Origin of the sequence: Massilia arenae, from assembly GCF_008014745.1 — a bacterium.
Classification (GTDB): Bacteria; Pseudomonadota; Gammaproteobacteria; order Burkholderiales; family Burkholderiaceae_D; genus Telluria; species Telluria arenae.
In genome coordinates this window covers 57,672-115,342 of the sequence record NZ_VPFD01000018.1, presented here as the reverse complement: position 1 = coordinate 115,342, position 57,671 = coordinate 57,672, and the positions used below count along the sequence as shown (strand labels likewise).

Genomic DNA, 57,671 nt, shown 5'->3' with positions numbered 1-57,671 from the left:
CGTACCTTCAGATATTTCATCCGCGATATGCGCCTCGCACGACAGCTCACGGCAATTACCACGCCGGGTTCAAAGGCCGCGCGTTTACAGACGAGAAAGCACAGTTTCTGCATGTTCACTGGCTGCCCACTGATATGGCTGAAGCATTCCTATACGCTTACCATAATTACATGGAGCAGCGCGCGCGACTCGGCATCGATAGCGCGCGGCACCCGTTTGCGTTCGTGTCACACAAAGGAAAGCACAAAGGGGAGCCATATACTATTGGCGCATTTTGCGCGACCTGGAAGCGAGCAGTAACACGGATCGGACTGCCCCATGGCAAACTCCATGGCACTACTCCACACGGAGGCAGGCACAGCGTTGGTATACGTGCAAACAAGGCCGGCATCGATAAATACGATGCGCAAGAAATGTTTGGGCATAGCTCTTTGCTATCACAAGACGTGTACAGAGTACCAACGGTGGAACAGGTTACTGAATCGCTGGACGCCGCAACGCGAAGAATTCTGCACGAAGAAAGCGCGGGCGCTAACGACGACCAGGCACTGAACCGTCAGACAAATCTGATTGACATCTGGACAGGCTCGGAAGATCGTAGCCGCACCCATATATGGAGTGCGCCACAACGTAGAAATAGAGGAAAACGGTTTGACTAAACAACGCAGCGATTCTACTCCCCTTGCTGAGATTACTCACCCCGATGTGATTTTCGAAGGTTTGCTGGGGAAAATTAAGAGAAATAACAACCGATCAAGTCAATTTGCCGTACGGGCTATAAACTGGCTCGAAATCCTCCATTCGGTCTGTCGAGAACTGTTCGAAGCTGGGTCAAAAGACTTCTCAAAACGGAACGTCTCGCACCACTGCAACTCGTGTGGCGGACCTATCCTTACAGATCAATCAATATATAAGCCGCGCCATCGTGAGTTAATAAAAGCGTGGGCGCTATTTGCGGGTGGAACGACGCGGGACAAGAACACATCCGTAAAAAAGGACAGTGTTACAAAGAGATCACTCGACAGTAGTAAAGCAGTACCCTCCATACATCCAGACAAAACGCTAGAGGACCTCGTCAATAGGATGCTAGCGAACCGAAATTCAAAAGATCCCGTTATATTAAAAGCAATAGAACGCCTCAAGATTTTGCATACCGTCTGTACGAAACAGTTTGAGACCGGTAGCCGAGATTTTTCAATGCGCGGTCTTGGTGCGATCTCCGGACCTCTAGGAGGGCCAACTTTTCAAGATAGGTCAATCTATCGTCCCACAAATCGCGCCTTGATCGAGGCTTGGGCCGAGTTCGCGAACGGCTATACGAGAACACCTCCTCAGATACTAAGAGAGCAAGACCGAAAGGAAACGGTCGACTATATCGAAAATTGTTTCCAGCGCACTAATCTATTGCCAAGTTACGAGATGATTCAAGCGGAGGGAATGAAAGAATTTCTTGGCCCTGGCAAGTCATTAAGCGCAAAAAATAACCGGGTAACTAGTTCGATGCAGCTGTGGCGCCAGAGCTGGACCCAGCAGGTGCCGGCCCAAGTAGTTGCCGCATGCGATCGACTTTTTGAAAACTTAAAAAGGATCCCAACCGTTCCAGAGGTTGTAGGCGTCCTCAAGATCACCGATTTGGGAGAAGCGAAAGCCCTCATCGAAGAAATCGAGTGTTGGCGGAAGTACCGTTTCGCCATGGAACTGTGGAGTTTCGCCCCAACCAATGACAAAACCGGTTTTTTATGGCTAGCGCTCCACCCGGAACTCGGGCAGTGGCGCGAACTAGTAATCGGCCATCTAAACTTCCAACCAGAACATCGAAAAAGTCTACATCTCGCCTTACACACTTTCTTCGCCCGCTATCTGCTGGCTGGGAACGTAAAACTTACCCCACAGGCCTTCCTAACCAACGGATATTCCCCACCCGACTTTTTTAAATTTTCCACAAAAGAGCGTGGAACGGCTGCGAGCAAAAAAGAATGTGTCGCAATTAACGCGTTCATCGAGTACGTACTTGACCGTGGCAACGACTTTGTCGAAATCGATAACCATGGGCACCGGATACGGAAGGCGCAATACAAGAATAACTTTGTTAGTATCAAATCTGGGACTGCCACGAGTCGCTCCAAGAATCCTGTTAACCGCAGGGTTCGGGTTGGCGCGTTGCAGGATCCTGAGCTAACTTATCTCATTCGCGTCAATCCCAACTTTGAACAGTGGAGGGTGTACGCCGTCAACTGGCTGGCTTCTACCACGGCAAATTTAGGCGCTGCACAGACTGCGATCAGGGAAATTTTCATTGACTACGTATCGGCTGAGCATCTCCCCTCAGATCCATCGACTTTGCTTTCAGCTGAATGGCAACGTAATAATCCAGTTCCGTCATACCGCGAAACAGCCCTGAGTACGGTCGGCTCCAGGCACGCGCGCGCCCATTTCTCCAAAGCAATTGAATTCATCGACTACGTTTTGGAGACTTACTACTCCGCCGAAGACGATTTTGGTCGACGGGTAGTATCGGGAGACTTTCGAAATTTCCTTGCTGATCAAGGCGCCGACATCCCAGCTGCGAAAGGCCAAGGTGCGCATTCGAATAAGGAGGTCCTGCCTAGCCGGTACATACGATACGTGCGCGAACTAATATGCCCAAGTGGAGCAAAAAACTTCGGTGATTTGAAATGGGCACAAAGATCCTTTCCGGCTGCCGACTGGTTTCAGGTCGATCCCGAAAAAATCGACAAGGATGATCCTGATTGTGTTTGGCGAATCCGTACAATATTCGCTAAAGGATCACGCAAACAAATCACCAAATCTAAGCAGGTTTACGAAATTTGGTATCCCGGGCGCACCATTGCTATGTTGCTTAAACTTGAACTCCCTCTTCGTACTTATCAGGTAAGGATGCTGGACAGCGGTGAGGCAGACTCGTGGTGGTATGAGGGAAGCACATGCGGGAGGAACGGGAGGGATGAGTTAATCTATCGGGCAGGACAGTTTCGCAAGAGCAACTCTACACTGGCTTGTAATATCGGGAACATCGAGCGGCATGCGGGTGTGTTTCGTCGCATGCCCGACAGCGTTTCAGGCAAAGTGTTCGCGGGCCTGTTTATAAACACAAACAAAACTCAAGACAGAGGTCAGGAGCAATGGGATCGTGGCTACGTAGTACCGTGGCAACACGGTAAAGTTTTGTACTGGTGCGAGCGACTGCGAGATTGGCAAAGAAAATACAACCCAATTAGCGCCCTGGTCCCATGCACGGCGCTACCAGAAAAAGTGCTTGGAACCAAAACGGAATTGCAAAAGCAGCAGATGGGAAGCATGTGCTTTTTATTCCGCGATCCGTGCGCTGCGCAAAATGAAAGAACTTGGCCGATCGCAAACGGCAAGTTAGTTGTTTTATGGATCAAGGTCTTAGAAGAGTTAGAAGTAATTTGTGCTAGAAACGGACATACAACTGTCGACGGCGCACGATTACAATTTGTTTACGAGGAAGACGGAGGGAGGAACTGTGGTTTATATTCCTTACACTCCCTTCGCGTATCACTCATTACACATCTAGCGACCGAGGGCGGCGTTGAGATGCAGATTCTATCTGAGTGCATTGCTGGACATGCGCGTATTTTGATGACCTTGTACTATAAAAAGTCTGGCATCTCCTATGTTAGCGACGTCATGGAATGTGCATCCGAGCGGATTAAGGATGAGACTGCAGAACAAAAGAGCTGGATTAGGTGGGTGAAGGACGCAAGTCTCAAACAACTTGAGGTAAACTCTGCGACCGTTGATGTTTCAGTAACCCAAGCTATAAAAGATGCGTTCAGCCAAGGGGGCACGTCGTTAATAAGGACAAATCTTGGCTTATGTGCGAAAGGTGGAATGGGGTGCGCCAGTGGCGGCAAGATCATTGATGAGGATACAGGGGTCGTGTCATACGGTGCCACTCCCGGTTACCCTCAACAAAAAAACTGTGTACGTTGCAGGTGGTTTATGACTGGCCCAGCATTCCTTCAGGCTCTCGTGCATCATTGGAACCTTCTCCATTTTAATCTTGGAGATTCCGGCCATCGCTATTTAGAGACTTCCTCTGAGATTACGGCCCTCGAGTCAGCTATGCTCGAATGCCAGAGACTCAACAAGGTGTTCGAACACCATGCTAGATTGGAACAGCTTCGTCACTCATTAAGTGTCATATATGACGGAAACGAAAAAATCGCTGAGGATTCGCTGGCAACGATGAAACTAATTGTACGGTGCAAACATATTATCGATGCCGCCGCTGATCCGAATAGCGATGTCGTCCTTCTCGCAGTCGGAGGCATGGATGAGGTAAAAATCAACGTTAGCGAATGCTCGGAACTAGAGCAGATTTTGACCACGGCCGTTGGCTCTACCATCTACGTCGACGAAGACGCTCAAAAAGCCGTGCTCAAAGCAGGCAACGCGTTCGATCGGATGTTGATAATGAACGATAAGGAACCCCTGTTTTTCAAGCTAAGTGAAAAGGAGTTGCCGTCAGTTATCCTCCATATGACCAGTCTGCTCCAGGCATATGCGGGAAGCATCGGAAAAGCTGTCCCGTTTATCGAAGGCGCAGAGCGACTCTCTGCTCTTGGCTTATTCGGGGCGAGCAACGAGATCATTAACTTGGCGTCAGCTGGAAATCGGCTGAATTTGACTAATATTAAACGAAGCAAGATAGATGCTACCACTCTTAAGGAGACTCCACCGCCTCTTCAGCCGCCCCGAATTGCGATGATGCGCGTGGAGAAATAATGGGAAATGATACTATTCTCGATCCAGAGCAGGTTTTGCAGCGGTTACAGGCCGGAGCAAAGTCACAGCGCACAAGAGACTCGCTAGACATTATCAATCAAGTTTGCAAGGAACAGTTCGAGCGCAAGAGCTACGACTACAGTTACAGTATGATTGGTACATTATCTGGTGGGCGCGGCGGCCCTAAAGCACAGCCCATCCGCAATGCGACTGGCGCGGTTTACCGTACACTTATCGATACCTGGCAAAAGTTTGCAAATGCAGGGGGGCATGCCCCGCCCGCGCAGCGGCCTACCAATCTTGAAAATGACGTATTGTCGCTAATCAGCGATTCAGTAGCGCGCATTCTTGTCCAAAAGTACATATCAGAGAACAAAAAGCTTCGTAACGAGAATCAGGTGTTGAAAGTCGCCGCTAAAGAAAAAGTCGTGATCAATCTTTCAGGAAAGCGAGACGAGGCAGTCTTTACAGTCGAGACACATGGGCCAATCGACTTTCTTTTAGAACAAGAAATCTTCGCGTTGAGGAATGCGATTAGCGCCGAGACGATGCGAAGGAACGGTTGGGTAGGGGACGCGGACAGCGGGGCAGTAACAAAAGGCCCTCTAACTATATTTAGTCCCGGCTTCATGACGGCCATCTCGAAAATTGTGGAGAGGCTTGATCGGGAATAAGCAAGGAACGCTATAAGTAGACTTTTTGCGCCAGAGCTTTCTTTGGCGCACTTTCGAGTGACTGCGAAAGCCTTGCTGAGAATGTGAGTTCGGAGGAATATGCAATGCTAACTCACCTTTCGATGCAGAAGTGGGAGTCGTTGAACTCCCAGCCGTGCAGCTTAGTTATTTTTCAACCGTGCTTGGTTATTTTTCAAGGGTGATGGGTTTGTGCTAAATGCTTCAGCTCATCAAAACGCTCAAGGAACAAGCTATAGGCGCGGTCCGGGCCCACTGGTACAATTCTGGCGGCATGAGCTGCCGGAAGGTGCCCCCAATCAACCCACGCTGGCGGAAGCAAATCTCGCAGCTCGGTGGCCATACTTATGAGGTCAGCGTGTTTTATTATAGGACTTTCGTCATCAAAACCAAATCGGCGGCGCAGTGCGTCCTTTACAGGTTTGATGTGTGATTTAACGTACTCACGACCTAACATTACCTTTACAGGCGATGGCCAATCCCCGAGAAACTCTTCACAGTCATGCATGAGAGCTGCATATGCCAGAGGCTCTGGTACGAGACGCGACACCATAACTGAATGTTCGGCAACCGAATACCACGGTCTTGCAGCACCACCCCACCGGGGTTGCGAGGCAAGACACAATGCGATGTCAGTAATCGGCAAACCAGTGGCGTCTGGAGCCAGCAAATCAAGGACGTAGCCCGACGGCAGCAAAATTGACGTACGCCCATCCGGCTTATCTAGGAGTTCAAGTTGCATCAGTGAATAATACGGTGTGTCAATCATGACATCTTCGCTCAGCCTCCAGCGGAGGACTGTGCCTGATGCCTTCTGGAGTCCAGGTTCTGCCTCCATCCTACATTGCCGTAGTATCGTCGATCTGAAAAGTTTTGGTGTGAGGCAGTGGACGCCATCCGAGAGACGCGATGGGTGGGTACGCGGCCGACGCGTTTGCGCGCCGGGATCCAAGTACCGCGCGCGGTAGGTGCGCAGCTGAGGTAGCGTGAAGAGCCGAGCGCGCGCAGGCTGGCGCGCACGCGCCGACACAAGGTCCGGACGCCACCGAACGGGCGCGGGTTGGCGCCGACGTCGATCGACAAGGTCGATTCCGCAGCCTGCGCCACCTACGGCGTGTACTGCATCAGCCCCATCGCCACCGCGTTCAGGGCTTCTGCCTCGCGCTCGGAGGAGCGCTCGACGACGCGCTCCTCGCGCATGAGCGTCAGCACGTCGCCGAGGCCCATGCCGATCCTGGCGGCGCGCGTGGAGCGAAGCGACCAGCACCCGTTCCCCCTCGAGCACGCCCCCCAGGTCAGTTGACCAGTTCGAGCTGAAGACATCGAGCGGTAACTGGAGCAAATACAGGCCGATCCACAGGCGCATGGCGTTGGATCAAAGAAAGAAAGGGGTCAGTGGCAGGAACAGCAGCGCGTCACGCTGCGGCCTCGGCGTTTGATGAAGCCAATGTCGAGGCCGCCGGCCGCGGGCCGCAAGGACAGGCGCAGCGGCGCCGGTGTGAAAAATGAAAAAAGCCATCACTGGCTGAACAAAATCTTCACTAACTGAATAAAAACGTCACTTGCCCTCAAGACAATTTCCCTCTTACACTGGCTGTTGAGCGACGTCTGTTATCGGCCTAAGTTGGTATGCAAACGCTCGCCGGTAACGATGAAGGTCAGCAGCGTCATGAAGCGGACTTTCACTTCCGCAACGTGGGGGTCACTAGACGCTTACGGTAATCTTGCGTCAAATATCAGGAAGCGACATGCTGAAGAGCATTGAGAAGATCAAGGGGCTCGGCGTCTATCAGAGCTACAACAAGCCGGCAGGGACACAAGACTTCGGGATCAAGAATCTCATCTACGGCTGGAACTACTCTGGGAAAACCACCCTCTCCCGCCTGTTCGCTCAGCTTGAGGCCAAATCGGCTAATCCTGATTTATCCGGCTGTGAGTTCACGCTTGGAACTGCCGATGACTCGATCACTGAGAAGAACTTCAGTCGGTGCAACCTGTCGGTTCGTGTTTTCAATTCGGATTTCGTCCGCGCTAATTTGCATTTCGATGGCGGGAGCTTCAACCCCATCCTGCTGCTCGGAAAGGAATCCGAGGAAGCGCAACGGAAGATTGATCAGATCAGCAAGCGAATCCAGCGCTCCGACGAGGTCCAGCGCAAGCTGGACGGCAAGTTTGAAGAGGTGAAGACGCGGATAGCGCAGGCCAAGACCGACACTGCCAAGTTCATTCGCCAACGTCTGAAGGTTGATCCCTACACGGCCGCACATCTCGGGCAGGACCTTGTCGCCGTCGGTATCCTTGAGACCCAACTCTTGGCGGAAAAGGAACTCACCGATGCTATCGAGCTCGCGTTGACGCCCGACTCGAAGAAGCCCAGCACTGTTGAGGAACTGCGCGCTTCTCCGTTGATCGAAGATCTCCACAAGGAAGCCGTCACGGTTCTCGCCGCCACGCCAAGTTTCTCCAATACCATCAAGCACCTTGAGGAGAACCCTGCCGTTGAACGCTGGGTCCAGGGCGGCCTGACCCTGCATTCTGGCGCCGGAACATGCGAATTTTGCGGGAACGACTTGTCCCAAGATCGCCTCGAAGCCTTTCGCGCGCACTTTTCGAAAGATCTGGCGGACCACAAGGAGCGGATCGATGGTCTTCTTGCACGTGTGAAGGCGGCGGTCTTCAGCCTGAGTTGGCCCAAGGCTGCCGAACTCAACGCTCAATTTCGTGAGAGTTACACCGCTGCCGTCGAAGCGCTGCCCTCGGCCATCGACGCGTTCAACCAAGCGATAGGGGAACTCGCTGCCGAAGTGCAACGCAAGGCAGACGATTCGCGCAAGGCCATGACGCCTACACCTTTGGCTGCTGGCCTGGAAAAAGGGATCAAAGATGCGATTGCCATAGTGAACCTCGTCATCAAGCAAAACAACGAGTTGGCCTCGAACTTCACTAAGGAGCGAGCGGCTGCCTTGAGGCAGGCACGATACCACTACGTCCAACAATTTGTGGACGACCAAGCTGCCACAGGCCTGGAGCAACAGAAAGCGCGGCTCGCCAAGCGGGCCGATCGTCTCAAGACCTATGCAGCAAGGCTGCGGCCGGAGATCAGCAGTCTTCAGGCTCAGATCAGTCAAGCGCAACAAGGTCGGGAAAAAATCAACGAACGCTTGGCGTCCATGCTGGGCAGTGAGGCCGTCCAGATCCAAGTCGTCAAGGATGCGGCAGGCCAGGACCGCTTTCAACTGATCCGGAAGACGGGGGCCATTGCCAAGAATATGAGTGACGGGGAACGCACGGCAGTTGCATTCTCATACTTCCTGACAAAGCTGCAGGAGATAAAGCCCGCGGAATTCAAGGAGACCCTCGTCTATATCGACGATCCCATCTCGAGCCTCGACGCCAATCACATCTTTCAAGTAACCGCTGCCATCCGGGCACTGTTCTTCGAGCAGCAGGACAAGAATGCTCCTTGGCAGACGACCTGCAAGCAACTGTTCATCTCCACGCACAACTTTGAGTTCTTCAACCTGCTCAGAGAAATCAAGCCCGTGGCGAGCAAACAGGGAGCGCGGCTATACCTGATCAGAAGAATCGCCGAGACCTCCTCGGCGCTAGAGGACATGCCTGCCTCGCTCGCACGCTATCAGTCTGAATATCACTTCCTGTTCGAGGTCATTCATCGTTTCCACAAGGCTCCAGATAAGACTGTCCACGAAGTGCTGATGCTGCTGCCAAACGCCATGAGGCGCTTTATCGAGCTCTACACATACTCCAGGCTTCCTGGTCCAAAGGAATCGGAGCAAGTCGACGAGCGGGCCGAGATTCTGTTCGGGGTCGAGCGTGCGAAGCGGATCCTTAAGATCTTCCACTACTTCAGCCACGGCAACACAATGGATCGGCTCGCTGGAAACAACGAGCTGATCTTCGACCTGGAGCATGCGGTCAAAGATCTGATAGACGCCATTACAGAAAAAGACAAGCCACATATGGACGCCTTGGTCGCGGCCTTCCAAGCCTGACGGCATGTACGACTTTCGCACCCTATCGCCGATCGATTTCGAGCTACTCGTGCGTGACCTGCTGCAAGCGGAGTTGGGCATCACGATGGAGAGCTCTGGCCCCGGCAATTAACCAAGCGCTAGACAATCACAACACTTCGCGGCAAGGGAAAATAATGTTTGAAAATACCCTGAAAGATCTAGAGCACCTCGCGAGCATGTCTGTCTCTGTTGAAATTGAGACTGACGAGAAAGGCTATATCGATAAACAATGCCCTGCAGAAACGTGCGAGTTCGTCTTCAAGGTCAATGCCGAGGATTGGCAGAATATCGTCACCGATGAAGCCGTTTGGTGCCCAATGTGCGGTCACGAGGCAGGCGCAGATCAATGGTACACAATCGAGCAAGTTGAGCATGCCAAGTCTGAGGCTCTCCAAGTATTCTCGGGACAACTGAATCAGGCGCTAAGTGCAGACGTAGAGCGCTTCAACCAAAGGCGACCGGAGGCAAGCTTCATCTCCATGTCCTTGAAGCTCGAGGGGGGATCTTACCGAACCCATACTATTCCTGCGAAAGCTGCAGAGGCCATGCAGCTTGAAATCGAATGCGATCACTGCACATGCCGCTTTGCTGTCATCGGGAGTGCGTATTTTTGCCCCTCCTGCGGTGTGAACTCAGTAACCCGGACCTATCAGGACTCGCTTCGCAAGATCCGGGCGAAGTTCAACACTGAAGACATTGTCAGGCAAGCACTTACGTTAAGTATTGGAAAGGACGACGCGGAACTTATCTGCCGCTCAATACGCGAAACGTGTCTTTCAGACGGGGTAACCGCGTTTCAGCGCTACTGCGAGGGGCTGTACGAGCCTTATGGAAAGCCGGCTTTCAATACCTTCCAGCGCATTGATGATGGAAGTGCACTCTGGCGTGCAGCGGTAGGCTTCGGTTACGAAACGTGGTTGACACCTGAAGAGCTAACAGCACTGAAGGTGCTCTATCAAAAGCGCCACCTGCTGGCTCATTGCGAGGGAATCGTTGATCAAAAGTACGTGGAGAAGTCCGGAGATTCGAGCTATAAGCCCGGACAACGTCTGGTCATAGCGGAGGCCGACGTGGCCACCATGTTGTCTTTATTAGAGAAGTTGGGTCTAAATTTGCAGGAGCTTGCCAGAAAATCGTAAGCAAACAGGGCGCCGACGAGGTTCAGTCGTGAAAAATGCGCAGCGTGTGCAGGCTGCCGACTCGAACGTCACCCACACCAGCGACAGACATTTTGCTTCGAAACGTGAGATGAGAAGGGCCAAGTGATTCTCTACTTACCGCTGTGCTGCAACGCCGCTGTGTCAATGGCCCGTCATGAGTCGGTATTGCCGATAGAGAGTCGCCTCAGATCAAGCTGGGGGAACGTCAGTTGCCGTTACCCGTAACGCCTCTCTACCAACCGCCGAAAAGTACAGAGCAACCGATACGACGGCGACACCAAACAGGGTTGCGATCAGTAGTGTCGGCGTCCCGCCCTGGTTAATCACCCACGCTGCAATAATCGGTCCGCTGGCCTTGGCCAGCAGCGCGGGGCCCGCCATGGCACCAGATATGGCACCGTAGTTTTCGCTGCCGAACATCGCTTGCGGCAAGGTACCGCGGACGATCGTGATGACGCCGTTGCTGAGGCCGTAGAGGATGCAGAAGCACGCGATCGCCCATGCCTGGACGCCAAACAGGAGAATGACGGCAAGCGCTGCCGGCAACGCGCTGAAACAGAACTTGCCGACCAGCTGAGGTGCGGTGTTGCGTGCAACCGTACGCTCCAGGATCCGGCCGACGACCTGCAGGGGGCCGATCAGCATCGACATGAGGATCGCGATGCGAGCACTGTGCCCCATCTCCTGTAGTAGAGGGATCAGGTGCACCGACAATGCGGAGAAGACAAAAATGTTTGCCGAGAACGCCAATGCCAGCTTCCAGAATGCTGGATGGCGCACGGCCTCGGCCAGCGTGTGACTGCGCCTGCTCGTCTGCGTCATGGCTGCTGACTTGGATTGCTCCCGGCCCAACATCAGGTGCAGTGGAAGGCAGACCAGCAATTGGGTGGCCCCGAACCAAAGGTAGCTGTTTCTCCATCCCACTAAGGTATTCAGCTCCTGTGTCAGTGGCCAAAAGATCGTACTGGCGAAGCCGGCAAACAAGGTCAAGGTCGAGATCGCCTGACGTCCAGTCGCGGCAAATCTGCGGTTAATCGTTGCAAATGCCGCTTCGTACAGCGTCAGGCCCATCGCAAGGCCGAGGATGGTCCAGGACGTCACGTAGACGACCGGGCTGCGGGCCTCGCTCAAGAGGAAAAAACCGATGCCGCAAACGACTGACCCTGTGCCCATCACCAGCTGGCCACCATGGCGATCGAGCAGGATGCCGATCGGCGTCGCTACCAGGCCGGCGATCAGCAGGCTCCACGAATAGGCGCCGAAGACGAGCGTTGGGCTCCACCCAAGCTCACGCTGGATACTCGGCGCAAGAATGCTGAAAGCGTAGTACAGCGATCCCCACGAGATGATCTGTGTACAGGCAAGGATGCCAATGGTGCGCCACTGAGAATTCATACGTCCTCATTGATGAGAAGGCGGCACCGGGCGCCGCCGGAATCGAAACGGCTTACGCGCAGCACTCCGTCCTGACCGCTGAACTCGATGCCGGCTGGGCGGCGCAGCCGCATCCAGGTTTTTCTGCGGCCTTGGCCTGGGCGTCCGCAAGGCAGCAGCCAGCCGACGGCTCTCGCGCGGGCCCGCCGCAGCAAATCGATGCCGCCGGCTCGCTGTCATATACCTGGCTCGTGCTGCAGACGCCGGTTTCCGGCAGTTCCAGCTGCACGTCGTCGGCAGCAAGCAAATCGCCCGCCAAAGCTGCTACGACTGAACGCACCTGCTCATAACCGGTTGCCATCAAGAAGTTGGGCGCGCGGCCGTAGCTCTTGGCCCCAACCGCATAGTAACCCTGCTCAGGATGAGCCAGCTCGCGGTGGCCGTGCGGTCGCACCGTGCCGCAGCTATGCTCGTTCGGGTCGATCAACGGTGCCAGCAGGTCGGTGCTCTCGAGCCAAGGGTCGTGGCGCACTCGTAGTTCGCGTGTGATGTCGAGATTCGGGCGGGCGCCGGTAGCGGCGACGATCTCGTCGATGCCACCGATGTCGATAGCCCCGGCTTCGCCGCGCACCGTAATACCGCCGGCAGTCTCCAGTAGCGACTGAATCCGGAAATCCTGGTGTAACTCCAGCCGGCCGGATTGCTGCAGCGCCTTCAGCCGCATGCCCAGCTGTCCGCGTGCCGGCAGGCCGTTGGCATCGCCGCCACCGAACAGCTTCGCGCTTTGACGTCCGCGAATTGCCCAGACCAGGTGTGTGCCCGGCACCTCCTCGGCGAGCGTCGCCAATGCCAGCAGGGATCCCGCAGCCGAGTGACCGGCCCCGACAACCAGTACACGCCGGCCGGCGTAGCGTTGCCGCTCGGCTCCAAGCACGTCCGGCATGCCGTAAGCGATCCGGTCGCGCAGTGCGACTTCGCCTTGCGCCGGCAGCCCGTTGGCACCGAGCGGATTAGGTTGCGACCATGTACCGGTAGCATCGATCACGGCACTGGCCAAGTACTCGCGCTCGCCTTCAGGCGTCGCCGCGCGGATAACAAACGGGGCGCTCTCGCGACCGCGCGTCTTTACCTTGTCGAACCCGGCCCGGGTGATTGCGGCCACACGATGGGAAAGCCGGAGGTTCGCGGCGATCGCAGGAAGGGCTGCAAGAGGCAGCAGGTACCCGTCGAGGATTTCTCCAGCCGTCGGCAAAGCTTCCGGATCCGGTACCTGCCAGCCGGCTGCCACGAGCAATTGGTGGGCTGCCTTGTCGACGTTGTACTGCCATGGCGAAAACAGGCGAACCTGGCGATAGCTCGCCAGGTTGCTCGCCACCTGCGCACCCGCCTCCAGGATCAGCGGGGTGAAGCCGCGCGCGACCAGGTGGGCAGCCGCGGCCAGGCCGACAGGTCCTGCGCCAAGCACCGCTACAGGAAGGCTGTTGTTGAGGATGTTGTCCATGGTGTCTCCCAGTTCATCAAGTTTGCTGCTGTGGTTAAGGATTCCATTAGTAGTTCGTCGAACTACGAACAATGAGGCAAAAAATCTTTAGAGACTGCCGATCATCTGTTTCAGCTGGGCCAACCGGTCCGTATTCACGCAATAGCAGACGCGCTGTTCGTCGGCCGAACCAATGATGAGTCCTGCCTGCTTGAGCACGCTGACATGCTGCGAAATCGTCGACGCGGCCAGCGGCAGGACATCAGCCAGGCTGCCGAAGTAGCAGGCGCCGTAAGCCGAAAGGTAGTTCAGCAGCTGGACCCGTGCCGGATGCGCAAGCGCCTTGCACAGCATCGCCAGCTCATCAGCGTCAATCGTGGGCGCGGCGGTCCCGTCCTTCGGAGCACAGCAGGTCGTCATGTCCATCCTTCGTAATTCGTCGATCAACGAACAAAGAATAAAACCCTTGCCATAAGCTGTCAACATATTTCGATATTCTTGGAACCATCGTATCAAGCGTGTATGATCCTGATATCTTGCACATGATTGGAAAGCCATGGATACCAAAGCAGTACTCGCAGCACTCGCGGCCCTGGCACAGGAAAGCCGTCTAGCGGTATTTCGGCTGCTTGTACAGGCTGGGCCGGCAGGTCTCGCAGCGAGCAAAATCGCCGAGCACCTGGACATTCCGTCCTCGTCGCTGTCGTTCCACCTGAAAGAGCTGTCGCATGCCGGGCTCCTCTCTTCCCGGCAGGACGGACGCTTCGTGATTTATTCGGCGAACGTCGAAACAATGAACGGGCTGATTGGCTTCCTGACCGAGAACTGCTGCGGGGGCGTGCCCTGCGACGCGGCCGCAGGCAATGTATGCAAGGCGGAATGATGCCGGCCACGTATCGCCCCTATTTGACACTTTGACCCGACCACAAACCACATGAACGTACTGTTTCTCTGCACTGGCAACTCCTGCCGCTCCGTCCTCAGCGAGGGCACTTTCAACCACCTGGCCCCGGAAGGCTTGAAGGCGATCAGCGCCGGTAGCCAACCCACCGGGTGGCTGCATCCGCGCGCTGTCGCCCTCCTGGACCGTAAAGGGATTTCGACTGAAGGCTACTACAGCAAGTCGTGGGACGAGCTTCCCGTCACGCCCGACATCGTCGTCACCGTCTGCAGCAGTGCCGCCGGCGAGACCTGTCCTGCCTACCTCGGTCCGGTGCTGCGCACGCACTGGGGCCTGGAAGACCCGAGCCACGTCATCGGAACCGACGAGGAGATCGAAGCAGCATTCGAGCGAACCTATGAAATCATCCTGGCCCGCACGCAAGCCTTTTTGGCGCTGCCTTTGGCAGAGCTGAAAGCTGATAAGGCCCGGTTCAAGGCCGAGCTCGACCGCATCGGCACCCTGCTGCCCTGAGCTCGACGTCCCGCACCACGCGGGACGCTGTTATCGACGCCTCAAATTTATTGACCTGCTGACTAGGACCCTTTGTGCTCATCGCATTCCTGATCTTCCTCGCTACACTTATTTTCGTCATCTGGCAGCCCCGGGGGCTGGGCATCGGCTGGAGCGCTGGCGCAGGCGCCGTTGTTGCCCTGCTCGCTGGCGTCATCCACGTCGCCGACATCCCGGTGGTCTGGGACATCGTCTGGAATGCGACCGCTGCTTTCGTTGCCGTGATCATCATCAGCCTGCTGCTCGACAAGGCGGGCTTCTTCGAATGGGCGGCCCTGCACGTGGCGCGCTGGGGCAAAGGCAACGGGCGGCGCCTGTTCGTCCTGCTGGTCCTGCTCGGCGCCGCGGTGGCAGCGCTGTTCGCGAATGACGGCGCAGCCCTGATCCTGACGCCGATCGTGATCGCGATGCTTGCCGCGCTGCGCTTTTCGCCTAAAGCCACGCTGGCCTTCGTGATGGCGGCCGGTTTTATTGCCGATACCGCCAGCCTGCCGCTGGTCGTATCGAACCTGGTCAACATCGTCTCGGCCGACTACTTCGACATCAGCTTCGCCCGCTACGCGGCGGTGATGGTGCCGGTCAACCTGGTGTCGGTAGCAGCAACGCTCGCCGCGCTCACCTGGTTCTTCCGCAAGGACATTCCAGCGAACTACGACCTGGCGCAATTGAAGCGCCCCGAAGAGGCCATCCATGACCGCGCTACTTTCGTGACCGGCTGGTGGGTGCTGGCGATGCTGCTGGTCGGTTTTTTCTGGCTTGACGACATCGGCGTCCCGATCAGCGCCGTGGCGGCAGTCGGCGCAGCCTTGCTGCTGGCGGTGGCCGCACGCGGCCACCGCATCTCGACGCGCGAGGTGTTGCGCGGCGCACCGTGGCAGGTTGTCGTATTCTCGCTTGGCATGTACCTGGTCGTGTATGGACTGCGCAATGCAGGGCTGACGAACTACCTTACCGACCTGTTGAATCAGTGCGCACAGTATGGTGTATGGGGCGCGGCGCTCGGCACCGGGTTCATCACGGCGATCCTGTCCTCGATCATGAACAACATGCCGACCGTGCTGGTGGGCGCCCTCGCGATCGACGCCACCGCCACCACCGGTGTGGTGCGCGAAGCGATGGTTTACGCGAACGTCATCGGCGCCGACCTCGGACCGAAGATCACGCCGATCGGCAGCCTCGCCACCCTGCTTTGGCTGCACGTGCTGGACGCGAAGAACATCCATATCGCGTGGGGCTACTATTTCCGGGTCGGTATCGTGCTGACGCTGCCGATCCTCTTCGTTACCCTGTGCGCGCTTGCCCTGCGCCTGAGCTAAGAAAGCTTACAAAACCATGGACGTCACCATCTACCACAACCCGAATTGCGGCACGTCGCGCAATACCCTTGCGCTGATTCGCAATGCCGGGATCGAGCCGACCGTCATCGAGTACCTGAAGGACCCACCCGACCGTGCAACGCTCGTCGACCTGGTCCAACGGGCAGGCGTGTCCGTGCGCGAGGCTGTGCGCGAGAAAGGCACGCCTTTCGTCGAGCTTGGCCTCGACAACCCCGCCACCACCGACGACCAGCTGATCGATGCGATGCTGGCGCACCCGATACTGATCAACCGCCCGTTCGTGGTAACCCCAGCTGGCGTCCGCCTGTGCCGTCCTTCCGAGGTCGTACTGGATATTCTGCCGCTGCCGCAACAAGGTGCCTTCACAAAAGAAGACGGCGAGGTTGTCATCGATGCAGAGGGAAAGCGAATCAAATGAGCAAGAGTCCAAACCTCCCCAACATCCAGCCGGAGCTGCTCGACATGCCAACTATCGAGAAGCTCGCACCGGTTGGCGATATGAACCACCCGCCGCGCATCCTGATGCTCTACGGCTCCCTGCGCGAACGCTCCTTCAGCCGCTTTCTTACATACGAGGCCGCGCGTATCCTCGAGCAGTTCGGTGCCGAGGTGAAGATCTTCGATCCGATGGAGTTGCCGATGGTCGGCAGCGTGCCCGAGACGCACCCGAAGGTCGTCGAATTGCGCGAGCTGTGCCTGTGGTCCGAGGGTCAGGTCTGGTGCAGCCCGGAGCGCCATGGTGCCATCACTGCAGTGATGAAGAACCAGATCGACTGGATCCCGCTCGAGATGGGGGCGATCCGCCCGAGCCAGGGACGGACGCTGGCAGTCATGCAGGTCTGCGGCGGCTCGCAATCCTTCAACGTGGTCAATACCCTGCGCCTGCTCGGCCGCTGGATGCGCATGTTCACGATCCCGAACCAGTCCTCGGTGCCAATGGCCTACAAGGAGTTCGACGACGAGGGGCGCATGAGACCCTCGGCGTACTACGACCGCGTGGTCGACGTCATGGAGGAGTTATTCAAATTTACCCTCTTGACCCGGGGTCGCACGGACTATTTGACAGACAGGTATAGCGAACGTAACGAGCGCGCCCAGAAAGCGATCAACCGGCAAATACAAAAAATCTGAATCGTGAAGGAAATCAGGCGCCTCCCCGTCCTGGTTTCCTTCGATACAGCTGTTTCAGCTTCCCTTGCTCCACCCAGAGACAATGATCGCCATGCCGAACAAGGCAATTGCCGCGCCCGCCCAGTCCAGCGTCGATAACTTCACCCCATCGACGAATCTGAGCCAGACCAGGGCGGTCGCGACGTAGACGCCGCCGTAGGCTGCGTACACCCGGCCGCTAGCTGCTGGATGCAGAGTAAGTAACCAGACAAAAATCGCGAGACTGGCCGCAGCCGGCACCAGGAGCCAGATCGAGCCCCCCTTGCGCAGCCATAAGTAAGGCAGGAAGCAGCCGACGATTTCGGCGATGGCGGTGGCGACAAAAAGCAGTGTAGTTTTCAGTATCAACGCAGTTCTCATCCAGAAGCAACACTGCAGCATTATAGCTGGGCACCGTTTTGCTGCGCTCGCTCACTAGCCCTCCGCGTAAGGTGCCAAAGCAAAACGATGCCCCATGCTATACTTTTCTCCATGGCCGCCCGACGCTTCATCTACCTCGTCCTAACGATTCTCGCTCTTCAGCTCAGCTGGAGCGTGGTCGCTGCGTATTGCGAGCATGAGTCGGGCCGCGCCGCTCAGCATTTCGGACACCACTCGTCCGAAGCCGATGGTCACAAAGTCGCATTCGACGGGAAGGACCAGCCCTCAGGCTCGGCGAAGAAAGCAAGCGTGCATTCACACTGCTCGTCCTGCGCCCACGTCTCGTTGTCCTTCGATGCTCTTCCTGTCGCCATAGCGATCCTCGAGCCTGCTTGCCTCGTACGGCCGGCTACTTCGCTGCACTATTCTTCCTTGTACTCCGATCGGCCCGAGCGGCCTCAATGGATCGCCGCCGTCTGATTCGGCGGCAGATCGTATACATCCACTCATCGTTGTGCGGTAGGCCGGAAGGCCATCCGATACGTATCGCTGCTGAATAGCCTTCGTTTTCAATAACCGGAGTTATTCATGCATCCCAAATTTTTCGTCCTTGGGGCGGCTGTGCTATTTGCACAGGCGCTGCCGAGTGCTGCGCAGATGACAGCGCAGCCAGTTTTACCTGGGGCAACCCAGCAGGCATCCCCGGCCACGAGCCCGCCCCTGACGCTCGATCAGGCCGTTGCCAAGGCCTTGGCGGCCAATCCAACACTGCGCGCAGCCGCGCTCGCTGTGGCGATTGCCGAGGGCACGCGCCGCCAGGCCGGCGTGTTTCGCAATCCAGAGGTCTCGTTTGTCCGCGAGGGAACCCAGCGCGGCACCCGCACCCAAACAGTCCAGCTTAGCCAGGTGCTCGAACTCGGAGGCAAGCGCTCCGCCCGCATCAGGCTCGCAGAGAGCGAGCGTAGCCTCGCCTTGGGAAATCTTGGCGTTGCTCGCACAGACTTGCGCGCCGATGTCACCGCCGCCTATTTCGACGCACTTGCTGCGCAGGAGCGACTGCAAGTGGCTCAGGCGTCGCTCGACGTGGCCGGCAAGGCTGCCTATGCGGCGGAAAGGCGTGTAGCAGCCGGGCGAGTGTCGCCTGTCGAGCAGGACCGCGCTGGCGTTGCCCAGGCATCGGCCCGGCTCGAGCTTTCCCAGGCCCAGAGCGAACTGTCGATCGCCTTGCACACGCTGGCCGCCTACTGGGGGGAGACCACTGCGGTTTCGCAGCCCCTCGCGATCCCCGAGCTGGATCTGGCGCCTGCCCCGGCGCTGGACGCGCTGCAACGGCGGCTGGACGCCTCGCCCCAGCTGCGGCGCTCCCGCCTGCAGGTAGCGCGCGAGGAAGCGCAGGTCGGCCTCGACCGTTCCCAGCGCATGCCCGATTTAACGCTCATTGCCGGCAGGCAGAAAGATGACGAAATCGGCCGCTCGCAAACCGTGCTCGGCGTTTCGGTGCCAATTCCCTTGTTTAACCGGAACCAGGGCAGCCTCCAGGCGTCGCTCTCCCGGGCTGAAAAGGCACGTACTGAACTCGCAGCGGAGCAGCTGCGCCTGCACCAGTCGCTGACCGCTGCCTACCAGCGGGCACAGCTCTCCGGCGAACAGGTACGCACCATGCGCCAGGACATTTTGCCAAGGGCACAGCGCGTGTTCGATGCAGCCGTCACAGGATTTGAAGCAGGCAAGTTCAGTTTCCTCGACGTCCTCGACGCCCAGCGCACGCTCCTGCAGACCCGCACCCAGTACATCCAGGCGCTGTACGACCGCTACCGTGCCGTCGCAGACCTTGGCCGCTATGTCGACACCGACGGCGCCCCCTCAGACAACAGGATCTCCCCATGACGCTCAACATCGACAAAAAGTCCGCCTTCTCCATCCTGGCCGTTGTTGCCGTAGGCATTGTTCTTGCGATTGCCATTCTGTTCTGGAAGAAAGACGCGCCTTCCGGTGAGGGCGAAACCGAACACGCTGAGGAAACGACGGCAAAATCTGCTGCCAAAGGGGGACATTCCGAAGGCAAGGAAGACGCGCATGCCGAAGGCAAGGAAGAAAGCCATGTCGACGCCGCGCCCGGCCTGGTCAAGATGACGTCCCAGCAAATCCAGAGCGCCGGCATCGTTACCGCCAAGGCAAGCGCGGCCAGCGTCGACACGGCCGTGACCCTCCCTGGCGAGGTGCACTTCAACGAGGACCGCACAGCGCACGTGGTTCCCCGTGTTGCGGGTGTCGTCGAATCGGTTTCCGCCGCGCTCGGCCAGGACGTCAGGAAGGGCCAGGCACTGGCGGAGATTGCCAGCCCGGAGCTCGCTGAACTGCGGAGCGCTGCCCTCGCGGCGGACAAGCGTGTTGGTCTTGCGCGTGTGACCTACGAACGCGAGAAGAAGCTGTGGGAAGACAAGATCTCGGCCCAACAGGATTTCCTGCAGGCCGAGCAGCAATACCGCGAGGCCCAGATCGAAGCACAGTCGGCGCGGTCGAAGCTGACCGCGCTGGGCGCGGGGTCAAGCTCGGGCGCCCTGAATCGCTATGTATTACGCGCGCCGTTCAACGCCGTGGTGGTAGAAAAGCACCTTGTCCAGGGCGAGGCCGTCAAGGAAGACGCCAATGCCTTCGTCCTGTCCGACCTGTCGAAAGTGTGGGTACAGATTGCCGTCAGCCCGAAGGACCTGCAGACGATCCGTGTCGGCCAGAGCGTGACCATCCGGTCTCCGGCCGGCGGCGAAGCAGTCAACGGTAAGGTGAGCTACGTGGGCAACCTGCTGGGCGAACAGACCCGGACTGCGACCGCCCGCGTCGTGGTCGATAACCCTGGACTCGCCTGGCGCCCCGGATTGTTCGTGAACGTCTCGGTGGTACGCGGCAAGAAGGAGGCCGCCGTCACAGTGCAGGCCGATGGCGTGCAGACGATCGAAGACAAGCCGGTCGTGTTCGTCAAAGCGGCGGAAGGCTTCCGGGCGCAGCCAGTCACCCTGGGCGCGAGCGACGGCAAGGTCGTGGAGATCGTCCAGGGCTTGACTGCCGGTGCAGAATACGTTGCAACGGGGAGCTTCGTTGTGAAGGCCGAGCAAGGCAAAGGCAGTGCCGAGCACGAACACTGAGCGAGGAACCAGACATGTTTGAACGAATAATCCGCTTTGCCATCGAGCACCGATGGATCGTCATGGTCGCCGTCGTCGCGATGGCTGCTGTCGGCATCTACAACTACCAAAAACTGCCGATCGACGCAGTTCCTGACATTACCAACGTTCAGGTCCAGATCAACACGTCCGCAGCCGGCTATTCGCCGCTCGAAGTCGAACAACGCGTAACCTTCCCGATCGAGACGGTGATGGCCGGCCTTCCCGGCCTGGAGGAAACCCGCTCGCTGTCGCGCTACGGCCTGTCGCAGGTCACCGTCATCTTCAAGGACGGGACGGACATCTATTTTGCCCGCCAGCTGGTCAACCAGAGGATACAGGAGGCCAGGGAAAACCTGCCTGGCGGGGTTGTGCCGATGATGGGACCGATCTCCACGGGCCTCGGCGAAATCTACCTGTGGACGGTGGAGAGCGAACCGGGTGCGAAAAAGCCCGATGGCACGCCCTACACGCCGACCGACCTGCGCGAAATCCAGGACTGGATCATCAAGCCGCAGTTGCGCCAGGTGGCCGGCGTCACCGAAATCAACTCGATCGGTGGCTACGCCAAGGAATACCTGGTCGCGCCTGACCCTGCGAAACTCAGTTCCTATGGGTTGTCGCTGTCCGACGTCGTCGGTGCGATCGATCAGAACAACAATAATGTCGGCGCCGGCTATATCGAACGCCGCGGCGAGCAGTTCCTGATCAGGGCGCCGGGCCAGGTACGCACCCTCGACGATATCCGCAATACCATCCTCAGCAACGTCGACGGCGTCCCGATCCGCATACGTGATGTCGCAACCGTCGATATCGGCCGCGAGCTGCGCACCGGCGCGGCGACCGAGAACGGCCGCGAGGTCGTGCTGGGAACGGTGTTCATGCTCATCGGCGAAAACAGCCGTGCGGTGTCCCAGGCGGTGGCCGCCAAGATGGTCGATGTCAATCGCTCGCTGCCGAAAGGTGTCAAGGCAGTGACGGTGTACGACCGCACCGTGCTGGTCGACAAGGCCATCAACACCGTCAAGAAGAACCTGCTCGAGGGCGCCGTCCTGGTGATCGTCATCCTCTTCCTGTTCCTCGGCAATATTCGCGCGGCGATCATCACTGCGATGGTCATTCCACTGGCGATGCTGTTCACGTTCACGGGCATGGTGACCTACAAGATCAGCGCGAACCTGATGAGCCTGGGTGCTCTCGACTTCGGCATCATCATCGACGGCGCCGTCGTCATCGTCGAAAACTGCGTACGGCGCCTTGCGCATGCTCAGGAGCACTATAAGCGCGACCTGACCCTCGCCGAGCGCTTCCATGAGGTGTTCGCAGCGGCCAAGGAAGCCAGGCGGCCGCTGATCTTCGGCCAGCTCATCATCATGGTCGTCTACCTGCCGATCTTCGCGCTGTCCGGTGTGGAAGGAAAAATGTTCCATCCCATGGCGTTCGCCGTTGTTGCGGCACTGGTCGGGGCGATGGTACTGTCGATCACCTTTATCCCGGCCGCAGTCGCCCTGTTCATCGGCAAGCGTGTCACGGAAAAGGAAAACAGGATCATGACCATGGCCAAGCGCGCCTACGCACCGATGCTCGAGAAGGTGATGCGCAACGCCGCACTGGTCATCACGAGCGCAATCGTCCTTGTTCTCCTGTCGGGACTGCTGGTCACGCGCCTTGGCAGTGAATTCATTCCGAGCCTGAACGAAGGCGACCTGGCCTTGCAGGCGCTGCGCATTCCCGGGACCAGCCTGAGCCAGTCCGTGGAAATGCAGCAGAAGGTGGAAGCCGGCCTGAAGGCGAAGTTCCCCGAGATCGACCGGGTGTTCGCGCGCACCGGCACGGCGGAGATCGCGTCGGACCCGATGCCGCCGAATATCTCGGATGGCTACATCATGCTCAAGCCCGAATCGGACTGGCCTGCACCGAAGAAGAGCCGTGCGGAGCTGATTGAAGCGATCGAAGAGGAAACGGAAAAGTACGCGGGCAATGCCTACGAATTTTCCCAACCGATCCAGTTGCGCTTCAACGAGCTGATCTCCGGCGTGCGCAGCGACGTGGCCGTCAAGGTCTTCGGCGACGACATGGATGTGCTTGCTTCGACAGGCCAGGAAATTGCCGAGGTACTCCAGCGCATTCCCGGCGCGGCCGAAGTGAAGGTCGAGCAAACGGGCGGCCTGCCGATGCTGACTGTGAACATCGACCGCGAGAAGACGGCGCGCTACGGCCTGAACATCGGCGCCGTACAGGAGGCACTGGCGATCGCAACCGGGGGGCGCGAGGCCGGCACCATGTTCGAGGGCGACCGCCGCTTCGATATCGTCGTCCGCCTGCCAGAAACGCTGAGGGCCGATCTGGACGCCCTCAGGCAGCTTCCCATTTCGCTGCCTGCCAAGGAGGGCAGCCCGGCGTCCTACATTCCGTTGGGCGAAGTGGCGACCCTCGAATTCACGCCTGGGCCGAACCAGATCAGCCGGGAAAACGGAAAGCGGCGCATTGTCGTGAGCGCCAACGTGCGCGGACGTGATATCGGCACCTTCGTGCCCGAAGCCGCGGCTGCGATCGCCAAAGAGGTCCAGGTACCGGCGGGCTACTGGACGAGCTGGGGTGGCACCTTCCAGCAGTTGGAGTCGGCGACGGCGCGCCTGCAGGTGGTCGTGCCGCTTGCGCTGTTCATCGTGTTCACGCTGCTGTTCATGATGTTCAACAACGTCAAGGATGGCTTGCTCGTGTTTACGGGTATCCCGTTCGCCCTGACTGGCGGCGTCATCGCCCTGGCCCTGCGCGGCATCCCGATGTCGATATCCGCAGCGGTCGGTTTCATCGCGCTGTCCGGCGTGGCGGTCCTGAACGGGCTGGTGATGATTTCCTATATCCGCACCTTGCGCGAGGAAGGCATGGGACTGGACCGGGCGATCACGCACGGCGCGCTGACACGGCTGCGGCCAGTCCTCATGACCGCCCTGGTGGCTTCGCTGGGCTTTGTACCGATGGCCATCGCGACCGGTACCGGCGCCGAGGTACAGCGGCCGCTGGCAACCGTTGTCATCGGGGGCATCCTGTCATCGACGGCACTGACGCTGCTCGTCCTTCCCCTGCTCTACCGGCTTGCGCATCGCTCGGATAGCGATGAGGTTCCGGTGCAGAAGGCGAAAGTCCTCGTCCATTGAGCGTACTGGGCCGCGAGGATTTCTTGCGGCCCAGCCAGGGAGGACAAAATGCGTCGAGACAACCGGAAGGGGTGCGCTCGCAGCACCCGTCGACTTGTCAAGCTGGACCTGGCTGCCCACGGGATTGCTCTCGTGAGCTGCGCGACTGGGGGAATCGTTCTTGAAAGCGTCGTCCTGATGGGAGCAGCCTCACATCATGTGGCCAGTATCGGATTTCGGCTGACCTCGAAAGAGATGACGGACGAGCTGACCCGGTCCAGAGCCCGTGATGCGATGTTCTCAGCTGTGCAGCTCATCCTTTGGGCGTGTTGCGTGGTGCTCGCCATAGTCGTGACGGCGCAGGGTGCGCACGGCCTGTTTCACGTCGAGTCTCTCGATGCCATGACGATGGCCGGCTTTGCGGCACCTGGTGCACTCGCTGCGGCCACCACTGCTGCGCTAACGCGCTCGTCTGCTCATGTCCGCGGCGGAAGCGACAGGGCCGATGCGCTGCTGTCTGCAGCACCGACTGCGGCTGCGCTCGGCATCGCCATTAGTGGATTGGGCGCTGATGCGGGAAGGCTGGACGCGCTCGCCGGTCTCGCCATCGTATTGATGCTTTGCGTGCGTACGCTGATTTATCTGGGGCGGACGCTGGATTGAACTGCTGTCAAACGGACGGTGCGTCGATTGATATCGAAGGAGGCAATAAATGAAACTACAACAACAGCCGGCTGAGGCAGCACATGATTACCTGTTCGAAGTGATCGGAATCGGAGGCCTGGTTTTGTTCGGCGTGATTATGCTGTTCTTCGGTTGGCTCAAGTACAAGGATCGAAACAATTCCGCAAGGACGAAACCGCGCAAGGGTTCAAGACCGAAGGCAAAGCGAAAGTAATGCGCGCCCGGCAGGCAGCACAATCATAATCACACACAAGGGGAAAACGATGGGTTCAGGACATTCTCATGCAGCACAGCCAGGCCAGAACGAACGACCTCTCTGGATTGCGCTCATCCTCACCACGGCATTTCTGACCGCTGAAATTATCGGGGGCATCCTCACCAACAGCCTTGCACTGATCTCGGATGCTGCGCACATGTTCACCGACAGTGCAGCGCTGGCGATCTCGCTTGCCGCGATCCGCATCGGCAAGCGTCCGGCAGACAGCGAGCGCACCTTCGGGTACTACCGCTTCGAAATCCTCGCCGCCGCCCTCAATGCCATCCTGCTGCTCCTGGTGGCGATGTACATCCTGTACGAAGCGTACCAGCGCCTGAACAACCCGCCGGAAATCGAATCGGGGACGATGCTGCTAGTGGCTGCGTTCGGCCTCGTCGTCAACCTCATCAGCATGCGGCTGCTCTCCAGCGGCAAAGATAGCAGCCTGAACATCAAGGGCGCCTACCTTGAAGTATGGAGCGACATGCTCGGTTCGATCGGCGTCATCATCGGCGCCCTCGTGATCCGGTACACCGGCTGGGCCTGGGTCGACTCGGCCATCGCCGTTGCCATCGGCCTCTGGGTATTGCCGCGCACCTGGACGCTGCTCAAGGCGAGCATGAACGTGCTGCTCGAGGGCGTTCCCGAGGGGCTCGGCATCGACGAAGTCAAGCAAGCGATCGCCGGCGTACCGGGCGTGGCGAGCGTGCACGACCTGCATGTGTGGTCGATTACAAGCGGCAAAGCCAGCCTGACGGTACATGTGGTCCAGCGTGCCGACGTCGCCGATCCACAGGTCCTGTTGCTCGCCGTCCGCCAGCTTGTCGCGAACAAGTACGACATCCATCACAGCACCATCCAGATCGAGACGACGCCGTGCGAGCAGGCAATCGATGAGCACAGCTTCGGTCCGGCAGCAGGTCACGACCATGCCGAGCATACGGAGCACGCCGGCCACCATGAGCATGAAGGAGAAAAGCGATGATCGACCATATCAGGGCAAACCTCGTCGAGGCGCGCGAAGCGCTCGATCACCTGATCAACGACGCCACCCAGCTCGCAAATATCGAGGCAGGGGCCGCCCTCCTCATCGACTCGCTACGTGGTGGGCGGCGTGTCATCTCGTGTGGAAACGGCGGCTCGATGTGCGACGCGATGCACCTGGCCGAAGAGTTGTCAGGACGGTTCCGCGAGAATCGACCCGCGATGGCGGCAGTGGCCATCAGCGACCCGAGCTACATCACCTGCGTCGCCAACGACTATGGCTACGACCAGGTCTTCGCCCGCTTCGTCGAGGGCAACGGTGGCCCTGGCGACGTCCTGTTCGCAATCAGCACGAGCGGGAGTAGTCCTTCCGTTGTCCTTGCTGCGCAAGCAGCCCGCGCCAAGGGTATGAGGGTAGTCGGGCTGACTGGACGGTCGGGATCGCAACTCGAGCAATGTGCGGATGTCTGCATCTGCACGAGCGCCGGACGCTACGCTGATCGGGTGCAGGAACTCCATATCAAGGTCATTCATATCCTGATCGAGCTGGTGGAGCGGGCCCTGCAACCATCGAATTATGCCCAACAGGATGGGCTCACAGGCTGAGTTGGTTCGATCTTTATAGAACCATCCCTGCAAGGCACGTGTAGCTCGCGGAACTGCTATCCTGTTCCCTACGAGAGCGGCGGCGCGGCGTGCCCCTTATCCCTGGGCTAACCCGCCACACTGGCTGGCCGGAGACTTTTGCTGAGGTATCTAGCAAAGCTTGGGCCATACAACCGCAGTGACTCGGCCGAGAACAAGTCATCATGACTACCGGACAGAAAAACGCACGTTTTTTGTCGCTGTTGGGCCTAGTGTTCATCTCTGTTCAGCTAGCACGGTTGTCGAACGCGGCTGAACCGACCGGGCTACGCACGAGGCTAGCAACGATCGTGTCACTTGAGTTCGACGACGCCAGTCACACGCTTTGGAAAGCGACGGCAACATCGCTTGCTCGCAGCCGGGACGAGGGGCGAACCTGGATTCCGGTGGCATTTCCGGTCACCGCAAAAGGTGACATTGCGGCAGTGTCGATCTCCGCAGGTAGCGCCAAAACGATCTATGTCTCCGTTGCAGGCTCAGGCGTTTGGCGTAGCCAGGATGGTGGGCGAACCTGGGCGTCGCGCAATAGGGGCCTGCCTGCTACTACCGTTGTCACGCTTGACGCACATTCCGGTCTGGCGCGTACCGTCTTTGCATACATTGCCGGCAAAGGTATTTTCCGCAGTCAAAATGCCGGCGCAAGCTGGCATCTCGTGGATCGCGGCCCCCGCGAAACGGTCGTACAACTCGTACATTCGAGCATGCCGAGTGGAATCGGAACCGGCTGGCTATTTGCCGCTACGCGTCAGGGTGTGCGTCGCACCATGGACTGTTTCTGCGGATGGCATAACGCAGGCCGGCTTGCGACCGATCTGCGCGTCGTGGCCACCGATGTCGACTGGCGGGAGCGCGTCTACACTGCCGGGCGCGAAGGATTGTTTATCAGTCCTGACGGGGGCGATGACTGGATCCGGATGGCGTCTCCCGTAGCATTGATTACCGCGCTGGTGAGCACGCCTTCCGGAAAGCTGTACGGGGCAATGAACGGCCACCTGATTCGCAGCCCTGACCGAGGTGTAACGTGGGACTATGTTGATGGGTGAGGAGCGCATGTTGTTGCCCTCCCCCATCATTGTCATCCATATCGTTATCGCATTGGTGTAGCTCAGCCGGCTCGCAACGTCCGCCTTGGGGAGCCGGCGCCTGCCTGACCGCTGACCTGGCTGCGTGCTTCCCGTACCTTAAGCAGCCGAAGCCCGTTGAATACAACGAGCAAGCTTGCGCCCATGTCCGCAAACACGGCCATCCACAGGGTGGCCGAACCGGCGATCGCCAGGACCAGGAACACTGCCTTGATCGTCAGGGCTGCGACAATATTCTGCTTCAGGATGGCGGCGGCCTGCCTGCTCAGGCGGATGAATTGAGGAATCTTGCGCAGGTCGTCGTCCATCAGCGCGACGTCGGCCGTTTCGATGGCGGTGTCCGTGCCCGCGGCGCCCATTGCAAACCCGATATCGGCCTTGGCCAGCGCCGGCGCATCGTTAATACCGTCCCCTACCATGCCGACAGTGCCGAATCGCGCGATCTCGTCATTGATGGCAGCGAGCTTGTCCTCGGGCAGCATGTTCCCCCGGGCGTCGTCGATGCCGACCTGCCTTGCGATCGCCGCGGCCGTCACCGCATTGTCGCCGGTGAGCATGACCGTCCGGATTCCCAACTGATGAAGCTGGGCCAGCGCTTCGCGACTGGTTTCACGGATGGTATCGGCCACCCCGATCACCAGCAGTGGCGACGTTTCATCGCACAGGACAACCGCCGTCTTGCCTTCACCCTCCAGCTTCGACAGGACGCTTTCCGTCGCGGCGCTGCAGATGCCGAGCTCTTCGACCAGGCGGTGATTGCCAAGGTAGTACCACTTCCCGTCAATCCGCCCTTTTGTGCCTCGGCCGGTTAGCGCCTCGAACTCGGTCACGGAAGCCAGGGGGAGTCCCTGGCCGGAGTTTTTCCAGTGGCGGCTAACTGCGGTCGATACCGGATGGTCGGACCGGTCCGCGAGCGCGGCCGCAAGCTGCAGATGAGTCTGTGCATTGCCTTGCAGGGGTAACACGTCCGTCACCTCGGGTTTGCCCTGGGTGATCGTACCGGTCTTGTCGAGCGCGAGCGAGCGCAGTTTGCCGCCCTGCTCCAGGTAGACGCCGCCCTTGATAAGGATGCCGGCGCGTGCTGCGGCAGCCAGGCCGCTCACCACAGTCACCGGAGTCGAGATCACCAGGGCGCAGGGGCAGGCAATCACGAGCAGCACGAGTGCCTTGTAGATCCAGGGCATCCATTCGGCGCCCAGCACGAGCGGCGGCACGAGAGCAACTGCAAGCGCGATGGCGAATACGATAGGGGTGTAGATGCTGGAGAACCGGTCGACGAAACGCTGGGTCGGGGCACGGCTGCCCTGCGCGTCCTCGACCGCGCGGATGATGCGCGACAGGGTCGAGTTGCTGTGACCCGCGGTGACGCGGTATTCGAAAGACCCGGTTTCGTTGATCGTGCCGGCGAACACCTTGTCGCCGACCGTTTTTGGTATCGGCATGCTCTCGCCCGTAATCGGCGCCTGGTTGACGGAAGACTGGCCAGAGGTCACTTCCCCGTCCAGGGCAATCCGCTCGCCGGGCGCGACACGGGCCAAGGCGCCGATCGCGACTGTGGTGGCGTCCTGTTCGTCCCAGCTACCGTCGTCCAGGCGCACGCTGACCCGCTCGGGCGTCAATGCCATCAGGCCCTGGATGGCGTTTCTTGCCCGGTCGAGCGAACGCGCCTCTATCATCTCGGCAATCGCGAACAGCACCATCACCATCGCCGCTTCCGGCCACTGGCCGATCAGCACGGCACCCGTCACCGCGATCGACATCAGGGCATTGATATTGAGATTGCGGTTCTTGAGCGCGATCCAGCCTTTCTTGTACACCCCCAGGCCCGTCGTCGCAATCGCGATCAGCGATAGCAGCATGACTGGCCACCAGTTCTCATCGCCCGTCGTCCATGCAATGACCTCGGCACCTACCGCCGCGGCCAACCCAAGTGCAAGCGTCGCATACTGCCGCTTTCGGGAAGTGGATGGCACCGCCTCGGCTCGTCCTTGTCCAGCCGCAACGAGCACCGCCTGCATGCCGATGGACGTCAGTGCATCCTGGACCGCCGTTGCTGGCCCGCTGTGTCTGACGCTCAAACGGCGCTGGACGAGATTGAAGTCGAGCTGTTCAACTTGCGGCAGGCCGGACAGCTTGCTACGGATGAGCGCCTCCTCGGTGGGGCAATCCATGTTTTCGATCCGGAAGACGGTACCGGCCGCTGCCCCGCTTTGGTCACCGGCTTGTTCCACCACCGGGTCCATGCCGACCGCACGCACCGCCGCGAGGATCGGCTGTGGGTCGCCGAGGCTGTGCTCCACCCGCAACCTGCGTTGGACAAGATTGAACTCCAGCCTTCCGACGCCTTCAATACGCCCAAGCGCTTGCCGCAGCAGTCCTTCTTCCGTCGGGCAGTCCATCTGATCGATGCGAATGAGCAGCGAACGGTCCTGGGCTAAAGGCGAGGTACCCGTGGTCTCGATTGGCGCAGACTTCGCGCAGCATGACTTGGCCTGGCATTCCGACATGACGACTCCTTGAGAACTGTGTATAGTTTGCATTGAACACCCTGTAGCGGGTACAGGGTCAAGCACTAAACCAACATACCGGGATTTTTCTTGAAAATTGGAGAATTGGCAGAACGCTCAGGCTGCCTGGTTGAAACCGTCCGCTACTATGAGCGGATTGGCCTGCTTGCCCCGCCCGACCGGTCGTCGAACAATTATCGGGCCTATAACGAGCTTCATGCCGAGCGCTTGCTATTCATCCGGCACTGCCGCGCCCTGGACATGACACTCGATGAGATCCGTACGCTGCTCGATTTTCGCGACGCCCCCGGACAAAACTGCCAGGACGTCAACGCGCTCCTCGACAAACACATCGGGCACATCGTCGACCGAATAGCAAACCTGTCGATATTGGAGACGCAGCTCAGGGACCTCCGGAGCCGCTGCGTCGCCACCGACAGCACGGGCCCATGCGAGATCCTGCATGCGCTCGGCACTTCTGAAGCCTGCGACGAGCCAGGAAGACCTGGCACCATTGGTTAGTCCGATCTTTCCGCCCCAGGCAGCGACAGCAGGGATAATGCGCTTGACCTTCAAGTAGCTAGAAGGTGTTAAATGTCAGGCTCTCGTACATGAAGACAAGTGCCCTGATATGAAGTACTCCATTTGGCGTCGGCTGATAGCCCTCGTCGTGTTCTTTGGTTGCGTGATCGGCGCGACCCACGCAAATCCCACATCGCGAGAAGCAGAAGTCCGCCAGCTCTGGCAGTTGCTCGACTATGTCGCCGTAGACTACGCTGGCGCCGTCCAGAACGGCGCGATTATCAGCGAACTTGAATATCGCGAAATGCGGGAGTTCTCGACGCGGGCACAGAACCAGGTGCAGGCATTGCCTCCGCATCCCTTGCACGCAGAGCTGGCAGCTGCCGCCTCGAGACTGAAGCAGGCGGTCGAACGGAAAGACTCGCCGCAACAGGTTTCCCAGCTTGCGCGGGAGGCAAACCGGTTGCTGCTGCAGGCCTACCCTTTCCCTGTTGCGCCGCGCGCCATGCCCGATCTGGCCCGCGGTGCGGCGCTGTATCAGGCGCAATGCGCTTCATGCCACGGCGCGACCGGCGCCGGCGATGGGGCTCTCGCAGCCAAGCTCGAACCCAAGCCGATCGCGTTTACGGATGAGGAAAGAGCCCGTTCCCGGTCACTCATGGCCCTGTACCAGGTGATCAGCCAGGGTGTTGAAGGCACCTCGATGCCGGCCTTTGCAAGCTTGTCCGAGCATGACCGTTGGTCTCTGGCGTTTCATGTCGGCACCCTGGCGTTCAAGGACACGGATATCGCAGCTGGAGAGTCTGCATTCGCACAGAACAAAGCCGCGTCCGCCACGATTTCCGACATGAACACGCTGGTGACGGCAACCGAAGAAGAGCTGGCAAAAGCAACGTCGCCGGCAACCGCGCGAACGATTCTGGCGTACGCCCGCACCCATCCCGAAACGGTACGGGCGCAGCAGGAACGCACGGGCATCGCCCTTGCGCGCAAGCTGCTGCAAGACAGCCTGAATGCCTTAGAGAACAATCAGCGGGCGAAGGCCACCGAGCTCGCTTTATCGGCCTACCTGGACGGCTTCGAGCCACTCGAGGCAACGCTCGACGCGACCGACCGCCAGCTTTTGGTCGACGTGGAACGAACCATGCAGCTATATCGAGGCGCGGTCGCACAAGGCAACGTATCGCGTGCGACCGAATACGCCCAGCAACTGGACGCGTATTTCGTACGTGTCGAGGACCTTACCGGCGCGAACAAGACCGACGCGACGACGGTGTTCGTGGGCGCGCTGACCATTCTCCTGCGTGAAGGTGTCGAAGCGCTGTTGATCGTGATCGCGATGGTCGCGTTCCTGCGCAAAGCGGAGCGTCCTCAGGCGTTGCGCTACGTGCACGCCGGCTGGGTTTCGGCGCTGGCCGCCGGCGCCTTGACATGGCTGGTCGCCACCTATGTGGTCAGCATCAGTGGCGCAAGCCGCGAAGTGACCGAAGGCCTGTCTTCGCTCTTCGCCGCGGCGGTATTGCTGTCGGTTGGGCTATGGATGCACCAGAAAGGCCAGGCCGGACAGTGGCAGGCCTATCTCAGGCAGCATCTGACTGCAGCGATGGAAAAACGCTCCGCATGGGCATTGTTTGCCCTCGCCTTCATCGCGGTGTACCGGGAAGTCTTTGAAACAGTCCTGTTCTACTCGGCGCTCGCGGCCGACGGCAACGGCCCTGCACTATTGACAGGATTCGTTACGGGCCTGGTCCTGCTGTCGGTGATTGCTGTGATTTTCCTGCGTACCAGTGCACGCATGCCGATCGGTAAATTCTTCTCGTTCAGCTCCGTGCTGGTGGCTGCCCTGGCGGTTGTCCTGGTCGGAAAAGGGATCGCAGGGCTGCAGGAAGCCGGATGGCTGACGGCCACACCCGTCACGGGACCGCGCATGCCGGTTCTCGGCCTCTACCCGACGATACAGACTTATGCAGCGCAGCTGGCCCTGCTTCTCGCAGCTGGCCTTGGTTTTGGATTCAACTTGGTAAAAGCCCGCAGATAGTCAGCTTGACAAGGAGCAATCATGATCAGCAAGACAATCTTTAGTGTTCCATTTGCTGCGCTCGTTCTCTTGGGCGGCTGTGCCGACCCAAGGTTAGGGCCGAACAGCAAAACCGGCTGGGTTACCGAACTTTATACGGCAGAGAGGCTAACCGCGAATCGCCCAGCCTGCTTGGCAAATCTCAGCGACACGGAGATTGCCAGCCATCGATACGCGCTGATTACAACCCCTCACCTCCGGTCATACAGATATGTAAGCGTATTAGTACCAGACTCAATCGAGGTCCAGCTTGACGATAAGGTCGAGATATCCCCGCCCACATGTGAAAATGGGGCATTGCCGAAAGTCGTGCAGGTGCTGAAGCATTCCCGCAAAAAGCCATAACCCCATGCGGCAAGAATGGTGAGCGTTCGCTGTAGAATGGGCCATTCTGTCCTTGTTCTAATCCAGCCGGCAGCGCCTGGCCCTGACGATGCCTGACCACGCGTGCTTCCCTCTGATATCTTACGGAGGGCAAATGAAGGACAGTAAGAACGATAGCCCTGACGAACCAAGCCTGGACGCTGCTAACGAGCGTGATCGCAGCATCCTATGGAAGGTCTTACTGATCAATCTGGGGCAGTGCCTGGCCGGCGTTGTGGGGGCACCTGGGCATCATCAACCGCGGTGATCGGCGCTGGCCTCGATAACTTGGGGGATGCCGCCGTCTACGGTGTGAGTCTGTACGCTGTCGGCAGGTCCGACGCGATCAAGACGCGTGCAGCCCAATTGTCCGGATGGCTCCTCATTGGATTTGCCTGTCTGTTGCTGATAGAGGTTGTCCGTCGCTTCCTCGGCGGTGAAGCTCCGTTGGGACCTGCCATGATGGGGATGGCCGCTGCAAATGCGTTTCTTAGCATTTATTGCATCCGGCTCTTGAAGCAGCATCGCGGCCAGGACGTCAACTTCAAAGCGTCCGCTATTTTCACGAATAACGATTCAATCGTAAATGGGGCGATCGTGGTATCGGGCGCGTTGGTGATGTGGACAAAATCTAACATTCCCGACCTGCTGCTTGGAACAGTGGTTTCGTTTATTGCTGCAAAAGGAGGATATGAAATCCTCTCGGAAGCGAAGGAAGCCCGACCAAAGTAGCGGCATGTGTCCTGCTCAGAAAAAAGAAGGATATTCTCCAGGTTCGATGCCGCGTACGGCATCGAACGAGAAATGGTGATCTGTAAGATCACCGAGAGCAGCGCTTAATTGGCGTACATCGGATTTTCCTCAACATAAATCTTTACCTTTGTTGCGTTGGGGAGGATGTCCGCCAGCGGAATCACCGGTACACCGAGGGTATCGAACGTCCAGGTAACGCTTCTTGGACCGTCCACGATAAGGACAGTCTCGAGTCGCTTGACATGGATCGATCTGGGCTTGCCAGGCATTACTGTGATAACGCGTTCGGGCGCCGTATTGGAGGAGTATCCGAACGGTGCTTCCCTTCCTGTCTTCGCTTCCGTGGCGATCTCAGCAGGCACCTGTCCAGCGTTGGCTTGGGCTCCAAACGGCACGAATACGCATGCGAGGAGTACGGCGAATACGGAATTAATATGAGTCTTCATTGAAAGTTCCTTTTAAAAGTATGGCTTGTTGAACGCACTCGCTCTCGACATGACCAGTTCTGGGCCGCTATGGTCGTGAGCAAGGCATGTATGCACGCAATGGGTTTAGCTGGCGAATATCTTGAATGCCTGGTTTCGCTGCTCGAATCAAGTCCGCCCCGACGTCGCTTCGTGCCATCATCGGGTCGCCTGAATCGCCGAGGAGAGCAAATTGCTACGGTACGGGTTTCGTCCATGACCCGCACAACTGTGCTTCGGCTTGGCGAAACGATGGCTTGATTTGTCGAATGATGGAGTTAACCACCAGGCGCAGGCTCTATTTGCCGGCTGGAATGATCAGATCTATTTTGGCCGTATCAAGCCGTCGAGTATCGGAGACTGGTAATTCAGTTGATTGAGACTAGCGGGAAAAGAGCGCGACAGCTCCGACCACTTGAGCACCGAAAAACCGCTGTCAAACGGCTGCAAGTCGCATGCCGAAACACAAGCCGCGCTGCAACCAGAGTCGAACGGGGATTTAATTGGATTTTCAGCATCGGTTATGTCGGATACCGCTGCGGCGATCGACGCGTCTTCGGAAATCACGCACCATCCTGCCGCCCAGCCAGACTGTAACGGCAAAAGCGCAAGCAATATAATCAGAAATATGCGCTTCATGGAGTTGTTGGCTGTTTGGTCAGAGAAGAGAACACTGGAGGATGGTAAATTTTACAACGCGCGCCGAGCGAAAACATGGGTCTCGATTTGTTGTAGATCTGATTATCTTTGTTCTGTCGACGCCGGATCATGGCCCTGTTCAGACCTGTCGCCGCGGCGCCGGCGCACCACACTGGTCGGGCCGCAGCAGCCGGAAGACTATCGGGTCTTGTCGGCGGCCGGAGCTGCCGCGCGGACACCAAACAGTGCGTGCAACACGATGATCGCAGCGCCGAGCGTGATGCCGATATCGGCGATGTTGAAGGCTGGCCAGTGATGCACCCCGACATACACGTCGATCCAGTCAACCACGCCCATCCGCGCGGTTCGGTCAACCAGATTGCCGACCGCTCCGCCAAGGATCATCGCCAGACCGATCCTTTCGGCGGAGCCCGTTTCCGGTTTCCTGATCATCCGAACGATCAGGATCGACGCGAGTACGGCCACCACGATGAACAGGTAGCGTTGCCATCCGCCGGCCGTGGCGAGAAGCCCGAAGGCTGCACCCTGGTTGATCACATGGACGATGTTCAAGGACGGTAACAACTCGATCTGCTGACCGTAGGCCAGCCGCTCCACGATCGCAGCCTTGGTGGCCAGGTCAACAGTGGCGATCAACCCGGCGAACACTACGGCAGCGAGGGGTTTCAAAGGTTTGGTCACTATGTAATTCCTTCAAAGTTCACGATCAGAGGTTGAGCGCGCGTTTGTCCACAGCGAGCTCTGCTTCTCTGGTTGCTTCATACAAAGTCGGGTGCGCATGGCAGATCCGGGCAATGTCTTCTGAAGGCGCGGAAAACTCGAGCGCCATTGCCGCTTCACCGATCATTTCCGACGCGAGCGAACTGACGATATGCACGCCCAGCACAAGGTCCGACTGGGCGTCGGCCACTACCTTGACAAATCCTTGTGCGTCGCCGTGGCCAAGTGCGCGATGCAGGCAACGGGCAAGCCGAGTTGTCCGGCGCGGATGGCGGCGATATATCCTCCCGACCCCGCACCAACGATCGCCACGTCATATTGCTTTTCCATATATGCCTTTCCAATGTGCGCGCAAATGTACCTACCCTGATGGCCTGCTTAGATTCCCTCCGCCACGGCCTCGGGCGGCCGGGCGAATCGCTGGTACAGGGTCGGCAGCACGAACAGCGTCAGGATCGTCGCGGAGATCAGGCCACCGATGACAACAGTGGCCAACGGGCGCTGTACCTCGGCGCCTGCGCCGGTTGCCAGTGCCATGGGGACGAAGCCCAGCGACGCGACCAGTGCCGTCATCAAGACAGGGCGCAGGCGTCGCAGCGCGCCTTCGCGCACCGCCTGCGCCCACGGAAGCTGTTTCGCCAGGTCGTCGATCGAACCAGCCATCACCAGTCCATTGAGGACGGCGACGCCCGACAGTGCGATGAATCCAACGGCTGCCGAAATCGAAAACGGTAGACCACGCAGCCAGAGTGCGGCGATTCCCCCGATCAGGGCGAGAGGCACGCCCGTGAACACGACCGCGGCAGCGCGCCAGGAACCGACGGCCGAGTACAGCAACAGGACGATGAGCGCGAAGCAGGCCGGTACCACAACCGCCAGGCGCATCCGCGCACGCTCGAGGTTTTCGAACTGCCCGCCCCAGGCGAGCCATACGCCGGCGGGCACCCGTACGTCCGCATTGATACTGGCCCGCGCCTCGCCGACCACGCCGGCGATGTCACGTCCGCGCACGTTGGCTTGAACGACCACGCGCCGCTTGCCGTTCTCGCGGCTGATCTGGTTCGGCCCCTTCGCCGTCTCCAGCATGGCCACCGATCCCAGTGGAACGAAGCTGCCGCCTGGCGTCAGCACAGGCAACAGGCGCAAGGCCTCGACATCGTTCCTGGTCTGCTCGCCGAGTTTCACCACCACGTCGAAACGCCTGTCCCCCTCGTAGATCGACCCGGCCTCACGTCCCGCAACCGCTGCCGCCAGGGTGTCGTGCACGTCCTGGGCGGTCAGCCCGACCCGGGCCATGGCGTCGCGATCCAGCCGGACATCGAGTAGCGGAAGGCCCTGCACCTGCTCTACACGGACGTCTTCCGCGCCCTCGACAGCACGCAGTTTTTCGGCGACCTGCTCGGCGGTGCGGATCATGGCGTCGAAATCGTCGCCATAGACTTTGACCGCGATGTCACCCCGTACGCCGGCCAGCAGCTCGTTGAAGCGCATCTGGATGGGCTGGGTCAGCTCGTAATTCTGCCCAGGGATGCCTGCGACCGCTTTCTCGATCTTCTCCACGAGCTCGGCCTTGCTCATCCCGGGTTCCGGCCATTCCGAACGGTCTTTAACGATGACAAAGGTGTCGGTGATGTTCGGTGGCATCGGGTCAGCGGCCAGTTCAGCCGTACCCGTTCTGGAAAAGACCAGCTTTACCTCGGGCAGCTTCCCGACCGCGTTCTCGACGGCAAACTGCATGGCTTGGCTCTGGTCCAGGGACGTTCCCGGAATGCGGGCCACCTGCAGCAGCACGTCCTGCTCGTCTAGTGTCGGAAGAAATTCCTGTCCAAGCGTCGTGAACAGACCGAGCGCGCCTGCGAAACCGGCAGCCGCGAGCACGCCGACCAGCTTGGGCTTGGCGAGCGCACGGTCCAGCCAGGGTGCGTAGGACGACGAGGCGGCCTTGACCAGCTTGTTTTCCTTCTCATCGACATGGCGCGAAAGCCAGAGCGCGATCGCAGCCGGTACAAAGGTGAGCGAGAGGATGAAAGCGAAGACCAGGGCCAGAATCACCGTTACCGCCATCGGTGCGAACATCCGCCCTTCCACCCCCTGGAAGGTCAACAGGGGGACGTAGACGAGAATGATGATCGCCTGGCCATAGACGCTTGGCCGGATCATCTCGCGCGCGGCGGCGGCGACGGTATCGAGACGCTCCGCCTTGGTGAGTATCCTGCCGGTCTGATGCTGGCGTTCCGCGATGCGGCGCAGCGCGTTCTCCACGATGATCACGGCGCCGTCGACAATCAGGCCGAAGTCCAGCGCGCCCAGGCTCATCAGGTTCGCCGAGAGTCCTGCCTCGAGCATGCCTGCCGAGGTCATCAGCATGGTGACCGGAATCACGGCTGCGGCGATCAGCGCCGCCCGCAGGTTTCCGAGAAGCGCGAACAGCACCGCGATCACCAGAAGAGCGCCCTCGGTGAGGTTGGTTGCCACGGTCTTGATGGTGGCATCGACCAGCCGGGTGCGGTCAAGCACTGGCCGGATCAGCAAGTCCGGCGGCAGGGATCGTGCAATTTCCTTCAGTCGGACATCCACGGCCGCGGCGACCGTCCGGCTGTTCTCGCCGATGCGCATCACGGCAGTACCGACAACGACCTCCTGGCCGCCTTCGGACGCCGAGCCGAAACGCACTTCCTGCCCCAGGCCGACCGTAGCGACATGCGAAACCAGCACTGGCGTGCCGCTGCGGGTAGTAATGACGGTTTTCGCCAGTTCTTCGGCCGACGTGATGCGGGCGTCGGCCTTGACTGTAAGAGCCTCTCCGTTCTGGATGACCACGCCGGCGCCAGCGCTCGTGTTGTTGCGCTCGAGCCCCTCGCCCAGCATCGTCAGGCTGATTCCCAGGGCCGCAAGTCGTTGCGGATCCGGCGTGACCACATACTGCTTGACGTAGCCCCCGATGACGTCGACGCCCGCCAGCCCTTCTGTATTCTTGAGCTGCGGTGCGACGATCCAGTCCTGCACCGTGCGCAGGTAGGTGGCCTTCTCGGCAGCGCTGCGCAGCACTTCCCCTTCCGGGGTGATATAGCTGCCATCGGCCTGCAATCCGGTCGCCGAGTTCGCTTTCGGAGTCGGCTTGGCGGCGTATTCCACCGTCCACATGTAGACATCACCGAGGCCGGTCGCAATTGGGCCCAGGCTGGCGGTCGCACCGGGAGGCAAGCTGCGCTCGACGGCGCGCAGCCGCTCCGCTATCTGCTGGCGCGCAAAATAGATATCCGTGCCATCTTTGAAGACCGTCGTTACCTGTGCAAATCCATGCCTGGTCAGCGAGCGCGTGGATTCCAGCCCGGGTATGCCGGCGAACGCCGTTTCGATCGGATAGGTGACCTGCCGCTCGACGTCGGCCGGCGCGAGCGCCGGTGCGACGACATTGATCTGCACCTGCGTGTTGGTAATGTCCGGTACGGCGTCGATCGGCAGGCGCGTCAGTGCAAACGCGCCGAGGATCGACAGCAGGATCGTGGCAATGAGGACGTGCCACCGCCGCGCAACGGAAAAGTTGACGATGCGAGCAATCATGGTTGGATATCCTTCAGGAGCCGTTGAACGAGGAAATCAGTCATCGTCCCCTGCCTCTCCCTTGCCATGCTCCGCCTTCAGCAGATAAGTATTGCTGACCGCAATCTGTTCGTCACCTCCGAGGCCGGACGCCACCTTGACGTAGCCGGCCGCGTTACCGCCGAGGACAACGTGCTTGATCGCGAACCCTTCTTTTTCCCGGACGAACACGCTCGGCTTGTCCTCGACGGTTTGCACCGCGGTCCTCGGAATCGCCAGCTGGCCGCCGCCGGCACCACCCTCGAGTGCAATCGATGCCGTGACGGTTTCGCCGATGCGCCAGTTTCCCTGGCCATTCGACAGCCGTGCGATCGCGCGCACCTGGCGCGTTGCAGGATCGAGCACGCGCGATACGTGCGTAATGCGACCCGCGCCGGTACGGCCATCAGTCGACACATCCATCGCGGTGCCCACGGTGACGCGGGCAGCATCGTTCGGCGACAACGAAAGCTCGACGGCGAGTTCGTTGAGATCGGCCACTTCGAAAAGGTGCGCGTCCGGCGCTACGATGTCGCCCAGGGCGATTTGCCGTGCCGTGACGTTACCTTTGATCGGCGAGCGCAGCATCAGGCGATTGAGCCGCCCCCCACCTGTTCCTCCTGCGGCAGCGAGCTGCTGCTCGGCCAGGCGCAGACGGGTTCGCGCTTCCAGGGAAGCATTACGCGCGATCTCGAATTCCTGACGTGAGGTGACTTTTTCGCCGTACAGACGTTCTTCGCGGGCGGAGGTAGCCTGGGCCAGCTCGTGCTGCCGCTTGGCGATTTCGACATCGGCCCTGAGCTGGGCGACGTCCCGGCTCTCGATCACGGCGAGTACATCCCCGCGCGCGACCGGGTCGCCAAGGTTGCGTCGGATCTCGACTACCCGGCCGCCGACGGAACTGGAAACAACGGCCGCATGCCTGGGGTCCGCGGCGATCACTGCCGGCGCCTCGACCGCGCCAGCGAAGGACTGGCGAACCGGCATGACCTCGATTCCTGCAGCCCGGATCTGCTGATCTGACAGCGTAACGAAGTCTTCCCTGGCCTCGGACTCGCCTTCCTTCTCGGCAGCTTCGCCTCCTTCCCCGGCCTTGGGTTCAGGTCGACCTTTTTCTTCCTTCTCTTCCTTCTCTTCCTTCTCGCCCTTTTCGCTCGACGCTTTCTCGCTTTGCTCTGCGGCTTCTTTGGAATTAGCTGGCTCTTGTTTGGGGGAACATGCGCCCAACAGGATCATCGCGGCGCAAAGGCCGGATCGAAATACCGCTTGCATGGTCAATCCTTATAAATTGGAGAGTTGGAACCTTGTAGCCGGGCGAGACGTGCCCGGGCTGTGTGTAGTGCGGCGAGAGCGTCGACTGAGCTTTCGCGCGTGGCGGCCAATGAGCGTTCGGCTTCGATCAATTCGAGTTGCGGGAATTTCCCCTCGGCATAGCCAATCCTCGCGATACGCGCCGCTTCTTCCGCAGCTGCGAACGCGGGGCCAGTGGCGGCGCGTGCAGCGGCCAGTGCGTCAGCTACATCGGCTTCCGCTTGCGCGGTGGATTGCTCGAATTCCAGTGCAACGGCGCGGCGCGCGGCGGAAGCGCGGTCGTATTCCGCCCGGGAGCGTGCGATCGCGGCGGTGCCCGGATTGAATAATGGCAGCGGGACCGACAGCGCAAGAACAGCCGCCTTCTCGGACGATTCGCCATAGCGACGCATGCCGGCGGTCAGCGTCACGTCGGGGATCCGGTCGCGCCTGGCCGCGTCGACGCGGGCGTTCGCAGCCGTCAGCTCGGCCTCGGCAGCGGCGAGCGCCAGGCTCGAGACTGCCGGCTGCCCAACCACCGCTGCGTCGGTTCGTTCGAACCAGGTCGATGTAATCGCAACCGGCGTCGTGCTGCCTGTCAGTCGTGCAATCGTTGCGCTGGCAAGCCGGGTGGCGCGTATTGCTTTGTCCAGCCGAACTTCTGCGTTAATACGCAGCACATCGGCCCGTTGCTCTTCAATAGGCGACGCCTTGCCGACGCGTACGCGCTCACGGGCAGCATGGTGGGCGCGCTCAGCCAGCGCATGGCTGGCTTTCGCGATCTCCACGTACCTCTCGCTGGCGGCAAGGGTAACGAAGGCTTCGGTAATCTGAAAGGTCAGGTCTGCTTGAGCGACCTGCCTGCCGATTCGTGCCGCGCCACGCTCGGCTTCTGCCACGCGCACCCTCGCGCCCCGCTTGCCGCCCAACTCCAGTGGCATTGATAGCGAAAATGTCTTCTCGCCCCCGCCAAAACCGGCGTAGCGTCCCGAGCCCAGTACATTTTCGGCCTCGACGGACAGTGTCGGATTCGGTCTAAGGGAGGACAGCCCTACATTGGCATCTGCCGCGCGCAATGCTGCATCGGCACCCTGCAATTGTGGCGCCTGGTTCCGGGCCCTGGCGATGGCTTCAGCGAGTGTGAGCGCTGTGCCTTCAGCCAAGGCCGGTCCTGCGGCAAATATGACCAGCAGTGCAGCAATGACAGAACACTTCATCTTGGTGCGCATGATTGAATTGGCTTGACGGATTAATAAATGACCTTTATAAACCTTAAAGCCACTTCAAGGTCAAGCACATGTCACATACTTTCACGATAGGTCAGCTGTCCGAAGCAACGCAGACCCCTGCAGCTACCATCCGCTATTACGAAAAAATCGGCTTGCTCGAGTCGCCATCCCGCTCGGGCAGCAACTATCGGCTCTACGGAAGCGAAGATGTGGCCCGGCTGACGTTTGTTCGCCGCGCACGGGAGATCGGTTTCACGATCGATCAGGTACGAAGCCTGCTGGCCTTTTCCGACCAGGGCGATGGTGACTGCTGTGCCGTGACTACGCTGACCGAGCGACATCTGGCGGAGGTTGAGCAAAAGATCAGGGACCTCAACCTGTTGAAGGAACATCTTTCTCGCCTGCTGGCTTCATGCCGCGGCGGGCGAGCTGCCGATTGCCGGATCATTGACGCCCTGACGCCGCCACATGAGGTTTCGTAGATTCCTTGGCTGAAGCAGAGTCAGCCCCGGGAGCACGCTTGACGTTGAAGCTGCTTGAAGGTTTATCCTTGGTGAATCCAGCGACGAAAAGGCTCAGCGAAATGACACAAGATCAAACCAATCCGACGACCCGCCTCGAAACCGAATTGTTTGTTTCCAAAATGGACTGTCCGTCGGAAGAAAATCTGATCCGGATGGCTTTGGGCAAACTCGACGACATCGACAACATCACTTTTGACCTCAATACCCGTACTGTCACTGTGCTGCACGAAGGCAAGGCAGATGAACTTGTCGAGGTGCTGCAACCCTTGCGCCTGGGTGTCGAGCTGCGCGGCTCGCGCCCTGTCGAGCCAAAGGCCGGCAGCCGACGTATGCTGAGTACGCTCGGGATTCCGAAGATGGATTGCCCCTCGGAGGAGAACATGATCCGCATGGCACTGGCGGACGTCGGTGGCATCCAATCCCTTAACTTCGATCTCTCGCAACGGCAGCTCCGTGTTGCGCATACGGGAGAGGTCGCTCCCATCTTGGCCAAGCTCGGGCCGCTGAAACTGGGCGCGCACCTGCTCGGATCCCAACCGGACTCATCCCAAGAGGATCTTGCGGCAGACAAGGCCGGAGATGCGTCGGAAGCGAAGACGCTACGGCTGCTTCTTGTGATCAATGCCATCATGTTCGTGGTAGAGCTGGTGTGGGGATTGATCGCCGAATCGACTGGGCTGATAGCTGATTCCCTTGACATGTTTGCCGACGCTGCCGTGTATGGCTTGGCTCTCTATGCCGTCGGCCGGGCGGCAGCGCTGAAGACGCGCGCGGCACACCTGGCAGGGTGGCTGCAGATGGTCCTCGCGCTGGGTGCGTTGAGCGAGGTAGTACGCCGCGCCTTCTTCGGCAGCGAACCGGAATCCGGACTGATGATGGGTGTGGGCGCCGTAGCACTGGCCGCGAACGTGACTTGCCTGGTGCTGATCGCCAAGAAACGTGATCGTGGGGCGCACATGAAGGCAAGCTACATCTTCTCTGCAAACGATGTTATTGCAAACATCGGGGTGATTGCTGCGGGAGCCCTCGTCACCTGGACCGGCTCTCCCTATCCAGACCTGATTGTCGGTACTGTCATCGGCGTGATCGTATTGACGGGTGCACGTCGAATTCTCAAGCTGAAATAGTAAATGTGGCGCTCCGGGCCACGGGCCCTGGAATTGGTGTCGCATCCGGAGCCCTGGTTTACCTCTTGGCTCGCGCCCGTTTCTTGCTTCTTCGGCCTGCGGATTCCGCGCGTGCAATCTGACGCCTCCGTTGCTGCCGCCGCTGCACTTCCCAGTACACGACACAGCCGAGCGCGACGAGGGCAAAAATGGCGCCGACAAAGGCGACAAGGTCGAGCGTTTCACTTGTGACGACAACATTCATGGTTTATGCGCGAAGAATAAGATAAGCCCCGCGGCGCAGTTCGTCACGAGCACAGCAAGAGCAGCATGCAAATGCAATGGGCCTCTGTTTGCGGAGCCACGCATTTTCGCATACCTCCGGGACAGGCCAGAGACCTGCCCTGCCAGACCTATCCTGTTTCCTTCGTCCCGCCAGCCGTCCCGCGCAGCCGCAATGCGTTCCCGATCACCGATACTGAACTGAGGCTCATCGCCAGGGCGGCGATCATTGGCGACAGCAGCTGCCCGGTGAATGGATACAGAACGCCCGCGGCGAGCGGGATCCCGAGTGCGTTGTAGACAAATGCAAAGCCGAGGTTCTGCCGCATGTTGCGCACGGTCTCGAGCGACAGCAGGCGGGACCTGGCAATCGCGCGCAGGTCGCCTTTGATCAGGGTGACATGGGCAGAGTTGATGGCGACATCCGTACCCGTCCCCATCGCGATGCCGACGTTGGCTTTCGCCAGAGCAGGCGCGTCGTTGATGCCATCGCCAGCCATCGCTACCACTCTCCCCTGCTGTTGCAGCCGCTCTACCAGGGCCAGTTTGTCCTGGGGCTTGACCTCGCCATAAACCTGAGCGATACCCAACTTCGCAGCGACCGCTTGCGCGGTGGTGACACCGTCACCCGTTGCCATCACAACCGTCATCCCCGCGTCCCGAAGCGTTGCCAAAGCTTCCGGGGTAGTCTGCTTGACCGGGTCAGACACCGCGATGAGTCCGACGAGCTTGCCTTGCAACGCCAGGTACATGACGCTTGCGCCCACTTGCCGAAGGTCTTCCGCAGCAGGCTGCAACGGTCGCCAATCGACCTTCTCGATGTCCATGAGCGCGGTATTGCCCAGGGCGACCTGCTGCCCATTGAGCTTTCCTCGAACGCCGATCCCGCTGGAGGACTCGAACGTTTCAGGTTTATCCAGCGCCAGGTTGCGCCGGCGGGCCTCGGCGACGATCGCGTGCGCCAACGGGTGCTCACTGCCCTGGTCGATGCTGGCGGCGATCCGAAGAACGTCTTCCTCCTGGAACCCGGACGCAGCAATGACGCGGTCGAAGGCCGGCCGGCCTTCCGTGAGCGTGCCTGTCTTGTCGACGATGATGGTATCCACCTTGCGCATCGCTTCGATCGCTGCGGCATCCCGGAACAAGACCCCTTGGGTTGCAGCACGGCCTGTAGCCGCCATGATCGACATCGGCGTCGCCAGGCCGAGGGCACAGGGACAGGCGATGATCAGGACGGCGACGGCGTTGACGAACCCGTAGACCCAGCTGGGTTCGGGCCCGAATAGGCCCCAACCGAACAAGGTAAGCAGTGCGATAACGACGACCACGACCACGAAATAGCCGGCCACGACGTCAGCCAGCCGCTGCATGGGCGCCCGCGAGCGCTGCGCCTGCGCCACCATCTGGACGATCTGGGAGAGCATGGTTTGCGAGCCTACGCGTTCGGAGCGAATGACCAGGCTGCCGCTGGCATTGATCGTCGCACCGATGACCTTGTCCCCGGGCCGCTTGGTTACCGGTAGCGGTTCTCCGGTGAGCATCGCTTCGTCGACCGCGCTCTCACCTTCGAGGACCGTGCCATCGACTGGTACCTTCTCCCCCGGCCGCACGCGCAGCAGGTCGCCAATATGAACATGTGAAAGTTCGATATCCTCCTCGGTTCCGTCCGCTCGAATGCGGCGGGCTGTTTTGGGCGCGAGGCCAAGCAGGGATTTGATGGCTGCCGAGGTCTGTGAGCGGGCGCGCAGCTCCAGGATCTGGCCTAGCAGGGTCAACGATACGATCACCGCGGCCGCCTCGTAGTAGACGCCAATACGGCCGTGCTCGGCGAACGTCGCAGGGAACAATCCGGGCGCGAGGGTCGCGACGACGCTGTACCCGTAGGCGGCGCCAACTCCGAGACTGATCAGAGTCCACATGTTGGGGCTGCGGTTCCTGATCGACTGGGCACCGCGCAGGAAGAATGGCCAGCCGGCCCATAGCACGACCGGTGTACTGAGGACGAGCTCAATCCAGCTTTGATATGCCAGCCCACCGCCGGAAATGCGGTGCCCCGCCATGGCAAGCAGGGTGACGGCGATCGTCAACGGCAAGGTCCAGCGAAACCGGCGCCGAAAGTCGGCCAGCTCGGGGTTATCCTCGTCCTCGAGCGAGGGCATCATGGGCTCCAGCGCCATGCCGCACTTCGGGCAGTTCCCAGGCGTGGGCTGCTGGATCTCGGGGTGCATCGGGCAGGTAAAGATCGTTCCCGCAGGCGCTTCAGCCGGCGGTATCTCGTCTCGCTGCAGGTAGGCCGCCGGATCGGCTCGGAACTTGTCCATGCACTTCATGCTGCAGAAGTGATACACGCTGCCTTCGTGCTCGATTCGTCGATCCGACCTGTCCGCGACTTTCATGCCGCATACCGGGTCGGTGTATGGTTTCTCAGCGGAAGCCAGGGTTTGCCCATCTGATGGACCTTCTGGATCGACAGCCGTGCCAGCGCCGATGTGCAAATGGTTAGAATGTGAATGGTGACAATGGCCACCGTGCTGGTGCCCAGGATGCGTGTGCAGCGCGTGTTTCATGGCAGCCCCCACAATAATAAAGTCATGTTCCGGGCGTCCGTAACCCTGGACGCTAGCGCTCTGGCTCGTCTACGACGGCATCGGCGAACGACGCCCGGCAGGACAGCAGGAAATGCCGCTGTCGCTACCAGGCCGCAGACACGATTAATTTTAGACCTTCCCATGGCGGGAAGGTCAAGCGGATTCTCAACCTCCCCTCCGTGCATCGTCATCTCTGCTGGTCGAGGCGATTCCGCCGCGCCTTTAATCATGCTTAAGCCGCATTACTTATCGAAAAGTGGCGTGATATACTCCGCTCGACCATGAACCGCACCTTCAAGACATTCCTGCTCTGGCTGTTGATTGCCGTGCTGCCGCTCCATGCGGTCGCGGGCAGCCTTGGCATGTCTTGCGCGCCGGTTCATCACCAGTCGCAGACACCGGTCGGTATGTCGGTCTCGCATCATGAAGCGATGGCTGACGAGCATGCTCACCACGGCGGGGAGCAATCAAGCCATACGGCTGAGCTATCTTCCGATACAGAACCTTCTGTCCCAGATGTTGAGAAGCAATCGCACGGCTCCTGCAGCGCTTGCTCGTCCTTCTGCCTCGGCGCGGCCGCACCTCCATCGAACGATCTTGCTGTTCCTTCATTCGACGGCTCGGATGCAGCCGTCGCTTCGCCTGCGGCTTTCCTCGCGGGCTTCATCCAGGACGGCCCCCAGCGCCCTCCCCGGCATCAATCCGCTTAATCGAAACAAGAGCTGACCCGGCTGTTTGCAGCCGCCGGTGTTGCGCCTCTTGAGCATCAGCGCGTGCTGAAGCAAGCACCTGAGCACGCCCGTTTCCGATTTTGAGGACTGACAATGAAACTCAAGCTTTGGGTCGCCACTATTGGCGCCCTGCTGGCTGTGCCTGTTTCCGCACTGGCCCAGCAATCCCCGCACGCGCCTGACCCGGCAGATCCGCGCGTTGCCGTTCCGCCTGCACTGTACGAATCCGCCTTCACGAGCGCTTCCCTGCCTCGGCCGCAAGAGAGCGATGTTACGCCCGACAAGGTCTGGCGAACCGCAAACGACACTGTGGCTGGAGGCCCCGGGCATGGCGGGCATGGCGCCGCGCACGGGACCAACCCTGCGCCAGCGAGCAGCGACGCACACGCCGGACATGCGGCGCCGGCACCCGCTGCGAAGCCAGCCGTTCAGCCTGCTGCCGACCACAGCAAACATCACTAAGCCAAGGCACCAATGACAATACAGCCACCAATTCCTTCACTGCGTGCCATTGCTGCAGGCGTTGCGGTCCTTGTTCTGAGCGGTTGCGCTACCTTCTCGAAGGACGGCGGCCTCGACGCAGTCTCGACTTTGACGGCCGAGCGCACAGGCCAGGACATCCGCCTCTCGAAAGTAACTGGCGAGAGCGAGCCTGCGCAGGCTGAGCTTGCTGAAATGCTGAAGCAACCGCTGTCGGCCGACAGTGCCGTACGTATCGCCCTTCTTAACAATCGGGGCCTGCGCGCCTCGCTCGCCAACCTGGGTGTAGCCGAAGCCGACCTCGTGCAGGCGGGCCGCATGAGCAACCCAAGCTTCAGTTTTGGGCGCATGTCGGGCGGCGGAGAGACCGAGATCGAGCGCAGCGTCATGATCGACCTGGTCGGTCTGGTCACCATTCCACTGCGCCGGGATATCGAATCGCGCCGCTTCCAAAGCGCCAAGCTCGTCGCGGCTACTGAAGCGGTTCGCCTGGCTGCCGACACACGCAAGGCTTACTTCAACGCCGTGGCGGCTGTGCAGGCGGCCCGCTACGCGGAACAGGTTCGCGACGCAGCCCAGGCAAGTGCCGAGCTGGCGCAGCGCATGGCCAAGGTCGGCAACCTCAGCGGCTTGGATCAGGCACGCGAGCAGGTCTTCTCTGCCGAGTCAACAGCGCAGCTCGCCCGAGCCCGCCACAACGCAACGGCGGCGCGCGAGCAGCTCACGCGGCTGATGGGCGTTTGGGGAGCCAACACGGCTTTCCAGCTCCCGGACAAGCTCCCTAAACTGCCGGCAGCTCCGCGCGATGCCGCCAATATCGAGGCGACCGCAATGCAGCAGCGTCTCGACGTGCGCCTGGCCAAGCTGGACACGGAGGCAACGGCGCGCGCCCTGGGTCTGACGAAAGCGACCGGATTCGTCAACGTCCTCGACGCCGGCTACGCCAACGCGAGCAAGTCCGGCTCCCCGCGCGAGAACGGCTACGAGATCGAGCTGGCCCTGCCCATCTTCGACTGGGGCGGCGCACGCACCGCCAAGGCCGAGGCGCTCTACATGCAGTCGGTGCACCGTACGGCCGATACCGCCACCGTCGCCCGCTCGCAGGTGCGCGAAGCCTATTCGGCCTACCGGACCACGTACGACGTCGCCAGGCACTATCGCGACGAAGTCGTCCCACTCCAGAAAAAGATCTCCGAAGAGACCCTGCTTCGCTACAACGGCATGCTGATGAGTGTCTTCGAGCTGCTGGCCGATGCACGCGCCCAGATTACCGGCGTGAACGCTGCCATCGAAGCGCAGCGCGATTACTGGATCGCCGAAACCGATCTGCAGGCTGCCATCAGCGGAAGCGGAGGGTCATCCGTCTCGCTCGCCTCGACCTCGTCTGCCGAAGCAGCCCCCGAACATTAAACAAGGAATTAGCAATATGAGTTCTCGTAGAGATTTCTTTACCGGTGCCGCGGCGCTGGTCGGTGCCGGGCTGGTAAGCCGTGCAGGCGCCGCCACGCTGCCGGAGGCGCCGATCATGACCACCGCTGCGACGCAGCCACCGCTGCTGCCTCCTAACGGCCGCCCGTACAACCCGGTTGTCACCCTGAACGGCTGGTCGCTCCCCTGGCGCATGAACAATGGCGTCAAGGAGTTCCACTTGATTGCCGAGCCGGTGGTGCGTGAGATCGCCCCTGGCATGAAAGCCAACCTGTGGGGCTACAACGGCCAGAGCCCGGGGCCGACCATCGAAGTGGTCGAGGGCGACCGCGTCCGCATTTTTGTCACCAACCGCCTGCCGGAGCACACGAGCATCCACTGGCATGGCCAGCGCCTGCCGAACGGCATGGACGGGGTCACGGGCCTGAACCAGCCCGGCATCCAGCCGGGCAAGACCTTCGTCTACGAGTTCGTGGCACGGCGCCCGGGCACCTTCATGTACCACCCGCATGCGGACGAGATGGTGCAGATGGCGATGGGGATGATGGGCTTCTGGGTGACCCACCCAAAAAATCCGAAGCACCACGCAGTGGACCGGGACTTCGTGTTCCTGCTGAACGCCTACGACATCGAGCCTGGCAGCTATACACCGCGGGTCAACGAGATGCTCGACTTTAATATCTGGACCTTCAACAGCCGCGTCTTCCCGGGCATCGACACAATGAACGTCCGCCAGGGCGACCGCGTGCGCATCCGCACCGGCAACCTGACGATGACGAACCACCCGATCCACTTGCATGGACACGAGTTCGAAGTGACCGGTACCGACGGCGGCTGGACCCGGCCCGAGTCGCGCTGGCCCGAGGTCACGACCGACGTCGCGGTAGGCCAGATGCGCGCCATCGAGTTTGTCGCCGACGAACCGGGCGACTGGGCGTTCCATTGCCACAAGTCGCACCACACGATGAACGCCATGGGACACGACGTCCCGACGCTGATCGGCGTAGACCACCGCGGTGTCGCCGAGAAGATCACCAAGCTGATCCCGGACTACATGGTGATGGGCGACAAAGGCGGCTCCATGGGCGACATGGAGATGCCGATCCCGGAAAACACCCTGCCGATGATGACCGGCCAGGGGCCTTTCGGCGGGGTCGAAATGGGCGGAATGTTCACGGTTCTGAAAGTGCGCAAGGACCAGAAGCCGGGCGACTACAAGGATCCGGGCTGGTACAAGCACCCGGCAGGCACGGTTGCCTACGAGTGGAAGGGAGAGCCGCCGGCTGCCGTGCGCAGCCAGACTGCCGGCGGCCAGGCCATGCCCGCCGTGAAGCCTGCGGACATCGAGGTAACCGTTCGTAAGCCGACTGGCCACCAGGGTCATCACTAACCAGAATACGTCATCAACTCAGGTACCACTCGGGTACCGACCAGGTACGAAAGGACTGTTTCATGAAACGATTATTCAACCAGGTTGCACTCGCAGTTGCGTTATTCACGCCCGTATTTGCGATAGCTGCAGCCCCTGTCATCGAGGTGTTCAAGAGCGAATCGTGCGGGTGCTGCAGCGCCTGGGTAGAACACCTGAAGGCGAATGGTTTTACCGCGCGTGTCGTCAACGTCGAGAACCCATCCGATTACCGCGCACGCGGCGGTATTCCGGACAAGCTCGGCTCCTGCCATACCGGCATGGTTCAGGGCTACGCCATCGAGGGCCATGTGCCTGCCAGCGACATCAAGCGTTTGCTCGCACAAAAACCAAAGGCGAAGGGCCTGGCCGTGCCGGCGATGCCGCTCGGCTCGCCTGGAATGGAAGGGCCGCGCAAGGATCCGTACGACGTCTTGCTGGTACAGGCCAACGGCAGCACCAAGGTTTTCAAGCACTACAACTAACCGACTTTAAACGAACGAAAGGGAACACCATGAACGCATTTTCGAAACTGACCATCGCCATCGCCATGAGCGCCGCCGCTTCCATCGCAACTGCCCAGGAAAGCGGGCACGGTAGCCACGGTTCCCACGACGCGCATGCCGGTCACTCCGGCAGCCAGGCTGCGGCGCCCGCCGAACTGACCGATGGCGAAGTCAAAAAGATCGACAAGGAAGCCGGCAAGATCACGCTGCGTCACGGCGAGCTGAAAAACCTCAACATGGCCGCGATGACCATGGTCTTCCGCGTCAAGGATCCAGCCATGCTCGACCAGGTGAAAGTTGGCAACAAGGTCAAGTTCGCAGCCGATCGCGTCAATGGCGCTGTAACGATCGTCCAGCTGGCCATGGCCCAATAAGCAGACCTATGACCGGCCCCGCAGTCAACGGACTAGGGGCCCCAACTGGAGAATTAAATGAAAGCAAAGAACCTTGTGGTTGCAGCGGTGGCTGCCTTCGGATGTGCCTTCACTTCCGCCGCCCTCGCTCATGCGAAACTTGAGGCATCGATGCCGCAGGCTAATGCCGTGGTTAGCCCGGCTCCAACGCAGGTGCGCCTGCAATTCAATGAGCAGGTGGAGCTGCCGTTCAGCAAAGTCAAGCTGGTCGACGAAAAAGGCGCGGTCGTCGAGCCTTCAAAGAAGGTGCTCGATGCTGCCAACCCAAAAGTACTGGTCGCCACCGTCCCCGCCCTGCATTCGGGCGCATATCGCGTCCAATGGAGTACGGTCACGCGCGATGGACACAAGGTCAAAGGTGAGTTCGCTTTCCGGGTAAAGTGACATGGAATCAGACCTGGCATTGATCCAGCGGGCGGCGACCGTCGTCCTGAACCTGTCGGTCGCCACGCTCGTGGGTGCGGGGGCCGCGTCCCTCTGGCTGTCCAGGGCGAGCTCGCCCTGGGCAACCGGCATGTTGCCCCGCTTGCGCAAGGCGATGCTTGTCGGTTTAGCGGTGGCCATCTCGGCATATGTTGCAACGCTGTGGCTCGAGGCAGCATCCATGGCTGAGGTGCCGATTGCAGAGGCCCTCCCTGCGGTACAGTCCGTCATCACGGCAACACACTACGGCTATGCCTGGATACTTGGTGCTGCAGCACTGATCGTGGCCGGAATCGGTACTGCAGTGGCTTCCGGGAGACGCGGACTCCGACTGGCTTCCATATTGCGGCTCGGTGCGCTGGCACTGTTCCTGTACAGCCGCAGCATCGTCAGCCATGCCGGCGCCGGGGGGGATTTCACCTGGGCAGTCGCAGTCGACTGGGTTCACCTCGTCTTGATCAGTCTCTGGGTGGGCGAAGTGATCGTCGCCGGCTTGATCGTGCTGCGCGCCGAGCCCGACGCTGGACAGGCAAACCGTACTGAGTCTGCGCGCTACGTCGAGGCGCTTTCGACCTCGGCAACCATCGCGTTAATCGGCATCTTCGTCACCGGCATTCTGAGCGCATGGCGTGGACTTGGAAGTCCAGATCAGGTTTTCGGTAATCCATATGGAACCGTGTTGCTCATCAAGGTTGGCCTGGTCTTTGCCGCCGCAGCGCTTGGAGGTATGAATCGCTTCATCGTCATGCCTGGCCTGTTGGCACAGCTCCGCAGAACCGGAGCAACTGACCGAGCTACCACTCACAAGTTCGCGCTTGTCCTTCAGATCGAGGCGGTCATTCTGCTCGCAGTCATCGTGGCAGCCGCCATCTTGAGTTCGACCTCACCGCCAATGGCATCGTGACATATTTCAACCTAAAAGGACTAACAATGAGATTGCAATTCACGGCAGGAGCCCTCCTCGTAGCAACGCTATTCGCATCCTCGGCTAGCAGCCTGGCTGCAACGCCGAAAGAAACCCTGGCGGCATTCCATGCGGCTCTCTCCAGTGGCGACAAGGCAAAGGCAACCAGTCTGCTCGCACCCGAGATCACGATCTATGAATCTGGTTATGTGGAACGCTCGCGTGAAGAATATGCCGGCCACCACCTCGGTGGCGACATGGAGTTCGCGAAGAGCGCGACCCGCAAGGTGTTGAAGCAGACCGAACGCATCGATGGCAAGACGGCGATCGTGTGGGAAGAAACCGAAACAACGGGAACTGCCCGCGGAAAGCCGGTTCACGTGTTTGGCACGGAGACGGCAGTCCTCGAGAAGAATGGGGATCACTGGACGATTGTTCACGTCCACTGGTCGTCACGTAAGGCGAAGTAGTCGGCGCCCGAGCGACCGTGGATTCTACGCCTGGCTTGGCGTCTCGACGCTGGCAGCTTATGGAAGGGATACCATGCCAAGCTGTCCGCCAGGCGTCGTGTCGCTTGGAGTAACGTGGAAATGAATGTGTAGACCTGCAGTGGTCCGCGTAAACTTCGACACATGCTCAACGCCGTCTTCCTGCCCGACGATATCGCTGCCTTGCAAGCCATGCTGCGGGCAAGCGAAGTCCGGGCGGCACAAAGCGTAGCTCGTGCGGCGCATCTGGGCGCCGAGCTGTCGACGCGCACCGCCGAGATCGAGCATCTGAAGCTGGTGCTGGCCAAGCTGCGGCGGCAACTTGAAACACCTGGGCGAAGACGTGTCGACGCAGCTTGAATACGTGCCAGCCGGCTTCCGCGTAATTCGCCATGTACGTCCCACACTGGCCTGCGCCTGCTGCGATGCGATCGTACAGGCGCCGGTGGCCTGCCGGGCCATCGAGTGCGGCCTGGCCGGCCCTGGCTTGCTGACCCACGTGCTGGTGGCGTAGTTTGCCGACCATCTGCCGCTGTACCGCCAAAGCGTGATCTACGCCTCGCGAAGGGGTCGAGCTCGAACGCAGCCTATTGGCCAGCCGGGTCGGCGCCGCTGGCACGCTGCTGCGTCCCCTGGTCGATACACTGCGCCGCCACGTCTTCGCCGCAACGAAACTGCATGCTGACACGCCGCTGCCGGTGCTCGCTCCAGGCAACGGCAAGACCCGCACGGCGCGCCTGTAACCCTATGTGCGCGACGACCGCACCAGCGGCGATGCTGACCCGCCAGCGGTGTGGTTCGCTTACTCGCCCGGCCGCAAGGAAGAGCATCCGCAAGGTCACCTGGCCGATTCCACGGCGTGCTCCAGGCCGATGCCTATACCGGCTTCAATGCCGTGTACGACACTGGCCGCGTCCGCGAAGCTGCGTGCTGGGCACACGCACGCCGCAAATTTATGACTCGCACGTGGCACGGCTGAGATCGCTCATCACCGAGGCGCTGCGCCGGATCGGCGAGCTGATGCCGTCGAGGAGAATACCCGAGACAAGCCGCCGGACGAACGACGTGCCGCACGCCAGTTGCACGCGAAACCGCTGCTCGACCACCTGGAACGCTTCCTGCACGTCACACTCTCAACGCTGTCGCATAAATCCGATACGGCAGCGACAATCCTCTATGCCCTCAAGCTCTGGCCGGCGCTCACCCGGTATGTCGACGGTGGCCACATCGAGATCGCCAACTCGGCCGCCGAGCGGGCGCTACGCGTGTCGCGCTGGCCGGCGCAACTTCCTGTTTGCCGACGCCGACAGCGGCGGCGAACGCGCCGCTGCCATATATGGGCTGATTGGTACGTCCAAGCTGAACGGGATCGACCCCGAAGCCTGGGTGCGTCATGTGCTGACGCATATCGCCGATCATCCTGTCAATCGGGTCGGCGACTTCCTGCCCTGGAACTGCGTCGCCATGCCCGCCGGCTGCCCTCCGCTTCCCAGCGGCGTAGAAAGCCTCATCGCAATTTTGCTCTCGATGCTCGAGACGGCGCTTAGAGGACGATTATGCACAATGCGCAAGACGCAAAATGTCATTCGCGAACAGTGCGGCCTGGGTGCAGAAGTTCTGTTAAGGTTGCCATTACCGCAACAATGTGCAGTGCGCGGCCCCGATGCCTGTTTTCTGAACAGGCGCCGCGCTTCGGACGGCAGCCGATACTGTGCGGGGAAGCGGACACGCATCCGCGACCTCAAGGCATTCCACAACTTCGATATGACCAGATGCGACGGTCTGGACGTATGGGCGCGCCTGCTATTGGTTCGACCTCCCAAGAAAATTGCCTAGGAGAGAAGAATGAAAGCTTCTGGTAAGGAAATTTTGACGACTTCCCTTGTCCCAATCGCAGTCCTGGTCGTTGTTGCTGCCGCCGTCCTATGGTCGGGTGCCTATAGTTTTGCAGCAGACGTGCGCCACTCAAGGTCAGTGCTTTCCATGATCGAGTTTGCCCGCGATCGTTCAATAAGCGTCCGTGCCGATGACATCAAGGTGCCGCCACTTGGAGAGCAGGAGCTGGTCACCAAGGGGGCGGGTAATTATGAGGCGATGTGTGCGCAGTGTCACCAAGCACCGGGAAAAGGGCCTACGGAACTCAGTCGGGGCCTATATCCGTCGCCGCCTAACTTGGTGCGCCATCCCGTCGAGCCGGCCGCTGCGTTCTGGATCATCAAGCATGGTATCAAGGCGTCCGGCATGCCGGCATGGGGAAAAAGCATGCAGGACCGCGATATCTGGAGCCTGGTGGCCTTCTTGCAGAGGCTTCCGTCGATGGACCAGGCTGCGTATCGTAAGCTTGTCGAGCAAAGCGGTGGGCATTCGCATGGAAGCGCGTCGAGCGCTCGGCGCGACGACGGTTCGGCGATGCAAGGTGCCGGACATGGGCCGAATGAACAGAGCGAAGGCGTGCATGCGCATTAAACGACGCGGCATCGAGCTGGCCGGGCCGGGCCCGGCCGCCAGGATTACAGCAAATCAGGAATCACATTGACATCAGGAGGCTTTATGGACAAGCAAGGGCACGATATGCACATGGGAATGGGTTGGGGAAAATTTGCGGCAATGATCGTCACCTCAGTGGTCATCATGTTCTTCCTGATGTATCAGCTGGTGTACGTGTTCGATCATGTCTTTTTCGCCGTCAACCGGCTGGTCGCGTCTCTGGTGATGGGCTGTGTCATGACCGTCGTGATGCTGGGTTTTATGTGGTCGATGTACAAAGGCACACGTACCAAAATCACGGTCGTGGTGGCGGCGGCTATCGCAGGCATTGCATTGCTTGCTGCGAATCGGGGCCAGGTTTTCATCGATGATGTGAAGTTCATGAAGTCGATGATTCCCCACCATTCGATTGCCATCAACAACGCTCGCAAGGCAAGCATCAGCGACCCGCGCGTGCGCAAGCTGGCGGACAGCATCATTGCTTCCCAAGTCAGGGAGATCGCTGAAATGAAATTGCTCATCCAGGATATCGAGAGCAAGGGAAAGCGTGGCAACACCGTGCTGCCCGCCCGCTCCACCGAGCTGACACCCGACATGGAGCGGCAAATCAGGGAAGATGTGCAATAGGGCGCAGGCGTTCATGCAGGTCCGGCCAGATGGCAGGTTTGTCAGATCAGCGCGACACCACTGCTCGACGATCTGGATCGATGGCTGGGCGCCTCACTCAAGTAATTCTCGCGCAAGTCCGATTCCGCCGCACCGCTCCACTATTTCATGGTGACGCCCCCTCGGTCCAAGTGGTTGCTCGCCACATCCACTTTGGCGCATGGATGCCGTTACCGGTGGGGGCGTCCATCCTATTGCTCTTAAGCCGTTGTGTCCCTATTGGGGATGATGCGACGGTTTTAAGGTAGGCACAGTCAACACGAACACTCAAATTTTGAAGTCGTCGTAGGCCACTCGTGCGTCTTCGACGCCTAGTCCTCGAAGCATTTCACGAGTCGCAGAAAGCATCGCCGGCGGACCGCAGACATAAAATTCCAGCGAATCTACATTCGGGTGCGTGCGCAAAAGACCCGTCAGCACCGCCTCGTGCACTAGTCCATTCTGGATGCCAGGCTCGTCGCTTTCTCCCGACAACACCAGATTCCAATCGAAGTTCGGATACTTCAAAGCGAACTCCCGCATCTCTTCCACATAAGGAGCATCGCGGCGGCTGCGTGCGCCGTACCAGAAGTGCAGTGGCTCCGTTGCGCCCTTTGCCAGCAGCTCATGGATCATTGCGCGCAACGGCGCCATGCCGGCACCACCACCAATGAACACCTTCTCGCGCGCGCCTTCCTTGAGGGCGAAGTCACCAAACGGGCCGCTGAAATGGACTTCATCGCCGACCTTCAGCGTGTACATGTAACCCGATCCCCTGCCCGGCTTCGGACCAGGTACGAAGCGGACCAGGAAAGTCAGTTGCCCGTCGCAGCGCTCGAGCGGCACTGCCACCGAATACGAACGGCGAACCGGCGCATCGTTCGCGAGCGCTGCCAGAGTGCCCACTGTCCGCCAGTCCTCATGATGGTCCTCGGGAATCTCGAGATGGGTGGCATCGCGCTCATACACGGGAACATGGACCTGGACGTATGCCCCCGGACGACACGCGACCGGCGCGTTCGGGCGCACCGTTATCTCACGCAGGAAGGGCGACAGGGGTTTGACGCTGGTGACGACCCCTGCCCGCTCGTCGGCCAGGGCCGTGGCATCCCCAACGTCGATGTCGAGGCTGCGCTTCACTGGCAGGTTGCAGGCCAGACGGTAACCCGCCTCGAGTTTAGCGGGCGACAGCAGCGCGCGGTCGGCGCCTGTCGGTGCGGGTACATTTCCGACGCACCGGACTTCGCACAGGCCACAGCTTTGTCCGCCGCCGCAATTGGACGGCAACTGCAGGCCGGAACGGGCA

General features: G+C 59.8%; 47 protein-coding genes and 3 pseudogenes (2 of these 50 cut by a window edge). 35 read left to right on the top strand and 15 right to left on the bottom strand.

Going from position 1 to position 57,671, the window contains the following annotated elements; translation table 11 throughout:
- The 3 genes in view from gmtY to gmtX are tightly spaced (each overlapping or abutting the next) and all read left to right on the top strand, a layout consistent with a single transcriptional unit that may run on beyond the window.
- A protein-coding gene (gene gmtY, locus FVD38_RS17230; protein ID WP_147935949.1) for a gamma-mobile-trio recombinase GmtY crosses the window boundary here: on the top strand, positions 1 to 659 show its final stretch. It extends 880 nt beyond the left edge of the window; only the last 659 of its 1,539 coding nucleotides appear in the window; the start codon falls outside the window, past its left edge; it ends in the stop codon at positions 657 to 659.
- Positions 652 to 4,773, top strand: coding sequence for a gamma-mobile-trio integrase GmtZ (gene gmtZ / locus FVD38_RS17225; RefSeq protein WP_147935948.1), 4,122 nt, complete (start codon positions 652 to 654; stop codon positions 4,771 to 4,773). Before gmtY ends, gmtZ begins: the two co-directional genes overlap by 8 nt.
- The gene (gene gmtX / locus FVD38_RS17220) at positions 4,773 to 5,447 is read left to right on the top strand and encodes a gamma-mobile-trio protein GmtX (protein WP_147935947.1); all 675 of its coding nucleotides are present in this window, start codon (positions 4,773 to 4,775) and stop codon (positions 5,445 to 5,447) included. The genes gmtZ and gmtX overlap by 1 nt, the downstream gene beginning before the upstream one ends.
- Before the next feature lie 193 nt (positions 5,448 to 5,640).
- On the opposite strand, the gene FVD38_RS17215 is transcribed toward gmtX, so the two are convergent.
- Positions 5,641 to 6,234, bottom strand: a complete 594-nt coding sequence (locus tag FVD38_RS17215) for a hydrolase (RefSeq protein ID WP_229493751.1) — start codon at positions 6,232 to 6,234, stop codon at positions 5,641 to 5,643.
- A gap of 979 nt (positions 6,235 to 7,213) precedes the next feature.
- Between FVD38_RS17215 and FVD38_RS17205 the strand changes: the two genes are divergently transcribed.
- Complete coding sequence (locus FVD38_RS17205; protein WP_147935946.1) at positions 7,214 to 9,478, top strand: AAA family ATPase; 2,265 nt, start codon at positions 7,214 to 7,216, stop codon at positions 9,476 to 9,478.
- A 155-nt stretch (positions 9,479 to 9,633) separates the two neighbouring features.
- On the top strand, positions 9,634 to 10,638 hold the full coding sequence (locus FVD38_RS17200; protein WP_147935945.1) for a hypothetical protein: 1,005 nt from the start codon (positions 9,634 to 9,636) through the stop codon (positions 10,636 to 10,638).
- Positions 10,639 to 10,848: 210 nt separating this feature from the next.
- Here FVD38_RS17200 and FVD38_RS17195 read toward each other — a convergent pair whose 3' ends face one another.
- The 3 genes from FVD38_RS17195 to FVD38_RS17185 form a co-directional block, all read right to left on the bottom strand.
- Positions 10,849 to 12,054, bottom strand: a complete 1,206-nt coding sequence (locus FVD38_RS17195) for an MFS transporter (RefSeq protein ID WP_147935944.1) — start codon at positions 12,052 to 12,054, stop codon at positions 10,849 to 10,851.
- A gap of 52 nt (positions 12,055 to 12,106) precedes the next feature.
- The gene (locus tag FVD38_RS17190) at positions 12,107 to 13,534 is read right to left on the bottom strand and encodes an FAD-dependent oxidoreductase (RefSeq protein WP_147935943.1); all 1,428 of its coding nucleotides are present in this window, start codon (positions 13,532 to 13,534) and stop codon (positions 12,107 to 12,109) included.
- Positions 13,535 to 13,621: 87 nt separating this feature from the next.
- Entirely contained in the window at positions 13,622 to 13,999 is a 378-nt protein-coding gene (locus FVD38_RS17185; protein ID WP_229493750.1) for an ArsR/SmtB family transcription factor, read from the bottom strand.
- A 70-nt stretch (positions 14,000 to 14,069) separates the two neighbouring features.
- Here FVD38_RS17185 and FVD38_RS17180 point away from each other — a divergent pair, with 70 nt between their 5' ends.
- The 5 genes from FVD38_RS17180 (at position 14,070) to arsH (ending at position 17,434) form a co-directional block, all read left to right on the top strand.
- Positions 14,070 to 14,396 carry an ArsR/SmtB family transcription factor gene (locus tag FVD38_RS17180; protein WP_147935942.1) on the top strand — a complete coding sequence of 109 codons (327 nt, stop codon included), beginning with the start codon at positions 14,070 to 14,072 and terminating at the stop codon, positions 14,394 to 14,396.
- A gap of 51 nt (positions 14,397 to 14,447) precedes the next feature.
- Entirely contained in the window at positions 14,448 to 14,927 is a 480-nt protein-coding gene (locus FVD38_RS17175; protein WP_147935941.1) for an arsenate reductase ArsC, read from the top strand.
- A gap of 74 nt (positions 14,928 to 15,001) precedes the next feature.
- Positions 15,002 to 16,282 carry an arsenic transporter gene (locus tag FVD38_RS17170; RefSeq protein ID WP_147935940.1) on the top strand — a complete coding sequence of 427 codons (1,281 nt, stop codon included), beginning with the start codon at positions 15,002 to 15,004 and terminating at the stop codon, positions 16,280 to 16,282.
- Positions 16,283 to 16,298: 16 nt separating this feature from the next.
- A complete protein-coding gene (arsC, locus tag FVD38_RS17165; protein ID WP_147935939.1) occupies positions 16,299 to 16,721 on the top strand; it encodes an arsenate reductase (glutaredoxin) in 423 nt (140 codons plus the stop codon).
- Positions 16,718 to 17,434, top strand: coding sequence for an arsenical resistance protein ArsH (gene arsH, locus FVD38_RS17160; RefSeq protein WP_147935938.1), 717 nt, complete (start codon positions 16,718 to 16,720; stop codon positions 17,432 to 17,434). Before arsC ends, arsH begins: the two co-directional genes overlap by 4 nt.
- A 54-nt stretch (positions 17,435 to 17,488) precedes the next feature.
- On the opposite strand, the gene FVD38_RS17155 is transcribed toward arsH, so the two are convergent.
- Positions 17,489 to 17,821, bottom strand: coding sequence for a YnfA family protein (locus FVD38_RS17155; protein ID WP_370660645.1), 333 nt, complete (start codon positions 17,819 to 17,821; stop codon positions 17,489 to 17,491).
- A gap of 600 nt (positions 17,822 to 18,421) precedes the next feature.
- On the opposite strand from FVD38_RS17155, the gene FVD38_RS17150 reads away from it, so the two are divergent.
- From FVD38_RS17150 to FVD38_RS17115, 8 genes are all read left to right on the top strand, one after another.
- Positions 18,422 to 19,720: a TolC family protein gene (locus FVD38_RS17150; protein ID WP_147935937.1), complete on the top strand. Its 1,299-nt coding sequence runs from the start codon at positions 18,422 to 18,424 to the stop codon at positions 19,718 to 19,720.
- On the top strand, positions 19,717 to 20,976 hold the full coding sequence (locus FVD38_RS17145; protein WP_147935936.1) for an efflux RND transporter periplasmic adaptor subunit: 1,260 nt from the start codon (positions 19,717 to 19,719) through the stop codon (positions 20,974 to 20,976). The genes FVD38_RS17150 and FVD38_RS17145 overlap by 4 nt, the downstream gene beginning before the upstream one ends.
- 14 nt (positions 20,977 to 20,990) lie before the next feature.
- Positions 20,991 to 24,155 carry a CusA/CzcA family heavy metal efflux RND transporter gene (locus FVD38_RS17140; protein WP_147935935.1) on the top strand — a complete coding sequence of 1,055 codons (3,165 nt, stop codon included), beginning with the start codon at positions 20,991 to 20,993 and terminating at the stop codon, positions 24,153 to 24,155.
- Positions 24,156 to 24,203: 48 nt separating this feature from the next.
- A complete protein-coding gene (locus FVD38_RS17135) occupies positions 24,204 to 24,797 on the top strand; it encodes a hypothetical protein (RefSeq protein WP_147935934.1) in 594 nt (197 codons plus the stop codon).
- Positions 24,798 to 24,846: 49 nt separating this feature from the next.
- Positions 24,847 to 25,032 (top strand): hypothetical protein, encoded by a 186-nt coding sequence (locus tag FVD38_RS17130; RefSeq protein WP_147935933.1) that lies wholly within the window; start codon positions 24,847 to 24,849, stop codon positions 25,030 to 25,032.
- 49 nt (positions 25,033 to 25,081) lie between these two features.
- On the top strand, positions 25,082 to 26,059 hold the full coding sequence (locus FVD38_RS17125) for a cation diffusion facilitator family transporter (RefSeq protein ID WP_147935932.1): 978 nt from the start codon (positions 25,082 to 25,084) through the stop codon (positions 26,057 to 26,059).
- The gene (locus tag FVD38_RS17120; protein ID WP_147935931.1) at positions 26,056 to 26,664 is read left to right on the top strand and encodes an SIS domain-containing protein; all 609 of its coding nucleotides are present in this window, start codon (positions 26,056 to 26,058) and stop codon (positions 26,662 to 26,664) included. Before FVD38_RS17125 ends, FVD38_RS17120 begins: the two co-directional genes overlap by 4 nt.
- 203 nt (positions 26,665 to 26,867) lie before the next feature.
- The gene (locus tag FVD38_RS17115) at positions 26,868 to 27,746 is read left to right on the top strand and encodes a WD40/YVTN/BNR-like repeat-containing protein (protein WP_147935930.1); all 879 of its coding nucleotides are present in this window, start codon (positions 26,868 to 26,870) and stop codon (positions 27,744 to 27,746) included.
- 62 nt (positions 27,747 to 27,808) lie between these two features.
- Here the strand turns inward: FVD38_RS17115 and FVD38_RS17110 are convergent, their stop codons facing one another.
- Complete coding sequence (locus FVD38_RS17110) at positions 27,809 to 30,292, bottom strand: heavy metal translocating P-type ATPase (protein WP_147935929.1); 2,484 nt, start codon at positions 30,290 to 30,292, stop codon at positions 27,809 to 27,811.
- Between the two features lie 90 nt (positions 30,293 to 30,382).
- Here FVD38_RS17110 and cadR point away from each other — a divergent pair, with 90 nt between their 5' ends.
- The 3 genes and pseudogenes from cadR to FVD38_RS17095 all read left to right on the top strand — a co-directional run bounded on the left by cadR (position 30,383) and on the right by FVD38_RS17095 (position 33,986).
- Positions 30,383 to 30,814, top strand: a complete 432-nt coding sequence (cadR, locus tag FVD38_RS17105; RefSeq protein ID WP_147935928.1) for a Cd(II)/Pb(II)-responsive transcriptional regulator — start codon at positions 30,383 to 30,385, stop codon at positions 30,812 to 30,814.
- Positions 30,815 to 30,923: 109 nt separating this feature from the next.
- Positions 30,924 to 32,852: a cytochrome c/FTR1 family iron permease gene (locus tag FVD38_RS17100; RefSeq protein ID WP_147935927.1), complete on the top strand. Its 1,929-nt coding sequence runs from the start codon at positions 30,924 to 30,926 to the stop codon at positions 32,850 to 32,852.
- A gap of 517 nt (positions 32,853 to 33,369) precedes the next feature.
- Positions 33,370 to 33,986, top strand: a pseudogene (locus tag FVD38_RS17095) (cation efflux transmembrane domain-containing protein).
- Positions 33,987 to 34,090: 104 nt separating this feature from the next.
- Here the strand turns inward: FVD38_RS17095 and FVD38_RS17090 are convergent.
- The 7 genes and pseudogenes from FVD38_RS17090 to FVD38_RS17060 all read right to left on the bottom strand — a co-directional run bounded on the left by FVD38_RS17090 (position 34,091) and on the right by FVD38_RS17060 (position 41,952).
- Positions 34,091 to 34,453, bottom strand: coding sequence for a CzcE family metal-binding protein (locus FVD38_RS17090; protein WP_147935926.1), 363 nt, complete (start codon positions 34,451 to 34,453; stop codon positions 34,091 to 34,093).
- Between the two features lie 342 nt (positions 34,454 to 34,795).
- Positions 34,796 to 35,038 (bottom strand): hypothetical protein, encoded by a 243-nt coding sequence (locus FVD38_RS17085; protein ID WP_147935925.1) that lies wholly within the window; start codon positions 35,036 to 35,038, stop codon positions 34,796 to 34,798.
- A 270-nt stretch (positions 35,039 to 35,308) separates the two neighbouring features.
- Complete coding sequence (gene lspA / locus FVD38_RS17080) at positions 35,309 to 35,812, bottom strand: signal peptidase II (protein ID WP_222706937.1); 504 nt, start codon at positions 35,810 to 35,812, stop codon at positions 35,309 to 35,311.
- Positions 35,813 to 35,837: 25 nt separating this feature from the next.
- Positions 35,838 to 36,083: pseudogene (locus FVD38_RS17075) on the bottom strand (oxidoreductase dimerization domain-containing protein); the annotation flags it as partial.
- A gap of 146 nt (positions 36,084 to 36,229) precedes the next feature.
- On the bottom strand, positions 36,230 to 39,415 hold the full coding sequence (locus FVD38_RS17070; protein ID WP_147935923.1) for an efflux RND transporter permease subunit: 3,186 nt from the start codon (positions 39,413 to 39,415) through the stop codon (positions 36,230 to 36,232).
- Between the two features lie 36 nt (positions 39,416 to 39,451).
- A complete protein-coding gene (locus FVD38_RS17065; protein WP_147935922.1) occupies positions 39,452 to 40,705 on the bottom strand; it encodes an efflux RND transporter periplasmic adaptor subunit in 1,254 nt (417 codons plus the stop codon).
- A gap of 2 nt (positions 40,706 to 40,707) precedes the next feature.
- Positions 40,708 to 41,952 (bottom strand): TolC family protein, encoded by a 1,245-nt coding sequence (locus tag FVD38_RS17060; protein WP_222706936.1) that lies wholly within the window; start codon positions 41,950 to 41,952, stop codon positions 40,708 to 40,710.
- A gap of 68 nt (positions 41,953 to 42,020) precedes the next feature.
- Here FVD38_RS17060 and FVD38_RS17055 point away from each other — a divergent pair, with 68 nt between their 5' ends.
- Positions 42,021 to 42,434, top strand: coding sequence for a MerR family transcriptional regulator (locus FVD38_RS17055; RefSeq protein WP_147935921.1), 414 nt, complete (start codon positions 42,021 to 42,023; stop codon positions 42,432 to 42,434).
- Positions 42,435 to 42,535: 101 nt separating this feature from the next.
- Entirely contained in the window at positions 42,536 to 43,603 is a 1,068-nt protein-coding gene (locus tag FVD38_RS17050; protein ID WP_147935970.1) for a cation efflux transmembrane domain-containing protein, read from the top strand.
- A 392-nt stretch (positions 43,604 to 43,995) separates the two neighbouring features.
- Here the strand turns inward: FVD38_RS17050 and FVD38_RS17045 are convergent, their stop codons facing one another.
- Positions 43,996 to 46,431, bottom strand: a complete 2,436-nt coding sequence (locus FVD38_RS17045) for a heavy metal translocating P-type ATPase (protein ID WP_147935920.1) — start codon at positions 46,429 to 46,431, stop codon at positions 43,996 to 43,998.
- Between the two features lie 302 nt (positions 46,432 to 46,733).
- On the opposite strand from FVD38_RS17045, the gene FVD38_RS17040 reads away from it, so the two are divergent.
- From FVD38_RS17040 to FVD38_RS16990, 12 genes and pseudogenes are all read left to right on the top strand, one after another.
- Positions 46,734 to 47,162, top strand: coding sequence for a hypothetical protein (locus FVD38_RS17040; RefSeq protein WP_147935919.1), 429 nt, complete (start codon positions 46,734 to 46,736; stop codon positions 47,160 to 47,162).
- Positions 47,163 to 47,657: 495 nt separating this feature from the next.
- Positions 47,658 to 49,073 (top strand): TolC family protein, encoded by a 1,416-nt coding sequence (locus FVD38_RS17035; RefSeq protein ID WP_147935918.1) that lies wholly within the window; start codon positions 47,658 to 47,660, stop codon positions 49,071 to 49,073.
- A gap of 16 nt (positions 49,074 to 49,089) precedes the next feature.
- On the top strand, positions 49,090 to 50,481 hold the full coding sequence (locus FVD38_RS17030; RefSeq protein ID WP_147935917.1) for a multicopper oxidase family protein: 1,392 nt from the start codon (positions 49,090 to 49,092) through the stop codon (positions 50,479 to 50,481).
- Between the two features lie 62 nt (positions 50,482 to 50,543).
- Positions 50,544 to 50,984, top strand: a complete 441-nt coding sequence (locus tag FVD38_RS17025) for a DUF411 domain-containing protein (protein WP_147935916.1) — start codon at positions 50,544 to 50,546, stop codon at positions 50,982 to 50,984.
- A 29-nt stretch (positions 50,985 to 51,013) separates the two neighbouring features.
- A complete protein-coding gene (locus FVD38_RS17020) occupies positions 51,014 to 51,379 on the top strand; it encodes a copper-binding protein (protein WP_147935915.1) in 366 nt (121 codons plus the stop codon).
- A 57-nt stretch (positions 51,380 to 51,436) separates the two neighbouring features.
- On the top strand, positions 51,437 to 51,802 hold the full coding sequence (copC, locus tag FVD38_RS17015) for a copper homeostasis periplasmic binding protein CopC (protein ID WP_147935914.1): 366 nt from the start codon (positions 51,437 to 51,439) through the stop codon (positions 51,800 to 51,802).
- A gap of 1 nt (position 51,803) precedes the next feature.
- Positions 51,804 to 52,745, top strand: coding sequence for a CopD family protein (locus FVD38_RS17010; RefSeq protein WP_147935913.1), 942 nt, complete (start codon positions 51,804 to 51,806; stop codon positions 52,743 to 52,745).
- A 26-nt stretch (positions 52,746 to 52,771) separates the two neighbouring features.
- Positions 52,772 to 53,215 carry a YybH family protein gene (locus FVD38_RS17005; RefSeq protein ID WP_147935912.1) on the top strand — a complete coding sequence of 148 codons (444 nt, stop codon included), beginning with the start codon at positions 52,772 to 52,774 and terminating at the stop codon, positions 53,213 to 53,215.
- A gap of 162 nt (positions 53,216 to 53,377) precedes the next feature.
- Positions 53,378 to 53,593: a hypothetical protein gene (locus FVD38_RS27225; RefSeq protein WP_229493747.1), complete on the top strand. Its 216-nt coding sequence runs from the start codon at positions 53,378 to 53,380 to the stop codon at positions 53,591 to 53,593.
- A pseudogene (gene tnpC, locus FVD38_RS27095) lies at positions 53,538 to 54,688 on the top strand (IS66 family transposase); the annotation flags it as partial. The gene FVD38_RS27225 and the pseudogene tnpC, both read left to right, overlap by 56 nt.
- 390 nt (positions 54,689 to 55,078) lie before the next feature.
- Positions 55,079 to 55,699 (top strand): c-type cytochrome, encoded by a 621-nt coding sequence (locus tag FVD38_RS16995; protein WP_147935911.1) that lies wholly within the window; start codon positions 55,079 to 55,081, stop codon positions 55,697 to 55,699.
- A gap of 84 nt (positions 55,700 to 55,783) precedes the next feature.
- The gene (locus tag FVD38_RS16990) at positions 55,784 to 56,347 is read left to right on the top strand and encodes a DUF305 domain-containing protein (RefSeq protein WP_147935910.1); all 564 of its coding nucleotides are present in this window, start codon (positions 55,784 to 55,786) and stop codon (positions 56,345 to 56,347) included.
- Positions 56,348 to 56,653: 306 nt separating this feature from the next.
- Here FVD38_RS16990 and FVD38_RS16985 read toward each other — a convergent pair whose 3' ends face one another.
- Positions 56,654 to 57,671: the 3' portion of a 2Fe-2S iron-sulfur cluster-binding protein gene (locus tag FVD38_RS16985; protein ID WP_147935909.1), read on the bottom strand. 785 nt of this gene lie beyond the right edge of the window; 1,018 of the gene's 1,803 nt are visible here — the last part of the coding sequence; its start codon lies beyond the right edge, outside the window — the gene reads right to left on this strand; the stop codon is at positions 56,654 to 56,656.

Excerpts from the sequence above, each read along its gene's own strand:
- FVD38_RS17115 (WP_147935930.1), top strand. The coding sequence starts at position 26,868 with ATGACTACCGGACAGAAAAACGCACGTTTTTTGTCGCTGTTGGGCCTA.
- FVD38_RS17135 (WP_147935934.1), top strand. The coding sequence starts at position 24,204 with ATGCGTCGAGACAACCGGAAGGGGTGCGCTCGCAGCACCCGTCGACTT.
- FVD38_RS16990 (WP_147935910.1), top strand. The coding sequence starts at position 55,784 with ATGGACAAGCAAGGGCACGATATGCACATGGGAATGGGTTGGGGAAAA.
- FVD38_RS17090 (WP_147935926.1), bottom strand. The coding sequence starts at position 34,453 with ATGAAGACTCATATTAATTCCGTATTCGCCGTACTCCTCGCATGCGTA.
- FVD38_RS17175 (WP_147935941.1), top strand. The coding sequence starts at position 14,448 with ATGAACGTACTGTTTCTCTGCACTGGCAACTCCTGCCGCTCCGTCCTC.
- gmtX (WP_147935947.1), top strand. The coding sequence starts at position 4,773 with ATGGGAAATGATACTATTCTCGATCCAGAGCAGGTTTTGCAGCGGTTA.
- FVD38_RS17020 (WP_147935915.1), top strand. The coding sequence starts at position 51,014 with ATGAACGCATTTTCGAAACTGACCATCGCCATCGCCATGAGCGCCGCC.
- FVD38_RS17185 (WP_229493750.1), bottom strand. The coding sequence starts at position 13,999 with ATGTTGACAGCTTATGGCAAGGGTTTTATTCTTTGTTCGTTGATCGAC.
- FVD38_RS27225 (WP_229493747.1), top strand. The coding sequence starts at position 53,378 with ATGCTCAACGCCGTCTTCCTGCCCGACGATATCGCTGCCTTGCAAGCC.
- copC (WP_147935914.1), top strand. The coding sequence starts at position 51,437 with ATGAAAGCAAAGAACCTTGTGGTTGCAGCGGTGGCTGCCTTCGGATGT.
- FVD38_RS17100 (WP_147935927.1), top strand. The coding sequence starts at position 30,924 with ATGAAGTACTCCATTTGGCGTCGGCTGATAGCCCTCGTCGTGTTCTTT.
- FVD38_RS17030 (WP_147935917.1), top strand. The coding sequence starts at position 49,090 with ATGAGTTCTCGTAGAGATTTCTTTACCGGTGCCGCGGCGCTGGTCGGT.
- FVD38_RS17195 (WP_147935944.1), bottom strand. The coding sequence starts at position 12,054 with ATGAATTCTCAGTGGCGCACCATTGGCATCCTTGCCTGTACACAGATC.
- FVD38_RS17145 (WP_147935936.1), top strand. The coding sequence starts at position 19,717 with ATGACGCTCAACATCGACAAAAAGTCCGCCTTCTCCATCCTGGCCGTT.
- FVD38_RS17060 (WP_222706936.1), bottom strand. The coding sequence starts at position 41,952 with ATGCGCACCAAGATGAAGTGTTCTGTCATTGCTGCACTGCTGGTCATA.
- FVD38_RS17045 (WP_147935920.1), bottom strand. The coding sequence starts at position 46,431 with ATGAAACACGCGCTGCACACGCATCCTGGGCACCAGCACGGTGGCCAT.
- FVD38_RS17205 (WP_147935946.1), top strand. The coding sequence starts at position 7,214 with ATGCTGAAGAGCATTGAGAAGATCAAGGGGCTCGGCGTCTATCAGAGC.
- FVD38_RS17180 (WP_147935942.1), top strand. The coding sequence starts at position 14,070 with ATGGATACCAAAGCAGTACTCGCAGCACTCGCGGCCCTGGCACAGGAA.
- FVD38_RS17130 (WP_147935933.1), top strand. The coding sequence starts at position 24,847 with ATGAAACTACAACAACAGCCGGCTGAGGCAGCACATGATTACCTGTTC.
- arsH (WP_147935938.1), top strand. The coding sequence starts at position 16,718 with ATGAGCAAGAGTCCAAACCTCCCCAACATCCAGCCGGAGCTGCTCGAC.
- FVD38_RS17070 (WP_147935923.1), bottom strand. The coding sequence starts at position 39,415 with ATGATTGCTCGCATCGTCAACTTTTCCGTTGCGCGGCGGTGGCACGTC.
- FVD38_RS17215 (WP_229493751.1), bottom strand. The coding sequence starts at position 6,234 with ATGATTGACACACCGTATTATTCACTGATGCAACTTGAACTCCTAGAT.
- FVD38_RS17005 (WP_147935912.1), top strand. The coding sequence starts at position 52,772 with ATGAGATTGCAATTCACGGCAGGAGCCCTCCTCGTAGCAACGCTATTC.
- FVD38_RS17190 (WP_147935943.1), bottom strand. The coding sequence starts at position 13,534 with ATGGACAACATCCTCAACAACAGCCTTCCTGTAGCGGTGCTTGGCGCA.
- arsC (WP_147935939.1), top strand. The coding sequence starts at position 16,299 with ATGGACGTCACCATCTACCACAACCCGAATTGCGGCACGTCGCGCAAT.
- FVD38_RS17200 (WP_147935945.1), top strand. The coding sequence starts at position 9,634 with ATGTTTGAAAATACCCTGAAAGATCTAGAGCACCTCGCGAGCATGTCT.
- FVD38_RS17010 (WP_147935913.1), top strand. The coding sequence starts at position 51,804 with ATGGAATCAGACCTGGCATTGATCCAGCGGGCGGCGACCGTCGTCCTG.
- FVD38_RS17150 (WP_147935937.1), top strand. The coding sequence starts at position 18,422 with ATGCATCCCAAATTTTTCGTCCTTGGGGCGGCTGTGCTATTTGCACAG.
- FVD38_RS17125 (WP_147935932.1), top strand. The coding sequence starts at position 25,082 with ATGGGTTCAGGACATTCTCATGCAGCACAGCCAGGCCAGAACGAACGA.
- FVD38_RS17035 (WP_147935918.1), top strand. The coding sequence starts at position 47,658 with ATGACAATACAGCCACCAATTCCTTCACTGCGTGCCATTGCTGCAGGC.
- FVD38_RS17040 (WP_147935919.1), top strand. The coding sequence starts at position 46,734 with ATGAACCGCACCTTCAAGACATTCCTGCTCTGGCTGTTGATTGCCGTG.
- FVD38_RS16995 (WP_147935911.1), top strand. The coding sequence starts at position 55,079 with ATGAAAGCTTCTGGTAAGGAAATTTTGACGACTTCCCTTGTCCCAATC.
- FVD38_RS17065 (WP_147935922.1), bottom strand. The coding sequence starts at position 40,705 with ATGCAAGCGGTATTTCGATCCGGCCTTTGCGCCGCGATGATCCTGTTG.
- FVD38_RS17120 (WP_147935931.1), top strand. The coding sequence starts at position 26,056 with ATGATCGACCATATCAGGGCAAACCTCGTCGAGGCGCGCGAAGCGCTC.
- FVD38_RS17025 (WP_147935916.1), top strand. The coding sequence starts at position 50,544 with ATGAAACGATTATTCAACCAGGTTGCACTCGCAGTTGCGTTATTCACG.
- FVD38_RS17140 (WP_147935935.1), top strand. The coding sequence starts at position 20,991 with ATGTTTGAACGAATAATCCGCTTTGCCATCGAGCACCGATGGATCGTC.
- FVD38_RS17110 (WP_147935929.1), bottom strand. The coding sequence starts at position 30,292 with ATGTCGGAATGCCAGGCCAAGTCATGCTGCGCGAAGTCTGCGCCAATC.
- FVD38_RS17050 (WP_147935970.1), top strand. The coding sequence starts at position 42,536 with ATGACACAAGATCAAACCAATCCGACGACCCGCCTCGAAACCGAATTG.
- FVD38_RS17055 (WP_147935921.1), top strand. The coding sequence starts at position 42,021 with ATGTCACATACTTTCACGATAGGTCAGCTGTCCGAAGCAACGCAGACC.